We start from the raw sequence: 57,671 nt of genomic DNA, 5'->3' as shown, positions 1-57,671 counted from the left end.
TGACTCTCCAACCCGAGGGCCACGGAGTGAACGGATCACCCTTCTCCACGCGCGTGCGAACGTGCCCTCGAACTCATGCGCCTGGCCCAGGATGTCGTCGGACGGTCAGTCCCTCCGACCGCTCGCGCGCTGCTGTACACCCGTGAAGCGTGGGCGTACGCCAAACTCGGGCGGCCTGCTGCATTCCATCGCGCCGCCGATAAGGCGCATGGCGCCTTCGGCGACGCCCCGCCCAGCGGAGGACCCGTAGGCTGCATTGCCTCGATGCAGCGGGATTGTCGGGCACACTGGGGGCCGTTTGCTTGAACTCGCCCGCTACTCGCAAGCTGAGTTCGCGGACGAAGCCGCTGAGGCGACCACCTCGGCCATCTCGATGCGTCGCCCTGAACGCTGGCGTTCCAGTGCGCTGGATCGCCTCAGGAATCGCTGAGGCGCGGCTTATCCAAGGCGAGTACGCGGAAGCTCTCCGACTCGGCGAAGCCGCCCTCGAAGATGTCAGTAGGACAAGTTCCGATCGTGTCCGGGCGAAAGTTCTGGAGGTGTATCAGCGCACAGGCGAACACGGCACCAGCCGACCAGCGGCACAGCTGCGAGACATGCTGTACCCGCTGGTGCTGTCCCCGGCATGATGGCGACATGAGGATCAGCGTCACCGGACACATGAACATCACCCCAGCGACAGCCGAACTGGTGCGGGAAGCGGTCATCGATCTGCTCGACGGAACCCCCGATCTCGTGGGGATATCGTGCATCGCGCGCGGGGGCCGACAGCGTCTTCGCCGAAGCCGTCCTCGACATCGGCGGCCAGCTAGAGGTCGTGCTGCCCTCACGCGACTATCGGGAAGCGAAGGTGAAGCCCGACCATGCCGCCCAGTTCGATGCGCTGATCGCTCGTGCCGCCAAGGTGCGAACAATGGACTTCGACAGTGCTGGCCGCGAAGCCTACGAGGCCGCGAACGAGGCGCTCGTCCAGGGCGTAGATCGGATGATCGCGGTCTGGGACAGCCAGGACGGGCAGCGCGCGGGCACCGGCACCGTGGTCGAGCTGGCGCGCAGCACGATCCTCGGTCGACATCATATGGCCAGAAGGCGCAGCGAGGGCATAAACCGCTCCACGAAGTCGCCGGTGCCTACGAGTTGGTTGCCGAGCTGACATCTCCCTTCTGAAAGCTGAGTGAGGTTGGCGATGACAGCCTCCGGTTGAACTTGTCTCGCAGGAGCAGCCGCTCAACCTCTTCGCAGCTCCAGCTATTGCCGGTGCAAGGCCACTTGCTTGCTGGGCGGTTGAACAGGGTGGTGAACCGGTTCAGGCGCACGGCCGAGCGAGCTCCGGGGCGGGGATCGCAGAGTTTCCGCAGTCTCGGCTCCGCGTCCACCACGCGCGTCCCGCTCGCCGTCGCCCGCGAACCGGTCGGGTCGTTCCCGCCGGGGGTGGCGGCGCAACGGTGCACACGACCGAGCCCGAGACGAGCGCTGTCGGCCGCCCGAAAAGGAGTGGAGCTTGGCCACGACTGTGCGGTTGAATGACTAGCCGCGGCGGGTCGCTGCGAGGCCCGCGCACAAGGATGACTGGAGGATCGGCGATGCCGATCGCCACACTGCGAGGCGTGACTCTGGACTGCGCCGATCCCCGGGCTCTGGCCCGTTTTACCGAGAGCTGACAGGCATGCAGCTCGGTTATGACGCTGACGATTTCGTCGCCCTGACCGATGGTTCGGGTTGCGACCCGGGCTTCCAACAGGTCGACGGATACCGCGCCCCCGCGGTGGCCCGTCAGGACGTGCCCCAGCAGTTGCACATGGACCTCAAGGTCGAGGACCTCGACGCGGCGGAGAAGCTGGCGCTGCGATTCGGCGCGGTGAGACCGGACCACCAGCCGGGCGGAGACCGGTGGCGGGTGCTGCTGGATCCGGCCGGTCACCCGTTCTGCCTGGTCGTCGTCTGATAGCAGCAGGATAATGTTCTCCGCTCCAGCCATGTTGAGCCGGTCATGAGTTGCAGGTCGACGCGTCAGCCCGCCGATCCAGATGGGACGGGCGTGGAGAAATTTGCCATATGGGACACAAGGTGTCGGTGTCGCGGGGTCGCCCATGTTCGTTGACTGCGTCTCGCCTTGGGCGCGAATACTCGTCTGCTGATCCGTCGACTAGAGACCCAGGCCTGGCCGATGATCCGGCCCCTGGGCTCTAGCTCATAGTGTTCCGCCACGGCGAACTCATCGGCTGTGGCCTCGTGCTGCAGCCGTGCGCTTCCTCCAGTCGCCGTTGCAGGTCGGTCAGAGCGTGCCGCCTGTGGTGTTCTGCCTGATGGGCAGTGAGCTCGGATTCGATCCCTTGCTGTAATGCCTCGACGGTGGAATTGCGTGCGACGGTGTGCTCGACGGCGGCTCGAGCCTGTTCTTCGGTCCGCCGCGCCTCGTCGGCGGCAGCGGCGTGTTCAGCTCTGGCATTGAGTTCGTTGGCGTGCCGGTTCGCCGCGCGGGCGATGTCGCGAGCTTGCTGGTGAACGTCGCGCCGCTCGCGGTGTTCACGGGTCAAGGTGTTGATGCGGCTCTGAATCGTATTGCGCGCCGCACGTCGGATCAGCGGTAGCGCGTCGAGCGCTTCGCGTGCGGTGGCGAGCGCATCGCTGGTGGCGCGGAGCCGGCTAATGGCGCTGTCGAGTTCGTCAGCGTGCACTCGCGCGGTGTGGCGGGCGTTGTCGGCGTCATGCTGGAGCGCGACGACGGCAGGGTCGGGCTCAATGTCGAGGTTCTCGTGTCGGGTGGGTGCGAAGAACTCGGCCTCGGTGGCGATGTTGCTGAGCCGCTGGGCAAGTCCTTCGATCGCGTCGGCGAGCTCGCGATCGGAAAGGCGCTGCAAGGGATCGAGGACCGGGAGTCGTTGTTCGGTAAGCGGATTATCGGCCAGCCACTGTTGGATGACGGCGCGCCCGGCCGGGTCGAGTGCCCGCCAGTCGCGGCGCAGCATCGCCAACGCCGCTGGCGCAGGGTGTATCGGCGATGTGAGGCATCGCGTGGCGAGATGATCGGCAGGGTCGTGGTCAGGAATACCTGGCCGTTCGTTGTCGCGGCAGGAGTGGCACAGTCCGTCGTCGGAGTGTCGCGGGGGCACGGGGGAACTGGCGTTGCGGGGGCGTTCGATGCTGCAGTCGACACACGGTAGGCCGACGATGGCGGGCATGGCGGCAAGGTCGTAGTCGATCGGAAACCACCTGCGGCTGTTCGGGGACGGTCTGTCGGCGTCAGATCCCGGCTGTCGAAAGGTTCGGCATCATCGCTATAGGTGTCGAAGGCATCGTTGCCCGCTGCCTGGATCGGGTCGAATACCGCCGGTGTAACTGCCGGGTCGACGTGTTCACGATGGTCGTAGACGGGATGGGAGCGGCCACGATCCTGTTCGGTGTCGCGGCGGAAGGTGTGGATCGGTCGAGGGTGTGCACGCGTGGATCAACGCTCGGTGTAGCGGGAATCGTTGGGCAGCCCAGCGAAGTCGAGCTCGCGCGACGGGGAAGCTGTTCTGATAGAGGTTTCCGAGACAGCGGTGAGCACCGCGTGTTCGTCGTCGGAGAGCTCGCTTCTGAATGTTCGGAATGCGGAGACGGCGTCAGAGACTCGTCCTGTCGCGAACAGACGTGCGATGTATTCGACCCCGGTAGCGAGGTCGCCTCCACCGTGGCGACCGTCGATGTCTGCGATGAGGGCATCGTTCGTGGCTGGCGTGCTCGGTTCTGCCGCGACAACGGCGGTCGGCGGCTCGTCGTTGGCGGTTGGTGTTGGCGGTTCAGGTGCGGTCGGAGTTGGAGCCGAGGCGGCTGGTTGCGCTGTCGGGGGCCTGGTGGTGGAGGACGTCGATGCGCCAGGCCAGCGCTCGGTGAGCTGGTCAGGGCGCAGCGGGGCAGCGTCGTCGGGTTGGGCTCCTTGCAGGAGTTCGTGGGCGGTGCTGAGGAGGTCGTGGGGTGCCCAGCTGTTGGTGGCGCGTTCGACCGCGGCGACGACGCGTGGCCACGCCGCTTCGGTGGTGACTTGGTCAGCAAGAACTGTGCCGAGGATGGCTTCGAGGTCGGGCAGCCACTGTGGCCGGAGCGGATCGGCGCCGGTGGTGTCGAGCGCAGACGGTTCGAGTTGCAGGCGCGCCCACAGTGCCGCCGCGGGCATCTCATCGGGCAGCGGGTGGTGGGTGGAGGCGTCGGTGAGCAGGGTGGTGATGTCGAGTCCGGCGCGGTCGGCGAGGTCGATCTTGTCGGCCACGATCGGCCAGTAGGAGTCGGTGGTGATGCGGGGATCGATGTTGTCGACGACTTCGGCCCACCGGTTGCGCGGGAGTGACGGATCCCCGTGGGCGTCGATGATCTGTTGTTCGAGGTGCTGTTGGTGGATCCGTTCGACGTCGGTGTAGCGAGCGGGGCCGGTCGGACGAGCATCAGTGTCAGCGACATGTAAACCTGCCCTCCACACTGCGAGCTCGCCGAGCAAGGCGGGGTCGGTACCCAGCAGCGGTCGCGCCCATGGTGGTGCGGTGCTCGGTGTCCACTGGTGTGTGGTGTCGCGGATCTGTGTGGCGAGAGCGACCACGATCTGTTCGCGGGCCAGAACTGGCTCGGCGAGAGCCTGAGCGATGACACCGCTGGGGAGTCCAGGTGTCCAGGGAAGGGGCCCCGTGCCCGCGGAGTGAGCACCGGTGGGATCCAGGCGCCAGTCCAGCACCGCCGCTGGATCGTCGGCGGTGTCGAGTTCCCGTGTGCCAGCCGCAGCGCGAAGCGTGGCGATTGGATCGGCACCGGTGAGCGCAATCAAGGCGAGGTGTTGGCGCAGTACGGGGTACGCAGGACTGTCGGTCAGGTTCGGGTGAACGGAGTCGGCGGCATGGTCGAGGGCTTCGAGTCGGTCAGGACCGAGTGCGTGTTCGGCGGCCAGGCCGAGAGTGTCGAGGTAGATATCGACCGCGCGCCCGATCCGCAGTGTCGGCTCGAGGCATCGCGCAGTTCGGTGTGTGCGGACTTTTGTGCTCCGTCGCGGGCCATCACGCGGTGCAGGATCTCGATGGCGGTGCGTGGGTAGGTGGCGGGTTGGGTGTAGATCGCGCCTTCGGCACCGTCGAGCGCGGTGACGATGTAGGTGTGGTTGGCGTGGATTCCGCGGGTCATCGCGACGTAGAACTGTTGGCGTGATTCGCGTCCGGACAGCGCGACGTGGCATGTGTCGGCGGTGATTCCCTGCGCGGAATCAATCGTTGCGGCGTACCCGAGGCGCACATGTTGGCGCACATACTCGACCGGCAGCCGCACCGTTTCGTCGCTGTCGGCGCCACGGTGGCGGTGCGAAACGGTGAGTGAGCCGTCGTTGTGGACGTTGGTCACTGTCCAGGAGTAGCCGTTGCGAACCCAGTCGTGTTTACCGAAACGCAGCTTCGGGTTATTGCGTCGCGTGCGCACGGTGTCACCGATCGAGGCGAGGAGTCCGTCGGTGAGAACGACTTCTGGTCCGGGTTCGGCGCCGGTTCGAGCGAGTCGGTCAGCGCGTGCACGGGCGTTTAGTGCCGTCACTACCTCGTGCGTAGGCGCCAGCATGACCGCGTCGCGGCCCGCGAGATCATCGGCGGCCCAAGCTTGGTAGGTGTCGTCGTAGACCGACCCGGTGTGCCCGGCATGGATGCGGTTGTTGTCCAGGTACCAGGCCAGCGCAGCGGGGTCGCCCTCGCGCAACCCGATCGAGGCGGTCGCCTCGGCGGTCGAGGCGAACCGGACCACATGGGACAGGGTGAGGGTTTGTTCGGGGGAGGCGGCGTTCATGTCGGCGTCGGCGCCGTAGGCCTTCGATCGAGGGGAGTTGTTTGTCGTCGCCGATGCAGCGCACCGTAGCCCCGCGTCCAGCCAGAAATTGCAGCAGGCATAGCCGTTTGGTGTTGCCTAGTTTGACGTGTTCGTCGACGATCACCAGGGTTCGGGAGTCGATATCGAGGACCCATTGGGGCAACGCGGGTGGATGATCACCGGCGATGGAGGGGCTGTTCGGGGTGGGGGTGTGGCGGTTGATGACGTCGAGGAGTTTGTCGACGGTCTCTGCCCGGGTGCCGATCGACTCTCCGAGCACCGCGGCCGCGGCTGCGGTGGGGGCCATCCCGAGCACGGTTCCGCCACCGGAATGCCATGCGGTGGTGAGGACTTGCATCGCGGTGGTTTTGCCGGTTCCGGCCGGGGCGTTGGCGGTATGGACACACAGCCCTGAGGTGGCGAAGGAGGAGATGACACCGATCTGGTAGGCGTTGAGCGGGCGATCGGGGTTTGCGGTGTTGTAGTCGGAGACCGACTTGGCCACCAGTTCCGCGTCGAGAACGCGGGCGCCAGGTTCGACCGACAGCTCGATCAACGCTGCTTCGGCATCCAGGGTGGATTCGGTGGTGTAGATCTGGGAGTTCGCACGGACATGGATAGCGGTGGAGTCGTTGCGACCCAACCACGTCGGCGCTGCTCGCAGCACCGGTTGTCCGGTGAGGTCAGGGTCACCGCGTGCAACTGCTGACGGTGGTGACAGCGCTTCGGCGACAACCCTTTCCGGGATCCAGTGCCAGTCGGCTGGGGCGATTCGGCCGCGAAGTTGGCGTTCGACCTCGGCACGCAGGTTGAACACCCGCCATGTCGAACGCCGCGCCGAGACTCCGGCCAGGGCGCGCTCGGCGGCCGCGGTGATGAACGCGGCATCGGGACTCGGTCGCGGTGTCGGCGGCGCTGACATCGCGCGGGTCACGATGTTTTCGATGGTGTCGCGCCCGTCGAACAATTGCCTGGCCTGGGCGGCCCAGATGTCGCGCTGCTCAGCGAGTGAGGCCACGAGATGTTTGGTCGGGCGGGTTTCCAACGTCGCGCGATCGGACAGGTCATAGACCTCTTTCGGGGATGGTTCACGCCCGAACGTTGTCTGGAATGCTGCGGTGAGCTGGTCGAGGCGCGCGACGATCGCCGCACCCCGCTGCGACCACGAATCGATCAACTCCAGTGGGACACCGACAATTTCACGGATCTGGACCTGTTCAGGCGTGCGCCCGGGTCGGGCTTCGAACTGCAAATCGAGGTCAGCTTCGAGGTGGTGCTCGACTCGGGAGTCATAGATTTCCGAGGCGGTGACGACGGCTTCGTGCAGGGTTTTGGAGTCGATGGTGCGCCATTTGCCGTCGAGGGTGCGGACGCGGTTGGCGATCAGGACGTGGGTGTGCAGGTCGGGATCGCCTGCGCGGCTGTCGCGATGGGTGAATCCCGCGGCGACGATGCCGTCGACGTCGACCTGCCGGATCCCGTTGCGGCCCAGGCGAGTGAAGATCGCGTTGTTCTCCAACCAGTTCAACGCATCTTCGATCGCGCGCCGATGCGCGGCCTCGATCCGCTGCGAAACCTCGGGAGAGGCGAGCGCCCACAGGACGGAGACGCTCTTGACGGGGCTGAAGGTGATGTCGAAACCGGCGACGGCCGCGTGTTTCGGGCGCGAGTTCTTCGCGACCCATCCCGACAATTCCCGGGCATTCAATGGTGGGCGGTCGTACTCGTTGCGGAACATTTCTGTCGCGACTTGTGTGCGGATTCGTGCGCGTTCGTCGTCTCCGATTGCGGTGGTGGGTGGGAGGTTCTGCTCGGAATTGTGTGCGCGGAAGGCGTCGGAGCATTGTTTCCTGTACTGGGAGTGGGCTTCATAGACCGCGAACTCGTTGCCCAATTTTGATGCTTTCTCCGCGGCTCGGGTGGCTTCGCGGTCGTTGGCACCGAGGGTGATCTGGTGCGCGTAGACCCGGTCTTCGATCTGTTCGGCGTTCGGGTGGATGCCCAGTCCGAACAGTGACTTCATCTGCGACTCTGTTACTTCCTCGCCCGGTTGGATGTCGAGCGCGGCGAGGCCGGTGCCTTGCCAGCGTCCGGGTGCTTCGCCGTGGGCTGAGTAGTAGTCGGCCAGCGAGGAGCGCCCACGCGCTGTGGTGTCGTTGGCGGCGATGTTGCGTAAATAGTACTGGTATCCGTTTCCTGCAGAGACTCTGTGAATGGTTGCGACCATGCCTCCATGAAGCGGCGATAATTCGCGCTGCGCAAGGGGTGAATTTTCGAATTGGACTACGCTGCACAACTTTCGACAACTCTCGACGCGGAAGTTATCGAATTGCAATTCCTGAATGCCAGACGTCTGCTTGTTTTAAAGGGGGGAAGGGGCTGGAAGTGAGAGTGAGACGGGGTGAAGAAGGGGATGCGATGGCAGGCTGGTGGAGGCGGTGGATGGTGTGGTGAGGCGGTGCAGTGGGCGGGAGGACGGTGATGCAGGGGGGCGGCTGTCGCGGCTGGAGCGGTGGGAGCCTGGATGCTCGTGGCTGCCGCGATCACTCGATGCCGTGCGCGCGCCGGCCACGGCGGCTTCGGTGTCGTATTCCGGGGACGGTCGGCGAAGTTCAGGACCAGTATTGCGGGCACAGGTGAGCCCGACTGGGGCAAGCGATCTGAGCCAGCGGGTAGGCGCCCTCGTGCCGGGTGGAGCCGAGAGCTCCGGTGGGTTCAGTCGATCCCGTCCCCGGCAGGTCGGCGGCGGGTTCCTTCGGGGGTGAAGACGAAGGAGTCTGCGAACGGGCCGGAGCCGCAGCGGATCGCGAGCAGGATCGCGTCGATGTGCATCGGCGGCCAGGTCGGTTGCGTGTCCGCATCGACACCGTTCCACAGATGGAAGATGACCATCGGATCGGACTTGTCCGCGGTTGCGTAGGCCAGCGTCTTCTCATACAGGGGGTTGGTTCCGCCGAACAGCACACTGGGTTCACCGAAGGCGTCGACGACATCGCTCCAGGAGTGGTCCTGCTCGGCGAACGGTTCGATCGAGCCGCGCAACTGGGCGTACTCGTCTGGTGTCAACGTTCGATCCAGCCTGAGCCAGCCGTGATCACGGGCAGCTTCGGCATACATCGACGGCAACGCGGACTTCAGGTTGTCCGGTAGCAGTCGTGCGAGGGCACCCTGGACGCCGGTCGGGGCGAAAGCGTTCCGATCACGCCACGACTCGTAGACCTCTTCTACGCTGTGGCCTTGGTCCTCGAGATAGAAGAGGTGGTCGAACAGTGTCCACAGGGCCGCCTCACCGCCGAACATGCCCAGTCGCCGCAGCATGTCGTTGACTTGGTCGATCAGGTACATGCGCATTTCGTGCGCCGAGCGGACCATCAGAGCGTTTCGTCTTCCTCGCGACCGCCGGGGCAGGCCCGGCAACCAACCGATACGTTATGCGCGGATCATGGTGCCATGCGCGGATCGGTCAGGTGGGACCGAGACATGGTGCCGGGGCACGCGACGCCCCGCCGTGGCGAAGTGCTGGCCTACTCGCCGAATCAGATCGAAGGCGGATGTTGTTCACGGCGGACTCCGTTCGGTTTTCGTGGATCAACCCGGCTGCGGGAGGTGGAGCCAGCCGACCGCAGCGCACGCGTAGTGACGGATACCGCGGGCATGGTCGGTGCCGAGGGCAAAGACATCCCCGACCGACAACGACCGCAGGCGCCGTCGATACCAGCGGCGGGTGTGGTGGAGGTCGCCGGGACCGGGGTGATCGTTGAGGGCGGCGAAAACTCGCTCGAGGATGGCGGGATCGTCGTCGGCGGTTGCGCGCACGGCGTGATCGAGCAGGAATCGGTCTGCCAGCAGGAAGATCCCACCGGGGCGGTAGCCGTGGATCAACGAGTGCGGATCAGTGGACAGGTACACCGTGACCATAACCGGCGGCACAGGCCGACCTCGGAGCTGGGCGAGGCGTCGGCGGCGGGCACGCAGGTACCGGGCGCGGTGGTACACAGCGGAACTCTTCGAGGTGGAAGGGAGGTGATCGGCTGGGCACCGCGAAACGCGCGGTGCCCACATGACAGGTCGGGGCGGCCAGGAAGTGGTCGATGTCGATCGTGGGACCGTCGGTCCAGGACACGATCGCTTCGCGGGCGTCCGACCAGAATCGCTCGGGCCGCAGCGTGAATGCCGCAGTGGGCTAGCGTCGTTGCAGACGCCGTCGCAGCAGGACGCTGTAGCCGGCGGTCTCGGAGGGGTCGTGCGGTGCGATGACGAGTTCGACACGTGAGCCGTCGGCGCGGCCGAGTGTGGAGCCGACCATGTTGTCGAGGGCGTAGGAGTTGTCGCGGTCGAGGTGTTCGGCGCGGGTGGTGTCGAGCATGTCGAGTGCGTCGTCGGCGGTCAGGGCATCGGCGAGGAGACGATCGGCGGCGTAGAGGGCGTAGGTCGTGGGCGACACGATGCTCATCGGGAACCGCCTGCGTCGGAGGGAGCCGGGGTGGAAGCGGTGGGTAGATGGGTGCGCCGCGGCGGGGGCACGTGATGCCAGCCCACAGGCGCGCAGGCGTAATGACGGGTGCCCAGCGCCACCACGTCGCCGACCGACAACGACCGGTTCCCGCAGCCGTACCAGTGCTCGCTGAGATACTCGTCGCCCTCGTCGGGGTGGTCGTTGAGCGCGGCGAAGATCCGATCGAGAACGACTTGATCGGAGAACTCGCGTCGAAGATCCGGCTAAGGATCGTGTAGTCGGCGGTGCGCATGGAGATGTCGAGCGCGAACCGGTCGGCACGCACGAGCTGCGAGGCGGGGGTGTAGCCGTGGACGATGGTGTGAAGGTCGGCCAGATACACGGTGACCCACACGACGCGCGCACGGCGGGCGCGTTGGCGGACGTGGCGACGTCGGGCGCGGGTGTGTCGGGGACGGTGGAACACCGAGAACCTCCGTGGGAGAAGTGGGATCGGCTGGGCACCGATCGCTCGGTGCCCAGCCGGAAATCAGTTGAACGTGAACAGGGCTCAGACTGCGGCGGGAGTCGTGGCCGCGGGTGTGTGCAGGCCGAGCCAGACCCGGCACTTGGTGCAGAACCCGTCGTCGTGGATGGGTGTGCACTGGGTGCAGCCCTCGCACCGTCCGTGCCGCATCCCGGCAGGCAGCTCTCGTCGGCCGCGGCGCGGTGAGCGCGGCGCGGGCACCGGATCGGACGCGTCACGCTCGGGCACCATGGCGCGCCGGGCAGATCCGGATGTTCGAGCAGGAACCGGTCGAGGACCTGAGTCATCCACTCGGGTGCTCGACGCGCGACCTCGGCGATCAACGCCCGCGCTGCGCGCGGGTAGTGCTCGGCGAAGTAGGCGCAGTAGGCGGCGGCGAGGTCACCGAGACCGAATCCCTCTGGCAGCGGTGCCAGGCCGAGAGCGCCGTCGGCCCGGCAGTGATCGCACAAGCCGTCATCGGAGCGCACCAGCCCGTCGTGGTGGTGGAGAGGACGCTGGTCGACGGCGGGGCGTTCGACAAAGCACGACACGCACCGCCAGCCGTGGACCGGGATCATCGCCTCGGCCACGTCGTCGATGCTGCTGCCGTAGTACTCGCCGGTGTCGCGTCGATCGGTGCGTGAGGCCAGCCCGGTGCGGCGCTGCGCCCAGACCATGCTGTTCTCCAGCGATTTCACCGGCGCCCCGGCGAGGGCGCGATCGAGTGTGTGCTGGTGGGCGACGAACTGGCCGTACTGGTGATCCCAGATCGCCTCGGTCAGCTCGGCCGGCTTGGGTGCGGGCTCCCCGGGATAGCGCGGCACCCATCCACGCGGGGCGTGCTCTTCGCCGATCACGCTCACCCCGCGGGCGACCAGGGCTGCCAGCTTGCGGCGCAATCGGTCCTGTCGTTGGAAGTCGGTGTCGACGAACAACGACTCGGCGACGTAGTCGGTGACGTGGTCGGGTTCGACCTCGGCGCGGCGGCGCTTGCCGCGAGTGGCCAGGCGAGCACGGATCTGCTCGGGTGAGAGCCGAGACGCGTCGGTGTCTCGCGACGGTGTCAGGTGCAGCCGCGACGTGGCGCTGCGCCAGTACCGCATGGGCTGTCGTGGCATCTCGGCGACCTCGAGCTGGACGTGCAGCTTGGCGATCTCCTCGTCGACGCTCGTGCCATACGCGGCGGCGCGGGCTTGGGCGATCTTGTCCAGGACCTGATCGTCGTGGCAGTGCAGTCCCGGGTCGGTGTCGGGCACCAGCTCGACCAACCGTTCTCGTTCGAGTTCATCGCCCTCGATCCAGCGGGCACGCAGCCGACGCAGCGCGGCCTGGTAGGGATGCAGGGTGAACACGTCGACGAGGTAGTCGAGCAGGTCCCAGTCGGCGTCGGTCGCCAGATCCAGCACGTCACGGAATGCCCGCTTGGCTGCGCGCCGATCGAGGTCGAACATGATCGCGATGTGGCCGATCGCGGTGAGGAACGCTCGCGTGCTCGGCACGGGCACCTCGGGGTCCGGGACGGGTGCGGGCGAGCTGGAATCGGGGATGGCGTACCAGTCGGCTTCGGAGGCCACGGCGCTCGTGCCGTGGTCGGTGGCGGGTGCGGCGAGAATGGTCACGGGGATCTCCTGACAGAGTCGAGATGACGGCGGCACCCGAGCGCGCTGGAACGCCACGCTTTTCGCGAAACGAGGGGTGCCGGGCTGGGGTGGGCCCAGCCGAGGGCGATAGACCAGGACGGCGGGCGACACGGCGGAGGGAACGCGCCTGGGCGTGCGGAAACGAATTCCTGTACGCGACCGCCGGATCCGGCTGGAAACGGCACGGGAATTCGTTTGCGCCGGGCGCGGGCCCGAGCCGTGGCGCACGACGGCCTGGTAGCCCTCGAGCGGCTGGGTCCACCCCAGACCGTCACCCCGGACCCACCTCCACCGACCCGACTGCGGGGCCGGTGGAAACGAGCACGACGGCACGGACCTGGAAGCCGCCGGTCAGAAGGGCGGCTCGTCGGCGGACACGCCCGCCACGGCGCTGGCGAACACCGGGGTGGCCCACGGACCGTCTCCGGCACGGTCGCCCGCCGCGGAGTTGTCGGTCGACCACGCGTCGGCAACGGCGGCGTCGCGGCTACCGACGGAACTGGCCGGGCGAGTTCCGGATCGGCCGAATCCGTTGGTGGCCTGGTTGCCGTTGCCGTTGCCGTTGGTGCGGGTGACCTTTGCTGTGGCGTAGCGCAGGCTGGGCCCGATCTCGTCGACGTCGAGCTCGACCACCGTGCGCTTCTCGCCCTCGTTGGTCTGGAAACTGCGCTGCCTGAGCTTGCCGACCACCAGCACCCTCGCGCCCTTGCTCAGGCTTTCCGCCGCGTGCTCGGCGACCTCGCGCCACAGGTTGCACCGCATGAACAGCGGCTGTCCGTCACGCCACTGGTTGGTCGTGCGGTCGAAGACCCGCGGAGTCGAGGCGACGGTGCAGTTGGCCACCGCCGTTCCCGCGGGCGTGAACTTCAGCTCGATGTCGGAGCAGAGATTCCCGATCAGGGGAAGCATCGTTTCGCCTGCCATAACAGTCCTTTCCAATCATGAGGAGGGCAACACAGGTCCCGAAGTGCGGGAGGTTCCGATGTCGCGGAAGCGAATCGGGATCGAGCGGATCTGCGTCGACGGGTCGTAGGAGCCGTGCCGCGCAGGGGGGTGACCGGACGGCCCACCACCGGATCGCTACGAGCGCGCCGATGCCGACAGGCCCGCGGAGTTGGTTGTTGATCGCAGCGATGCCGCCCGGCGGCGGATCAGCAGATTCGGTCGTCCTCGGTCGGGCGGAGGTCGATGCCGAGATCGGCCGCGACCTGAAGCCCGAGCTGCGCGATCCTGCGGATGTTGTCGGGGTGCAGTCCTTCAGTGAGGGACACGTGGAGCAGGACTGCCATCGGATGCGACGGCTCCGCCTGCAAGGCTGCGTCGAGGCAGACCGCGGCGTGTGTGCCGTGTCTGCGGTAATAGGCGTCGTAGCCGCACAGCACCGCGGCCTCGGCTCGATCATGGCCGGTGCTGGCTCGTGCGATCAGGTGCCACAGCTGTTGGGCGGCAGGGGCCAGCGCGGTAGCGGCCAGCCCGAACATGACGTCGCGGATGGTGCGGTCACGCAGCGCGGCCACGACAGCGGCAAGATCTGCTGGAGCACAACCGGCGTCACCGAAATCAGCGATCAATGCCAACAGCCACTTCGCGGTGGCACGCTGGTGGGTGTTGCCCTGGTCGTCCACGACAGCAGCGGCCAGGCTGTCGCGGTAGCGCGTGATCGCCGGGCCGAGATGCGGTTGCACCTCGGCGGCCAGGACGGGATCCGGGTAGAGCAGTGCGGCGATTTCCTCGCGTGAACTCCGTATCTGAACGCCGTCGAGGACTTGGGCCAGCGCGATCGGCGAGGCACGGGGATCGGCCACCAATCCCGTGCCGCCCGCGTCGAGCCCTGTGCCGTGGACATCGAGCAGGCCGTGATACCGCGCGCCGCTGGTGATCGCGCGCACGAACCACGCGTTGGACAGTCCGACGGTCATTTCCCGCAGCAACCGCACGGCCACACACGCGGTCTCGGCAGCCCGGGGGCGGTCATCGACGATCACCGCCATGGCGCCGACGGCGCCTTCGTTCTCGCAGATGACATCGAGGCGGTTCACCATCTCGTCGGCGCTGGGCAGATCGGTGATGGCGTCGACGTCGAACCGAAGTGCCGAACGGACCATGCGTTCACCGGCAGGCACCCCGTCGGATCCATCGGAGCGGCGGATCAGGACCAGGATCACCGACCGGGTGGGAAAGAATCCGAGCATCGCGGGCAGGGAAGCGATCAACTCACCCGGGGCGTCGAGTTTCAACCTCCCGTCGGCCTCGGTGCCGAGGTCGGACTCTGTTGAACGTTCATCGTCGGCATTCATGAAGGTGCACTCCTTGGGAAGGCAGGGATGACGAAGGGCTGCGCAGTGAGGGCGCTGGCCTCGGCTGTGGTGGTCACCGGCGAATTGGTCGAGGGTCGTTCGTCCAGAACGGAGCCCACCGCGGACCGGAACGATCGCGGCGGCCCTGGAGACGCTCGGAGGACGTCGCGTCAGGTCTGCCCGAGCTGTGGTTCGTCGGACAGCCACCACTGCTGCTGGCAGGCGGCGGGGGTGACGAGTGATCGATTACTGTCGAACGCATGTGCGAATCGGTGGTGTGTGTATCGACGCGGCCGTATCTACGCGAGGGCACGCGGACCGAGCCCTGGCCGCGGTTCTGTCCGAACGGCCACCGCCTCGGGCCCGGCCGCGCGCTGGTGTCCGCAGTGCCGTGTCGCCGGATCGGCGGTCACCACCGCACGACCACCTGCCTCGCGTGTGGAGCGAAGATCTACAGCCCACCCGCCCACGACGACTGCGAGTGCTGAACCACCACAGACCCGACGGTCGTGCCGGGCGTCATCGATTCTGTCGTCGCCCCCCGACTGCGGATGGTTCAGTCAGCCGAACTGGTCGTAGTCACGGGGATGATCGGGGGTTTCGGCGCTGTAGGAGGCGCCCATCCCGGCAGGGAGGCGGAACCCTTCCCATATCGTCGTGATGCGCCAGCGGTGCATTCCGCGTTGTGGTCGATCGCTGATCAGGACTTGGACGATCCGTTTGCGGGCGCCGGAGATCTTGGACTCGCGCACATAGGCGACCAAGTCATGGAAGTCCTCGAAGTGCGGCCCGTAAGCGTTCCACGCGGTGTCGTAGTCGTTGCGCACCAGCAGCCGAAGCGGCATGTGGGCGGGACGGAAACGCTCCGGCATCTGCACTCCTTGCACAAGAGGTGCGGGTCATCGGGAACTGGTGGCCGGTCGCGCGTTGTCCCGGGTGATCGACATCGTGGCGAGGTCGTGGCATCGTTGCGGTCTTCATGTCGAAGATCCGCCCGCCCGGGGTCAGCGACCGGCGGTAACGTTGATCGGGCACAGGTGCCGCGCGCCGGCCGGGTGGGATTCGGCGTCGGTGTAGCTCCAGTGGCGGCCGTCCCAATCCGGGAACTGTCCGCGCCAGCGCCTCATGGTGTGCTCACCGAGCGCGGCCGCCGAACCGGCGCCACCGGCACGTTCGGCGCGGTCGAACTCGGCGGCAGTCACAGTGAGAGTCGTCGGCGGGTCGATCTCGGCCATGGAAATCGCATCTCCTTCAGAGGTGAGGTTCAGGGACAGACAGATGTGGCAGGTCTCGGTGTACGACGATGTCGCCCCTCCGCCATGCAGAGCGCATCGTCGGCGAACAGGCCGAATCGTGATCCGTTCTCACGCTGGCGAATCCGGGGCAGGCCCAACGCGGGGGCTGCGGGTCAGTGGAGTCCTCGCACGGTTCGCAACTGTGTCCAGGCAGCGTCGGCTTCGCCGCGGGCGTATTGCAGGCGCTGGTAGGTGTGCTGGCGGAGGGCGCCGACGGCCTCGAGCTCGCGGGCGAGCCTTTCTCGACGTTCGTGGGTGCGATGATGCCGATAGCGGGCGGCGCGCTCGTCGGTGAGGTATTCGCCGGTGATCGCGACGACGGTGTCGATGACGAGTTCACGCCGTGTCGGCTCGACGGTGTCGAGCGGGAATCCGAGTTCGACGTGGAAGCGTCCGGGCTCGCCCAGACACACCGCGGCGGGACCGTGCCCGTGATCGCCGGGCTGGAATCGGACGAGCACCCGCGGGTACCCCAGCAGATTGCCCTCGACCCGCGGACCGAAGAACTGCGCGATGACCATCGGCCGGACCTGCGGTATCGCGTCGACGAATGGGCGGTGTTGGCCCATATCGAGGAGGACCTCACCCGACAGCGGGGCTCTGTCGGCGGCGACGAGGGTATAGGCCGCCGCGAACTCGTTCGCGAACTGGTTGGCACGGGCGTGATTGCTGGGTTCGAAACCTGCTGCGGGCATGGGGGAATCCAGGTCTCTCCTGGTCGACGGGGAATGGTGGCGCGTTCAGCTTGGACGGGCGCGACGGCTGAGTGCTCGGGTGCGCCGATCCATGCGGTCGCTACGGCGGTGCTCGGTCGCGGTGCCGGTGAAGTCGGTGGTGACGATCTCGGTGCGGGGCGGGCGCTGATGCCAGTGCGCGTCGTAGTAGGCGGTGTCGACGCTGCATCCGGGGTCCAGCTCGATGCCCGTCGCCGCAGCGAACCGGCGGTATTCGGCGTCACCGCCGTGCTCGAGCATCTGGTGCTGTCCGCTGTAGCGGAACGGTGCGCAGTTCTGCGGGATCAGGAACACTCCGTACCGTGCGAGGCGGGCGGCGACCGCGATGGCCTGGTATTCGAACCGCGGTCCGCGATAGCCAGCACTGTTGGTGCGGGGTGTGGCGGGTCCGAATGGTGGATTCGCGATCGCGGTGTCGAACAACCCCCACTGATCCCGGGCCAGGTCGAAGATGTCCGCGCACACCCATGTCGCCTCGGGAACGATCTTTCGGCCGATGGCGACGAAGTGGGGGTTGGTCTCGACACAAACCAACTCGCGCACAGACTCTCGACTGGACCCGAGTCCGGGATCGCGGCAGGCGAAGGCGAGGGCTCCGATCCCCGCGCACAGGTCGATGACCCGATCGCCGATGACATCGAGCGACAGGCAGTGCGCCAAACCGACCGGAGTGAAGAACGCCCCGTCGGTCTGCCTGGTCGTCCCGGTAGATTCCTGAAAGTGGGTGAGGACGAACAACTTCTCGTCCTCGGTGAGATCGCGACGGACACCGGCCAGGCCCAGTGCTTCCCGATGCGCGGCGGCCTGAGCGCGGGTGAGTCTGCCCATGGCGGATCGACCTCCGAGAATGTGAGGAGGCCCGACCGCGGTGAGGTCCGGGTCGGGCCGAGGATGGATGGGGAGCGAGATCGGCTTGTCGAGGTGGCCGTTGGGTGCGCGACCGAGCCGCGCAGTGCGCTCTGATCCGATCAGGTGGAGGGATTCCAGGTACGGGCTTCGACGAGACGCCGCACCTGGTTGTGGACCTCTTCGGGCCAGCACAGTGGTGCGGTCACCGCGAACTCCGGCACCGCCAACTCGACAGATTCACCACGCACGCGTCCGGGTTCGCGACGCTCGGCGCGCACCCGGACGCTGGGCGGGTCGCTGACCGGCTGGGGCGGGCTGGTGTGCCAGCCGGGCGGATGTTCCCAGATCGCGGTGTAGTGGACATCGTCGATACGCCAGGACCACGCGTCACTTTCGAGTGCCAACGATGGTGCTCCACGGTCGTTTTGCCGCCACGGCGTTTCGGGCGCGGTGGCAGCGAGCACGCGTCGGGCTCAGCGAAGACGTCAGGGAAACGCTCGCGAGCCTGTTCCTCGCTCATCAGGGCGGTGATGTCGTGGTAGCGGACCGGATGATCGGCGCCGATCTCACGGGCAACAGTGAGCTTGCCCGCGATGGTGTGCAGATCACCCGCGGGCCGTGAAATATTGACCACCGACACCGATTTCGCGTTCACGCGGGTGATCTGACGCCAGGATTTCCCGCCGAGGCGCACGAAGTCCCCGACCGTGAAATCCTCACGACCCCACCCCGGTGTGAGCCCCTCATCGATCTGGGACTGGCGAACACGCTTCCAGTAGGCGATCTCGCCGTCTCGCTGAGCCACCCGCGCGAGTACCCGCGTGCGATGCTCGCCGGTGGCGGCCTTGGTGGTCTCGACGTGGTGGACCTGTCCGTCGCTGTCGAGGAAGCGGCGACTGTATCCGTCGAGAAGGCGTTGATCGCCGCGCTGATCTGCCTCGAGCACGTCGATGCGATTGGCCACGGCCCGCGGCGAGTACCGGCGCTCGGTCGTGGGTTTCGCCGCCTCGGCACGCTGGTGTGCATGCTCGGCGGCACGATCGGCCAACACCGAACGCCCCCATGCCTTATCGGCGCGATCGAACGCGCGTCGGTGCCGGTGTTCGGAGTAGTGACCGACCTTGATCGGCTCGCCGAAGGGCGGCAACGCTTCGTGGGCCCGCTGGTGTGCCGTCCCTGCCGCGGCGGCTTGGGAGTCGCGTCGTGATGCCTTGTCGACCAGCGCGGAGACCCTGTCGCTCTGACGTTGGGCGCGGGCGGCCTCGGCGTCTTCGACCGCCCGCGCGGTCCGGTCGATGTCGAGCTCGACGGTGTGGCCGGCCTCGCGCAACTGCTTGGCGGTGTAGTCGATGAGGTACTGCTTGGGCTGGCGATCCCGCGAGGACACCACGATCCAGCACCCCAAGCTGCGGGCCCACCGCCAATGCCCGACCACCTTGCGCACCGCCGCCATCACTTCGTAGGTGCCGTCGCCGCGAACGGTGCCCTCAAGCAGGGTGCCGTGCTCGGCGGTGTGGACGATCGTCACTTCGGCCATGACCGGCCTCCTTCCCGTATTCGAGTACGCATGTGTGCATTGATGTGGTGTGTTCTGCCGATGGCAAATCGTTGGTTGGACAGGATCCGTCGAGGTGTCGGGTATTTGACGGCAGCGTGGCCGCTCAGGTCGAGGCCGGGTGCCCATCGCCGCGCCGGGGTGGTCGAGGACGACCCATCGCCGGGCGCCCCGGCGCGCGACGGTTCACCCGAAGCTCCTGGCATGGGTGATACATCGACTGTCCGCCCCGGATTCGTGCCGGGCCCTGCGCACGGCGGGCCCGCAGGAGCACGGTGTTGACCTTGGTGCCCGACGTCGCGAATGCGTCGGCGGGCAGTTCCTCGTGGTCACCGTGCTCGGCGATGAATTCACGCATGGCCCGAAATTTGCGTTCGGTTCGAAAGACATAGTTGCCGGGGGCGATTGCCAACAGCTGCCCGCCCTCGAGCAGAAGGTCCCACGCGGCGTAGAGGTGATCCATCCACACCGTCGGTCGATCCGGTAGAGCGAAGGGCGGGTTCATCACCACCGCTGAGAACATCGGTACCGCGGTCATGGCGAACTGCTCGAAAGTCGCCACCACGACAGTTACCCGCGGATCGCCACCGATTCCGGCGGCCCGCTCGGGATCGGGCTCGACGGCGGTGACCCGCACGTGCGGATTCGCCTCTAGGACCGCACGCACGAGCGCGCCGTCCCCGGCCGAAGGCTCCAGAACATGCGCCCCGACCTCGAGACGAGCGATATCGGAGCCCTCGCCGGCGACCATCCGTCTGGCTACCGGGTCGGGGGTCGCGAAGTAGGCGTCCAGCACCTGCCGGTCGGTGACAGGAGTCCTGCCGTTCGCGAGGGCCGCCGCGATGACCTCGCCGGGATCGCCGGCGAATACATGGGCTTGATCCCGGCGGCTCCACCTTCCACCCATCGCCTCGACGACCTTGTTCACCTTCTTGTACTCCGCCGAGCTCAGCCGCTTCGGAAGAAGCAGTCTGTTGCCTTCGATACGTGATTGGTCCAGAATCTCCCGCACGAACTCCGAGACCGATCGAGATGTTCTGACGGCCATGTGAGGTCACCTTTCATGTGGCTGGCGCCGAGAAGACGCAGTGGGCTCGGCAGAGCACACACGGTGCGGGAAGCGAGCGACCGGCGCCGCCGGAGGTGAAAAGACTCGCAGCTCGGGTGATGCTGCCTTGCTCCTAGGCTGCCGGTTCGTCGTCGAATCCTCCGACCTCCAGGTACGCGCCGGTCGCGCTCGGTGAGAGCTCGACCAAACTCAGCCCGTCCTCGTCGATCCCGACAAACCCGGCCGGATCCAGGGTGGAAGCCCAGGCCATCAATTCCGATACCGCGAGCATTGAGACCTCCGAGGTGTGGTGCGACGAACTGTGAGTGACAAGCGCTGAACCGAGCGCCGTGGTCCACGTGGACTTGCGCCTGGCGCACCAGCGTTATCCGGTTGACGGTGAACTCGTCGGGCGGACATTCCAACCCGATCCAGGAGAGCGCTGCGGCCGGTGACTGGGCCCCGTCGGTGGGTCCACCGGCTATGCGAGTTGTAGCTGCTGCTGAAACTCGGTCGGTGACCACTGCTCACGGAACGCTTCCGGGCTGAGAAAGCCCAACGACCCGTGGGGTCGGTAACTGTTGTACTCGATCCGCCAGTCCTCGGCAAGAACACGGACCTCGGTCAACGAATGAAACACCTCGCACGACAAGAACTCGTCGCGGAAACGCCCGTTGAACGACTCGCAGATCCCGTTCTGCCACGGCGATCCCGGATCGATGAACGACGCGTCGACACCGGTGAACCGGCACCAATCCCGCATCGCGTGCGCGGTCATCTCCGTGCCGTTGTCCATCCGGATATGGACTGGCCGCCTACCTGTGTCCGCGATGATCTCATCGAGCACCCCGACCAACTGATCCGACGTGCACGACCGAAATGCTCTGGTAGCCAACGCTTCCCGCGTGAACTCATCGACGATGTTGAGGAACCGGACCTGGCGCCCGTCGACGGTGACATCAACCTGGAAATCCAACGCCCACATCTGATCAGGTGCGGTTGCCCGCAACCGTTGATTGCGGCCTGCCCCGATCCGCCGTTTCTTCCGGACCCGGAATGGTCGTTTCAGACCTTCCTCGCGCCAAAGCCGTTGGGTCCGTTTGTGGTTGGTGACCATGCCCTCGCCGCGGCAAAGTGCGTGGGCTTTGCGCCATCCCCACCGCGGGTGCTTGGCCGAGATCTCGCGTAACCGCGCCCGTAAAGCCCGGTCGAGCTCAGTGATCGTGGGTGGTCGGCGTTGCACTGATCGGGGTTGCCCCACGACCGCGCACGCGCGTCGCTGTGACACCCGAAACCGTTGTTGCAGAAACACGACGGCTCTGCGGCGTCGGTCCGGGCTCAGAAGTTTCCCCGGTTCACTTCCTTGAGCATGTCGATATCGAGGGCTTGCTCGGCGACCATCTTCTTCAGCCGCGCGTTCTCGCGTTCGAGCTCTTTGAGCCGTTTCGCGTCGTCGGACTTCATGCCGCCGTATTGGGCTTGCCAGCGGTGCCAGGAGGCGTCGGAGATCTCGAGGTGTTTACAGACCTCTTCGATCGAGAAGCCCTGCCCGATCAGCTTCTCGCCTTCGCGGAGCTTCCGGATGACCTGCTCGGGGGTGTGTCGTCGTGCCATGGTGTGTTCTCGTCCTCCTGCACCCATTCTGGTGCATCAGAACTCTCACAACCACTGGACCTGCTCAAAGGGATCCAGTCACAACCATCCAGCACCGCCTCGATCTTCTTGATTTCGCCGTCGACAAACGCTCGCGGGTCAGCTTGGGCCGCGGTGGCTTGTTCGTCTATCTCTTCAAGGTATGCCTCGGCGGTTTGGTCGTCGATCCCACCGCAGACCATGCGGCCGCTGGCACGCAGCAGATGTGGTGTGTGGGTGAGCTGCTCGCGGTCGTCCCACAGCGGACCGAGCCGAGCGAACACCGAGGCGTCATATTCGCATACCGCTTCGGCGAAGCGGGCGTCACCACCCTCCGGCACTGCGGAGTACAGGTTGTCGATAAACTTGGCGCGGATGCCCGCCGGCGAGGTATCGATCGTTGCCAAGGGGCCGGTCAGGGATTCGAACGCGTTGACCGTTTCTCGCGCTTGCTGTTCGACACTGGTTCGTTCCCCTGTTGTCGGATCGGTGAATGTCGCTGACATCATGGCGTCGGCGAGTTCGTCGGGTGTCGAGTTCGGGCCGTTTGCGTCGACGCAGCCGAGCTCGGTGACGATTCCTAGTCCGTCACGCACGAAGTCTGTTCCGGAGCATGACACGAGCGCGGCAATGATCAGGGGTACGACACAGCACATGGCTACAACTCGGATAGACATACCGAAAGTGTTCGCCTTCGCGGTGTGCCGTGTCTGTCCGATATTCAACTGACAGCCTGTGGCAGCAGAGGCCAACGCTTGTCGTCGAGGGCGTGCGGTCCAGCCTATCGCGGTGGATCGCTGCGGAGACACGGGAAGATCGGGGTAGCTGTGCAGCTACCGGTGCGTGACCAGGCCGATTGTCGGATCAAGTCAGGGCCGAAGTAGCCCGGCAAGAGCAGGGTTGTTTTCGGCGTCGAAGGCCGACAGGGTAAGTGCACGCCGCCAACGAGTCGGCGCCCCGTTCCTGATGACGCGGGTCCGGTCAGGCGTGGATGTCGCGGCGGCCGGTCAGAAGCGAGGGCCGGGGAACTTTCCGTTGACGTCGGGGACCGCTGTGTACTCCTGGCATGTGGCGTAGCCGTAGACGTTGGGAACGCCGGGATGGTTTCTTGTCTCGCGGACGAGAGTGTCCTTGACACAGTTGCTCGAGCCGAGTGCGCTGGGTGCGTGGGCGAGCACGGTTGTGGTCGCGACGCGTCCGACCGGGATGTCCTGCCATCCTCGGGCCACGACGGTGTTGTCGGAGATCCTGACAACCGGGTCGTCAGAGGAATTCTGGATGTAGAGGTGCCCGTCGTAGAGCGCGACCGAATCGATATCCATCCCTGAGGTTCGGTCGGTGTCGATGACAAAGACGTCTGCCCACGTTGTCCGATCGAGCACCTTGTACATCGGTTGTGACCCGATCATGTACTTCACCGCGATCAGGTTCGTCGTGGGGTCGGGCAGCAGCGCGCGAGCATGCCGAAGGGCGCCGGTGGCGGGATCGGCGGGTTGTGCTGTGGACTCGTCGAACCATGCCATACCGTCCGGGTATCCGAATCCGTATCCGTGGTCGGTCACGGTGTCAAGCGAGGGGCCGACCATATCGCCTGCCGGTGGTGCCTCGTACTTGACGGTTCCGGTGGCCGCGGACACCACGCTCAGGCGCCGTGGGCAGACACCGCATTCGCCTGGCGCCCGCACGGCGTAGCTGCTGCGGGTCGAGGCCAGCACCTCACTTCCGGATATGGTCCACAACTGCTTGAGGTCGACCCCGGAGTACCCTCTGACCTGCTGAGAATCATCGTTGTCTCGGATGTTGAACGAGACCGCGACGCCCGAGTCCGATCCGCGCAGGGTCACGTTCTGTGGCTGTTCGCGTCCTTTCCACACGGTGGCCTTCCTGACCGGGGTTGTCTGATTCAGCCGGTAGGAAACCAGTGAAACCTCGCGGGATTCGGGTTCCAGTCCCGATGATGGTGTGAACGAGACGACGGCGTAGGTGAGGCGGAAGTCGTCGCCGGAGCCAGAAGTCGCGCAGCCATCGGCCATGAGTGCGTCTTTCGTCCCGGCAACGGTCGGTACCGGGAATTCGTGGGCTGCGGTGATGTTGTCGGCGAGCCTGACGATGGCCGGGCTCTCTTTGGGGGTGTGGTTGCTGAAAGGGCGGTCGCAGTGTGTGGCCACGACTCCGCGGCGCATCATCACCTCCGCCCACTTCGGATTCGTGAAGACGGTCGGGCCTGCCGGTGCGGCGCTCGTGGTTGCCGATGGGGCCTGCGGCGTCGGGGTTGTCGCCGTTGTTGCCGGCTGGGGCGAGGTGCATCCGGCGGCGATACCGACGGCGCCAGCGAGCAGGAGAACACGAATCGTGTTGTGCGGCATAGTCCGTCCTGGTGATGTGTGCCGACTTCTGGGAAGTCGGGCGCTCAGGGCTGGCAGCGGTCGAGGTAGTGTCAGCGCGTCAGAGGATGCTGCGGTCAGCGTCGATGCTCGACGGCATGGGGTAGTCGGGTAGATGGGGCAGGGCCAGCGCAGAACCTGTGGGGCAGTAGTGTCCCGCTCTCACGGTTGGTCTGTCTGTATGGCGATCGGCAGACAGGCCGGTTCGGGCCGCTACAACTGGTCGGGGTCGACGAGTCCGTCCTGGATCGCTCGGGCGACGAGTGCGGCTTTGGTGGATGCGGGGCGTCCGACTTGGGCGTACTTTGCGCGGATCCGTTCGAGGTGGGTGTTCACGGTTCCGGTGGTGATGAACAGTCGTTTTCCGACCAGTGCTTTGGATTCGGTTTGGAACCAGGCGAGCAGGACTTCACGTTCACGCGGTGACAGGGTGGGTCTGCTCGGGCGGGTGTCTTGGCTCATCGCTTGGGCCATCGTCGGGCTGAGGTAGGGCCGGTTGGAGCCTGCGGCGTGGAGTGCGGCGACGAGGTGGGTTTCGCCTTCCAGCTTGGACAGGTAGGTGACCACGCCGAGGTCCAGGCAGTCGAGAACGAGGTCGCTGCGGGTGTGCTGGGAGAAGACCACGATCCGGAACCCTCTCTCGCACAGTGCTGCTGTGGAGCTCAGATCGGGGCTGGATTCGGCGAACTGCAGATCCAACACGACTGCGGTGATGGTGTCCGGGTTCGCGTCGGGGTCGGCCAGTATCTCGCCGGGGCTGGGGTAGCGGGCGATGACGTGGATCGGTGGGTCCGCGGCGGCGCACCAGCCGGCGATGCCAGCGTGAACGACGGAGTGGTCGTCGACCACCGCTACAGGCATGCCTGTGTCGCTGGGGTGGTGCACCTTCACCTCTGTTGTCCGGGACACTGTCTGCGCCCCGATTCCGGTCGGGTTCAGGGCAGCGGCACTGTAGCCCAGACCAGACCGTCGGAGCTGATCAGCGTGGCCTGTGGTGCGCTCGCGGCGACGGCCTGGGTGCAGGTGTCGTCGCAGTCGCAGGTGATGCTGAGATCGGCTCGTTGGTCGGGCGTGCCGGTGATGACGATCTTGGCGCGGGTTCGGGTGCCTGCGAGCAAGATTATCGCGACGGTCAGGGCTTCGGTGTGCTGTTGGGGATCGAGATCGACAGTCCTGCCGATCGAATGGGTGCTCACTGCGACTCCGCGTGCTTCGGCAGCCTCGATAGAGGGGTTCAGTTCGTCGAGCAAGGCTGCCGCCGCGGGTGGGTCCTCGGCGAACAGTCGTCGCAGCCGGGTTGTCTCGAGTGAGCATGCGGCTCGGACTGTCGGTCTCGACGCTGAGCTGGGGTCGTCGGCCAGCTGTTGCAGGACGGGAACGAGTTGGCTGGACATGCGTTGGTAACGCTCGCGGCGGTCCTGGTGCAGCGTGGCGGTGAGTGTGGACTGAATCTGCAGATCAGCCAGATCGGTGCCTGCTTGTCGTGTCCGCCGCACGGCCCAACGTAGGAAGTCGCTGAATCCGAGCGCGACGCCTTGCAAGACCGTCACGCTGATCACGGTGTACAGCAGTGTCGAGAGAACCGTGGTTGTCGCGACAGCAACCGCTGCGGCTGTTCCGACAGACCACAACACACCGAGCAGCGCCAGCCCGACTCGGCTCCCGCGCCGGACCGACAGGGCGGCGAGTTGCCAGCCGAGCGCGGCCACCGCCCAGTTGGCGCTGCTGGTGACCTGTTGCGGGGTCAGCAGCACCGTTTGCAGCGGCGCGAGTGCCACCACGATCGTGGCCGTAGTCCACCACACGGCAGCGGGAAGGCGATGGCGAACTTCTGCTACCGCGACGAACGCGGTCAGTACGGCAGCGACCAGAATGCCGGCTTGCGCGGTTGGGTGCGCCGCGTCCAGGGCGTTGAGGCCCTGTAGGGCGGTGACGACGACGGCGATCACCACCAGCCCGTACCCGTAGCCGCGCAGCAGCCGCAGTGCCTCGTCCGCGTCGCGGTGCAGGCTGCTGGGTTCCGGGTTGGCATCCCATCGGATCTCGACCGCGGTTCCTGTGCCCGGCGACGAGGCGATCTCGGCCGTGGCCCCGACGTCGGCGAGGCGACCCCGGATCGAGTTCCGGACGCCGAACCGGCCCGGGGAGAGCGCGGCATCGCTGGGATCGAAACCGACTCCGTCGTCGATGACGCGCACTCGCCGGTTCCCGTATTCGACCGTCAGCAGGCTCGCGTCGGCATGTCGGTCGGCATTCGACAGTGCCTCACCCACTGCGGCCACCACTGCCTGGCTGGTGAGCGGATCGTCCGGTCCCGCAGCGCGGCCGCGGAACTGGACCGGGGTGTTGGTCCAGTTCGCGTGCTCACCGATCCGGCGGGCGAAGTCGTCGGTGTTCAGCGCTCGCGCGCCGCGTCGTACTGCCGCCAGATCGCGACGAGCTTGGGCACGTAACCGGTCGTCGTCGACCACGATGCCTTGCCCGACCATCGCCAACGTCGACGCGGCGGTGTCGTGCAGTGTCGCCCACGTCTCGCGCTCGTCACGACGGCGCGCTGCGCTGACTTCAGCGTCGATTCTGGCGGTCGTGTACTGCTCGAATGCGTCGTCGGTGATCTGCGCCGAACGCAGGACGAGCCAACGCAACACCGCGGCCACGGCCCACTCGACCACCAGGAAATCGAGGCTGAAAATGGTCCATGGCTGATCGACCCCGGGTACCTGGACCGCACCTGATGCCCAAGTCGCAACCACGATCACCGTGGCGGGCAACGACATACGGATCGGGCGTGACATAGCCACCGTCACCACAGCCGTCCCGGCGACCGCGAGCATCGGGCTGGCCGCCGTTGTGAACGCCGGGCCGTCCACCACCAGCGGCGTGCACAACAAGTACGCACCCGCCACGATCAACTCCCACACCGGATTCCATCGCCGGGTCAACCGCCACAGAGCCCATACCAACAGCCCGGCATGGATGACTATCGACGCGACGCCGACTCCACCACCAACCAGATACACCACAGCGACAGCCGCTTCGACCACATTCAGCGTCGACGCCGCGATCCGATCGATCCGCGCATCCAGCACCGGCCGCGTCGACGCCGCCTCCGAATTCACCCGCCCCATTATTCGCCTCCAGGCAGGGAACGCGCGCGAAACGCAGACACCACCCAGCGACGTGTCGATGCTGCTACCACTGCAGCGGGGCATCGAACTGACATTGCCAGCAGGCGAACTCGGATCGGCCGGGCTCGATGTTCTGTTCGGCCCCGCACCGTGGGCAACGAACCTTTCCCCACCCACGTGGGGTTCGCACCCGGCCGGGCATGATCAGGGCCACGACGATCCCGATCACACCGGACACTACGCCGAGCGCAAGGAAGCCCACGCCGCTGTTACCCTTCGACGCCGCGATGACAGCAGCGAGCACTCCGCACACCACCGCATAAGCGACGAGACCGATCAGGAACACGCTCGAAGCAGTGGCCATGACAACCATTCCCATCAGACTTGCTTTGCCTGTGATTCTGTGGCACAAGGCGACAGCGATGGCACCCGCGTGGCAGGGCATCCGAACCGGATAGGCCTCGGGCAGCAGTCCAGGCCCGTGGTCGAGTTGCCACCAGGATTTGAACCGAATATGCGCTCCGTCAGGCGACAACTCAGGGGCAGCGAACGGTGTAGTCCCATTTGGTGCCGCTGGGGCCGGTGATCCGGACGGTGACCGAAGTCGCCGCACCGGCCGGGACCGCGATTACTGCCGAGCCGGTTCCCTGGTTGATCTGATCGCCCACGTAGCCGGTGTCGTGTATCTGAGCCCCTTGGTAGAAGACCTGTATACGATCCGGTACGTCGTAGGTCTCATAGGCCAGAACGAAGCTGGTCGGTCCTCCGGTACCGAGCTGATGAATCGTGGTGGTGATGCCCTCGCCGCCGGACTTGGTCGAGTTGTTGCATTGCTGCGTCGCCGCCGAACCGGTGCCGAGCAGCTCGCCCAGGACGCCGCTGCCGCCATCGAGAATGCCACTGCCGGTGTCAATCAACGAGCTGCCAGCATCACCGCTGCCGGTATCTGCTTGTGACACACCGGGAGATGCACCGATCGACATAGCCAGCGCCGCGAGGCCGGCCGTCGCCAACATGGACTTCGAATTCAAGGTCGTGCGCACAGTCTTTTCCTCCGCTGGTTTCCGCGTTCTCTTCATCAGGCAAGGTCATGCAAACTCACTCGAAAACCGTATGGCGCGAACGGAAAAGGAGGTATCGGTCGAACAGAGGACACCGATGTCGAGGGTCGATCGCAGTGCCGATCGAGATCGCTCGGACTACCCTCGCTGATCAAGCAGAGGCCGGTACCGGCCGTAGAACACGACGCCTGAGTCACGAGGTCACTTCGCGGCGGGTGGACGCAGGAGAAGGGCTGGTCCGGCGATCGCGAGTGTTGCCTCGTCGCCGATCTCCGGTTCTCGTGGCGGGCATGGCGACCGACCTGGAAGGCCGGCACTCCGTACACCAGACCGTGGACGAGCGAAACGACGACAGCTGTGTTGACGCTGATCTGTGAGACAGGCTGTTCTTGATCTGACGTTTCGTCGGCGACGTGGTTTGTCGGGCGACCGGCGCGCTTCGGCGACCCGCACTGGGATCGTCTGCAGGGCTGGCCCGGCCCCAAAGCTGCAACAGGAAACGCGGGCGCTCAGGGTGGCACGTCGGCCTAGACTGTTGAGATGTGGACGGTCGGGAACCTTGGCGAGCTGCGATCGATCCTGGAGCGCGCTGTCGGTAGCCCGGGCCGAGAGCACGATGGTTTCGCGACGGTGGAATACACACACGGTGGGGACTGCTGCACGGATAGGTGACATCTGAACTGTGGTGCCGACAGGCACTGCTGGAAGGATGTAACCGTGCCCAAGCCCTACCCCAAAGAGTTCCGCGACGACGTCGTGCGCGTAGCCCGCAACCGAGGACCCGGCCAACAGCTCAAGCAGATCGCCGCCGACTTCGGGATCAGCGAGTCGTGTCTGGCCGGTTGGCTTAAGGCCGCCGACGTCGAAGACGGGACCAGACCCGGAACGACCGCGACCGAGAACGCCGAACTCATCCAGGCCCGGAAACGGATCAAGCTCCTCGAGCAGGAAAACGAAGTCCTGCGCCGAGCCGCGGCCTATCTCTCGCAGGCGAACCTGCCGGGAAAATGATGTACCCGCTCGTTCGTGAGCTGGCCGCTGACGGGATCCCCGTCGCGGTGACGTGCCGGGTCCTGAAAATCGCGCGCCAACCGTATTACCGGTGGCTCGCTGACCCGATCACAGCCGCCGAACTCGACGAGGCCTACCGAGCCGACGCGTTGTTCGATGCTCACCGCGACGACCCCGAGTTCGGATACCGGTTCCTTGCCGACGAGGCCGCCGACGCCGGCCAGGCGATGGCCTCACGGACCGCGTGGCGGATCTGCTCGACCAACAAATGGTGGAGCAGTTTCGGTAAAAAACGCGGCTCCAAGAATGGCCGGTCAGGGCCACCAGTTCATGACGATCTCGTCGCACGAAACTTCACCGCTGATGCACCAAACATGTTGTGGCTCACCGATATTACCGAACACCACACCGGTGAAGGCAAGTTGTATCTGTGCGCGATCAAGGACGTGTTCTCGAACCGGATCGTGGGCTACTCGATCGACTCGCGAATGAAGGCCCGCCTCGCTGTCGATGCACTTGGCTCAGCGGTGGCCAGGCGTGGCGCGGCCAGTGACCACGTCGCTGGTTGTGTCGTTCACAGCGATCGTGGGTCGCAATTTCGATCGCGAAAGTTCGTGCGGGCCTTGAACAAACACGCGATCGTCGGATCGATGGGCCGGGTCGGCGCGTGCGGGGACAACGCCGCGATGGAGTCATTCTTCGCGTTGCTGCAAAAGAATGTTCTCGATCGTCGGCCATGGGCAACTCGTGAGGAGTTGCGGATCGCGATCGTGACCTGGATCGAGCGGACCTACCACCGTCGTCGACGTCAGACTCGGCTCGGCAAATTGACCCCCATCGAATACGAGACCATCATGACCCCAGCAGCCCTTCGGGCTGCCTGACCGCTGTCACCGGATCGTGCAGCAGTCCCGTGTCATCACCGCTCAGCGTGTGAGCATGTGGGTTGACGGCAGCACGACCGTCCTTGGCACATGGATTGGTGAACTGAAACCGCAGTACAGTCACTTCTACTCGGGCCCGGCGGCGGTCGAAGGCCTACTCGGTCTGACCAAGCGCGGTTGGCAGGTGCGCCCCAACCTACATCTCGCCTACTTTCGTTGTCCGCCGCATCGGCGGTGGTATCCTGCAATGCCACTCCCGGCCGGGGATTACGTCCGTCGCTGGACCCGTGACCTGAGTCTGGCAGGACGAAAGCCTCGAGAAGTGGTGGCTCACCCAGCCTTTGGCCGTTCTCTCGTAGATGACGGCTTCATCGACAGGGAGGCTCTGGGCGGTCTACAGGACTGGTTGCACGGGCACACGCGTCGAGAAGTCGATGTCCGTCCTAGCATCGCAGTTGAGTGGCGATTAGCCGAAGCCAGCCCCTCAGTTGTCGCCGTACGCTCAGCGGTGGCCGAGCTTCTCACAGCGGTCAAGGAGCCCGCACTGCCGTGAGTGGTTTGGTCAGCCAGCCAACAGCGCAAATCGCTATCCTGCACGGTCTGACCGGATATCGGTGCCTCAAGTCTGATTTCAACTTCGTGGGGTGGGCGTCAGTAAGGACATAGGTGCTGTCGAGTGGCCTGGCTACATACATGCCCCGTGTCGGTGCCACTAAAGATCGAGCTGATCTCGGCGGCCTTGATCGCACACCATCTGCAGGCCATGACCCACCGGATATGGGGGTTGTCCAATCCGGGATCCGACTGGTGGCGACCGGGCAGACTGCCTGGGCGTAGTGGCGGTATGCCTACGGCCACTACAACCAGCCGCTCAAGCTCGCGAGCACCTAGGCATGCCCACCGCGCAGCGACATCATCCAACGCCGGCTCTTCGAACACGTGGGGCTTCAAGCGCGCCAATACGGACATGGCCCTCACGGGGAGGCCACTGATTTCCTCCCGGCGCTGAAGCCAGAACCTCTCAGTGGCCAGTTGGTCCGTAGTTTCTTGTAGCGGTGCAGGTCCGCTGTGCGAGGAAGGCAGCCAGCCGCTCGGGACCCACGACCGCCTTGTCGTCGAGCGTGTCCCCGAGCAGGACGCCATCGACTCTGTCCCACACTGATACTCGGGCCAGCCGCATCGTTGCTGTCTGTGTGGCGGTGAGGTCTTTGACAGTGTCGTAAAGAGCGCGCTGCTTCCAGCGTGGTGCACCAGCACTGTTGAGATCGCCGACCGGCCCGGGCGGGCCGAACATCGCCTCGCACGGTCGCGTCGTCCAGCGCCTACCCCACCGGCCCGCGACCAGACACCGCGGCTCGAATCGGGTGCAGTAGTCGAGATAGTCCGCGTGCCACGGCAGTGCGGAAGCGCGGAACGCCAGCAGGGTCTCGGCACGATAGCGGTTGAAATGCAACTCTTCATCGAGTTCGACCACCAGCCCGCCGGTGAAGGCCAGGTCCCACGCTCCCGGACGCAGCCGCGGCATCGGCCGAGTACCGCCGAGCCGTGCGTAGACGGCCTCGAGCTCGCCGACGGCGGCTGTAGCCAGATCCGACAACCGCGGCGCCGCCGGCACGGAAGCCGGCGACAACCCGGCTCTCGTCAATAGCATTTGCAGCGCGGCGGCGCGTCTACCGGTGCGAACCATACCCCCAGTCTGCACCCGCATTTTGCCGACCGTGCTGGTCATCTTCGGCCGAGATTCGCCAGGTGCATGTCAGGTTCGAAGACCGGTGGTCGATCATGGTGGGGTCGGCGGATTGCCGCTGCTGGATAAGGAGATCGTTCGTTGTACGAAGAGCAGTTCGCCGGTGCCTACATCACCAGCCCCAACAAGCCGAGCAGAACGCCGCGGTGCAGATGCGGGCGATGGGATTCACCGACGCGGTCGTCACGGCCAACGGCGCCGACGGCGGCATCGACGTGCTCTCCAGTAGTGCTCTGGCGCGGGTGAAATGGCGCGGTGGCGCAGTATCGCGCCCGGACGTGCAGCAGCTCTTCGGCGCACGCGGCAGCGAATTCGGAAAAGCGCTCCTGTTCTTCGCGGCCTCGGACTATTCCCAGCCCGCGGTCGAGTACGCCGACCAGCACAGCATCGCGCTGTTAATCTACCATCCAACCGGTCAGGTCGAACCCAGAAACCCCTACGCAGCAGCCCTACTCGGCGGATGCCGACGCGGGGGCGATGATCCCGGCCCGATCGGGCTCCGTGGCGTTCGCAAAGGTCCGGTCAGATCAATCGAAGTCCGGCGGGAGGGACCGCTTGAGAAACTGGTCGTAGGCCGCCGCGGGAAGGGCAAAGTCGAGGGTGAGCGCCGCGGCCAGGGCATCGGTCGTGTTGAAACGGGGGCGTCGGCCCATTGCTCCCCGGTGCTCCGAAGCTAGGGCCGTCACAGCGACCCCTGCTGCCGGCGCCGCGCCGGCGGTCAGGTTTTCGATCCACGCCGGATGCTTGGGAAGGTGGGTGTCGGTGTTCGCAGGCGAGGCGCAGTTTGGTGCCCCATCCGCCGCGCGATCGGCCCAACGCGTGATCAGCCGGTTCGTCGCAGGGGGCTGGCGGGTGGTTCGGTCTGCAGGTGGCTGCCGCGGCGGGCTGGTGAGCGCACGGTGGTCGAGTCCACCCCGATTAGCCAATCGATCTTGTCTTCGGCGTCGGTGAGAGCTTGCCGGCCGTGCAGGATCTGCGCCCAGATCTCCGACGCGGGCCCAGCGCCGGAACAGTGCGTAGATCGCCTGCCAGGAGCCGTCGCAGGCGGGGACGCCACGCGAGGCGCGTCAACCCGGATACGCCACCGGCCGCCTTCGATGAGCTGGCGGCGGACGAATCGAGACGGCCGTTCGATCCGGTTCGGGCGGGGAAGCGGTGGTTCGAGCCGGGCCATTGGACATCGGTCAAAGTCGGCTCGTCGGGTCACCGCTAGGGTGGTGATGAGGTCTCCGGTGTTCAGTGAATCTTCGTCGACCAACCATGACCAGAGACCTCGCTATTCTCAAAACCCCCTGGTCACAGCCACTCTCACACCGTCAGCGTCACTTCGAGAAACGCTTTAGCTGAACCGTCGCGGCGACCTCTCACACAAGTCTCACCTTAGGCCGCCTCCCAGAATCCAGTTCGGGCGCATCAGCGGATCAGGCAGCGGAATATTGTATGCCGTAGCGAGGAGACGGAGAGTCTCGCCTATCTCCTCACGCATCACCGCCAAATGCCTTTCTGCATGCTCCTGCCCCAGCGCTGGCCTGAAGTAGGGATCGATTTTGACTTTCGTCATGAAGGTACGGGCCGAAGCGATGATATTCTTGATCAGTTTGGCTAGATTGTAATCATTTTCGACCTCTTTTAGTTCTTGTGTCAGCGTCGTGCGAAGGGTGCCCAGAGACGAGATCACTTCGGACCAACTCTCCAGTTCCGGCCGCTCGTAGACCGCACGTTTGTCGGCTATTACGTTGAAGATATGGCTCACGATCGCACCGTTTTTCTCGCGTCGCCTAAATTCTGACAACAGCGCTATCGGACTGGCGAGAAGTCGCCGGACGGTCGCCGTGTGCGCATCGCGCCACGCAGTCAGATCGCCGGCTGTATACCCGGGTCCGCCGTTGTTGTCGATGAGAGTGTGGCATGTAGCGCAAAGAAAGATGGCGTTCTCGGGATCAGCACGCTGGTCGTCGGTCATCGCAGGCTCCCACCGAGGGCTGTCGTCGGCACGGCCGCGGATGTGCGCGAACTCGCCGATACTGCTCTTGAGCAATGAGTCGTTGGTGTTGACCTCCGGTCCGACGAGCAAGCGATTGCAGTCCGGGTTGGAGCACATGTATCCCGCACGCGCTGCAACCAAAGCTTTCGTTTTCGGCGTAAAATAGCCGTCTGCCATAGGAATCCGTGCCCCTCCGGTGTAGTATCCGAGTTGTTTGACTGCCCAGTTCGGCCGCTCCGCCTCGCTGCGCGGATCTCAAGCATCATCCCAGCAGGCGACGTGTCGCCACCCGGTGTACTCGGCCGTTGTGGGATCGTGGCGTCGTGACCGAGAACGTGGTGGTGAGACCGGTGCGGGGTGCTCCGACCGCGCAGTTGTTGAACTTCCTGAGGCGCTCGACGTCCGCCACCAGCTGCGCGATGCCGTCATCTCCGCAGTGCCGCATCGCCTTGAACGCGCCGACGAACAGGCCAAGGTCCGGCTCGTGGCCGACGGTGACGGGAGTGCTGGTCGGCTTGCCCGATCACGTACCAGGCATATCACCCTTGTCGGCCGCTGCGTGAGGGCGGTCGCCTCCGATCTGATCTCGCAACCCCTGACGTGGTCCAAGCGTGCCTGCTGGCCGAACGCATCCGGACGGCATCACCGCACCTGCTCGAACTGCGTTCAACCAGTTGCGTTGCCTGCGTATTGGTTTCGCACGACCACTAGAGTCGGTGTAGGCCGGACTCGCCCTAAATGGGTACCGTAGATTCGCTGCCGACAGTTCGGTTCGCTAGATTTGCCCGCCGTGATCATCGTTCGACCCACTGAGACCGATACGGGCTCCCGATCCACCACACTGCATCCGAAGTCTGTGTGGCCAAAGAAGTATCAATCGGCGCTTGCACGCCGCGACATCGGAACGTGGATCGCCTACGCAGACAGTGACGACCTTCTGGCGGCCCATCTTTGGGTAGCCGAGGGGTACGAAGTCAAGGCCAAAATTGACGTGATCTAAAAAGAGATTGAACGCATCTCTGCCCTGCGTGAAGAGTATGTTGAGGTCAGACGAACAGTCAACGAGCCGGGAGGTGTTTGGATTTTCGCAAAGCATGAATTGAATTCGCAGATGCTATTGACCCGAAACTATTCGGTTTCCTCGATTCGTGTGTAGCGGACGTGTCGTGCGCCGAAGTAGCCGCGGACAATGCCGGGCTGACGTTGGCGGCGGCGGAGGAAGCGGCGGGTTTCGCGGGCGAGGTCGTCGGTAGTACGGGCGCGGGCGGCATGGACGTGGCGTTTGATGTCCGCGTTCAGGATCTCGTCCGGGTTCAGCTCGGGGCTGTAACCGGGCATGAAGTGCACCTCGATCCGGTCGGCGTGGTCGGCGAGCCAGGCCCGCACGGCCCGGCTGCGATGCACGGGATGCCGGTCGGCGATCACGTGCACCTTCCGGCCGGCCTGGCGAGCCAGCCGGTCGAGGAAGCCGATGAACACCTCGGCGGTGAACTTGCCGGTGAACACCGTGAACCACAGCGCGCCGCGAGATGCGATGGCGGACATGATGTTCACCCGCAGCCGCTTCCCGTTGACCCGCACGATCGGGGTCTGCCCGACCGGCGCCCAACTGCGGCCCGGCGGCGCGGTGTCCGACCGCAGCCCGCACTGGTCGGCCCACGCGATCACCGCGTTCTCGGCCCGGGCGCGAGCCACGAGCGCCGGATAATCGCGCTCGAGCCAGTCGCTCACCTGCGCCTGGTCCTGCCTATAGGACCGGCGATCCGGTCGCTGCGGGGACAACCCGTGCCGCCGTAGCCATTTCCCCACGCCTTGTTCGGTCATCGCTACTCCGGTGACCATCCTGATCAGGTCGACCACCGCAGCGCGGGTCCACATCGGCCCGCCGATCAGCAGCTGCTCGGGCGTGTAATCGGCCATCGCCTGGAACAACACGCCACGCTCCTCGGCGCTGATCATCTCGTCTCGCCCGGTTCGCGACTTCACCGGCGCGGCAAGCGATTCCCGCCCGATGTCGCGGTACTTGCGCCACCACGTGCCCACCGACCGCGACGACACCCCGAACATCGCCGCCGCCTCCGGATACGACCCCACCAGACCCGACTCCAGCGCAGCCACCACCCGCAACCGCACCACCTCCTGCGCCGCAGGTGACACCCGCCGCAGGTCCCGCTCACTCACCCACACTCAAATACCAAGGAAACCAGCAAGTTTCAAGTCAATAACTGCGATCGACGTTGCCGACCTTGCGCTGCGCGAACACCGACGAAATCGCGACAAGGTGATCAAGTGCTTTCGGGATCTGCACGACGCCGCGGGCGATGCGCGCCTGCATGTCCGCGATCTTTTTCGCATCACGACGCTCGTCATAGGTGAACGAGCACAGGTCGTCGAACGGGTCTGGCGGTGTTTGCCTGCCGCGAATGCTGATCCGACACCACCGCCGCGACCTCGATGTCGCCATCGGCAACAGGTCGACCCGCTCGATGTCACCGATCGGGACACTGACCGGTGACTGCCTCGACGTCGAGGAACTGACCGCGGCACTCCACGAAAGGCCCGCAGGGCAGGGCATCCTCGACACCGTCGAGCAGTGGTTGCGTCGCAAGCAGGGCGCACGCACCAGCTTCGACGACCTGTACGACCGCATGCTGCAAGCCAATCCGCAGCTCGAAGGCCTTTGTCGGGGCCGGCTCACCGAAGTGATCCGCGAAGGCGCGCAGCTACTCGCCGAAGAACAGGGCTGGAGTGCTGACGATCTCGCCCCGCGCATTTTGGCCGCGACAGTAGCCAGCGTAATCAGCGAACTCACCCACCGTTCCCAACCGGGTGACCTGGACCGGGCGATGGTGTTCATCCGGGCGGCGGCGGCAACTTTGCGCTGAAACCTGGGCGAAGGCTCGAGGGATTGGTTGGAGGGGAAGCCGAACCGCGGGCCGAGCCGCTGTCATGTCCTACGTAACCGTAAGTTCGACAGGATGTGTGTGCCGACTGTGCCGCATGCGTGTCGCGCCGGCGTGGTCGGTGGCCTCGAGGCGAGGTCCGCCGTTGCTCCAGCCGAGCAGCGGTGCGATCTCGGGCACGTGGAGCGGGGGCTGCGGCACCGGCGCCAGTGTCCGCGGGGAACGGCCGAAGCTGTCGTCGCGACCGTCTGTGCGGGCATTGTTGTTTCTCGCGTGATGACGACTCCGGTGCTGCCATACATGTCGGTGGAGAAGGTCAAGCGAGCGATCGAGGTCTTCGGCCCGGTGATGATGGCCGCGTACGGACAAACGGAGGCGTTCGCCGGAGTCGCGTTCGCGCGCCCCGACGAACGCGTCCGCAATGGGATCCCGTTGTCGGACAGGCGACTCGACTCCTGTGGACGCCCGTACCCGCTCATCACCGTCGAGATCCGCGACACGGACGACAAAGCCGTACCGCGCGGCGAGAGCGGTGAGATATGCGTCCGCGGCGATCTGGTGATGAAGGGCTACTACAAGCAGCCCGACACGACCGCCGAGACGATCATCGACGGTTGGCTCCACACCGGTGACGTCGGGCACCTCGACGACGAGGGCTACCTCTACATCACCGACCGGACCAAGGACATGATCATCTCCGGCGGCTTCAACGTGTATCCCAGTGAGATCGAGCAGGTCATCTGGGGACATCCCAGCGTCAGCGACTGCGCCGTGATCGGCGTAACCGACCCGGACTGGGGCGAAAAGGTGATCGCCGTCGTCGAGCTCTCGCCCGGTCGTGACGCCAGCGAGGCGGAACTCATCGCGCTGGTGAAGGACACGCTCGGCAGTGTGCGTACACCGAAGCGTATCGACTTCGTCGACAGTCTTCCGCGCAGCGGCGCCGGCAAGGTCTTGAAGCGGTCGCTGCGGGACAACTACTGGGTCGACGTCGACACGCGGATCTGACCGACCTCTACGAATGGGCGACCATCCTCGCATCGGTCGCGAACGCCACGCATCAACCAGACGGCATCCTCGTCGCGGACGGGATAGTCCTGGGCGTGTAGCTCCTCGATCGCGCGGTTCAGATACACCGAGTTCCACAACACGACGCAGTTCAAGATCAGGCCCAGTGCGGAGAGCAGGTCTTCCGTGCCGTCGAGGCGTCGGTGTGCCCGATCCAGGCGCTGATGACGGCTCGACGATCTGATCTAGATCCTGGTCGATTCGATCATCGGCTGACCGGTTCGGGGAAGAACCGGGCGATGGCCGGTCGCAGGCGCGTGGTCTCGAAGTCGTCGACGGGTAGCGCGAGTTGCTCGAGGATCAGGCCGTTGACAAGGGTGAGCAGGTCCGCGGCGTCGGCTTCGGGGTTCGGGGATCCGGCGCCGCGGAGCTCGATGGCGAAGGCCGCTCGTTGCGTGGCTCCCCATTCCTCGAGGCTGGCCCGCAGGTGGGGGCGACGCGCGACTTCGAGGAAGAACTCATAGCGGGCGATGCCGGCCTCCCGGTCGCTGGCCAGCGTGCCGGTGACGTACTGCGCGAGCCGGGTAATCCGTTGCGGGACATCGACATCCGGCAGGTTGTCGAACAGTGTGCGGACCTCCTCGACTTGCCGGGCTGCCAATTGCCGCAACGCTTCGTCGAGCAGTTGGTCGAGGGTGCCGAAGTAGTACCGGGCGATGCCATGTGTCGTTCCCGCCTCTGTCGCCACGGCCCGGTGGGTCACGGCGCGTGCGCCTTCGCGGGCCAGTAGCCGGATCGCGGCCTCCAGCAGGGCCTCGCGGCGCGCGGCTCCCCGAGCCATCCGCGGCTCGCGCACGGGTGTCGTCATGGTGCTCATCGTACCGGCGACAAGAAATCCAAGAGTTTTCTCCGTATGGAGAAAACTCGAGGTAGGGTAGCTGCACAGGAAAGAACGGCCCTAGTGGAGGACAACCATGACCAACACGATCATCACCGGCGGGCGGGTGCTGACGCTCGTCCCGGACGCACCGGAAGCGGAGGCGCTGGTGCTATCCGGCGGACGCGTGCTGGCAGCGGGCGACCGGGACGACATGCTGGCGGCGGCCGGGCCGGATGCCAGGCATGTCGACGCCGAGGGCGGTGTGGTGCTGCCCGGCCTGATCGACACCCATCCGCACGTCATGCACTTCGGGATGCTGGCGGGCGGGCTCGTCGATTTGACCGATGCCGTCGATCACGCGGACATCGTGGCGCGGATCCGGGCCAAGGCCGCGCATACGCCGCCAGGGCAGTGGATCATGTGTACGCCGGTCGGTGAACCCCACTACTTCATCCGCCGCTCGGAGCGGGATCTGCTCGAGCGACGGCTGCCGGATCGGTGGACCCTGGACACCGCGACCGAGGCTCATCCGCTGCTCATCCAGGCGTGGGCGCCGCGCATGCCGAATGTGGTGGCGTTCAACACCGCTGGTTTGCGTGCGGTCGGGCTGAGCGCGTTCATCCCGGACCGGGTCTGCGATGTCGAGATCGACAAGAACGAGGCCGGGGAGCTGACCGGCATTCTGCGTGGACCGGTGACGAATTACTACACCTACGACCCGTTCTGGGGGCAGATTCTGACCAAGCTGCCACGTCCGGACCTGGCGGACGCCGTCGCCGGTACGACGGCGGAGATGGCGCGGTATTCGGCGCAGGGTGTGACCAGCGTGTACGAAGGTCACGCCATGGAACTGGAACACCTTGCGCTGTATCGGCATCTGCGCGCGACCGATGCGCTGACCCTGCGCGTGATGGCGACATTGGATGCCGAGTCGGTCATCTTCTACCCGTTCGACCCGCTTCCGCAGGCCGAGTTCGCCGACCAGTTGCGTCGGCTTGCCGCGGAGGCATCGGATGACGGTGACGACATGCTGCGGGTCGGCGGGCTCACCTTGAGTCCGGGCGGGCCGTGTTTCTCGGGATACTTCGCCACCTACGATTCGTACCTCGATCCTTTCGGTCGTCCCACTCGTGGTGTGCGGTTCGTGTCGCTGGAAAAGGAAGAGGAATTCGTCAGGTTCTGCGCTGCCAATGGAATTCGCGCGAACCTGTGCCTCGGTGCGTTCCGGGAGCATGACGATTTCCTGGATATCGCGGAACGCGTTGTGCGCGAACACGACTTCCGCGACCAGCGCTGGATTCTGCAGCACGCTATGACGATCACCTCTCGACAAGCCCGCCGCTATGCGGATCTCGGTTTCCAGGTCACCACCAGCGCGGGATTCGCGTGGGGGAAGGGCGCGATGTACGGCGAGCGGATGGGCGAGCACGTCTGGCGGGACTTGGAACCCCTGCACCGGCTCACCGAGATCGGCCTGGATCTGGGCGGCGGCTCCGATTGGGGCCCGAAGAACCCGTGGGAGCAGATCGAACTCGCGCAGACCCACCGGTTCGCGGGCAGCGGCCACCGCAATGACGGACCCGACCAGAAACTCTCCCGTGTCGAAGCGTTGCGCATGTGGACCACAGGTGCGGCGAAGGTGCTCGGCTGGCCCGAGATCGGCTCGCTCGCACCGGGAAATCACGCCGATGTGGTGATCGTGGATCGCGATCCGCTGACCTGCCCGATCGCGGACCTTCCTGATACCAGGGTACTGCGCACATATCTGGGCGGCTCGATCGTCCACGACAGCGGCGAACTCGCCTCGCCGGCCGCCACGGAGATCGAGGGGGTTCGGTCGTGAACGCCGAAGCGACGAGCCGGGTGCTCGACCGGATCGACGACCTGCGAGACGAATTGGTGGCCGCGCTGGCCGACGCCGTCGCCATCCGCAGCGTGAACCCCACCTACCCGGACCAGGACTACGACGACCTGGTCGGTGGCGAAACGGAGGTCGCCGGACTGCTGGCCCGGCTGTACCGGGAGGCGGGCGCCGAGACCGAGCTGTTCGGCAAAGCGCCGGGCCGGGACAATGTCGTCGGGGTGCTGCGGGGCAGCGGTGGCGGACGGTCGCTGATCTTCAACGGTCACGTCGATGTCGTTCCCGCCGATGACACCGCGCAGTGGACCCACCCCCCGTTCACCGCCTACGTCGACGACACCCATGTGTGGGGCCGCGGCTCAGTGGATATGAAGGGCGGACTGATCGCACAAGCATTCGCCGCCAAGGCATTACGGCAGGCCGGGGTGCGGCTGTGCGGCGACCTCGTCCTACAGGCCGTCGCGGGGGAGGAGAACCTCGAACACCACCTGGGGACCTCCGCCGTCTTGGAGCGGGGGTTCACCGCCGACGGGGCGATCATCGCCGAGCCCACCGGCGCGCTCTCCCCGTTGAGTGTCATGCCCGCCACTCCCGGCGTGCTGATCATGCGCATCACGGTGACAGGGCGTTCGGCACATGCGGCCATGCGCGCGCAGATGCGTGCCGAGCCGACCGACGACCCCGTTGCCGCCAGCGCGATCGATGCGGCGCTGCGGATCCACGACGCGCTGCGCCGGTTGGAGGACGAATGGGTCGAGGGCCGGGTAGATCCGCTGTTCGAAAAAGGCCAATTCACCATCGGTCTCGACGTGATCGATGGTGGGGCGCGCGGCAGTCGCAATGTCGCCTTCATCCCCGACGAGACCACTCTCGACTACGCGATCTTCTACCCGCCGGCGGCGAAGCTGTCGGAGATCCAGTCCGAGATCGTGCAGACCGTAGCCGGTGTCGCGAAGTGGGACCCGTGGCTGCGAGCCAATCCGCCACGCATCGACTGGCCCATGCACTATCCAGGCGGGCGAACCGACCGCGATCATCTGTTCACCAGGACGGTGTGCGCCGCACGGAAGCGGGCCGCCCTCGGCACACCGATCGCCGGGGTACCCGATGTGCGGCCGTTCCCCTCGGCAACTGATCTCACCTGGTTCACCGCCGCCGGAATTCCCGCCGTCGGGCTGGGGCCGGGCGCCCTCACCATGGCTCATGCCGTCGACGAGCGGTGCGCGATCGATGAACTGGTATGCGCCGCGCGAACATACGCGGCCGCCGCGATTGCATGGTGTGGCGCGGACTGATCGGGTCGACCGCCGGGCCGCGCCGATCGCACCGCATTTGGCAGTCGGGTTGACCGTCGTTCACGGTATCGAGGCGCGCCCACATCGCGCGCAACCTCGAGGCGGCCGAGGAGGCCATCCACGCGGAGGTCTCGGAGTGCGGCGGCCGCGCCACTGGCGTGGTGGCTGCATTCGGTGCGTGCGCCGGCGGGGTCTGTGGTGGGCCCTGACGGCGGCAGCCTGGCACGAGCTGATCGCGAGATTGCGCTCGATGTCAGCGACCGCACGCCCGGCCTCGACCAGATCCAGAGTCATGCGCCGGAACTCCTGCGGGTATGCGCGCCGTCCCATGCCACTCCTTGACATTGGGGCACAGGAATCTAGCAACGCAAGTCCGAAGCAGCCCGGGGAAGACCAGTCTCGCCATGCCGGGCGGATTCGGAACAGGATTCCACCGCAGCATTGAGTCGGGTTGGACTACGGGCAGGTGGAACTCCTCTGTTTCCGTGGCCGCGTGTTGTCGATGAGGTGTTTTCGGGTGACCCTCGCATCGAACGCGTCGCTGATCCAGCTCCGGATGCTATCCGTGCTCGTTGGATACACCATGTATCGTGCATATCCGACATCCGTTCCGGTGGCGTCTCTTTTGACATTGTCACTCACACGACCGGGCAATTTGCCACCGTTGACGGCGGCGCTAGGTAACTGGATTGCAAGAACGCCGTTGACTTTGCTGTGCTTGCTCTCCCGAAGTGAAGAATATACTTCCCAATCAACATACCGCCGCGCCCACGTACACTTGCCGATAAGGACGATGGTGACTGTTGAATTGCCGAGGTAGTTCTGGCGAATCCGACTCATGATGTAATCAGTGTCCTGGCTGTCGATGAAGTCGTCTTCGTCGGTGACGCCGATAGTATTGGCGGTGAACTCTGAACCAAAGGTGTCCAGGAAAGTTGCGACCTCGTCAGAGTCTTCGGCGTGGTATGAGATGAAGCACTTGTGGCGCGTGGGGTCGTCCTTGCGCATCTCCGCGCGTGCGGCGATCTCTAGCAAACGGCGCTGGGTGTAGTGGCTCACTCAAGCTCCCTGGTCAAAGCCAAAAGCCGTGCTTGCGAGTTTAGCTGCCCCATCGGCAGGCGTGAGGGATGATGGTGTGATGGCTGCTCCCGCAACGGTTCCCGACTCATCCTTGCCCCAGTTGTTCGAGGCCGCAGACCGCGCCTCGCTTGACGGTCAGCGCTCGTACGTCGGTGGCATCCGGCGTCGCCTACTGTGTCTGATCGTCGCCGCCGTCAGCGGGGTCGTGGCTTGGCGCGTGGGCGCGGGACGCATCGACGTCCTGGGACTCGTTGGGATGCTGGCGTTCATAGGCGCAATCATCCAAGAGTCCGTGCTGTGGCGCCATCGGCCAGACAAGGCATGGTACGACGGGCGTGCTGTAGCCGAGTCAACAAAGACGCTGGCCTGGAAATTCTCCGTCGGTGGACTGCCGTTCCCAATTTCCATGACAACCGCCGATGCGACGAGGGGTCTGGTGGATAAGCTCGATGAGCTCAGTCATCAGTTTTCCGGTCTCGAACTTTCGGCGATTGCTAGACCTCAAGTGTCGGACTGGATGAATCAAATGCGAACCCGACCATTCGAAGATCGCCGGAAGAACTATATCGAAGCGCGACTGCGCGAGCAGCAGAATTGGTATGAAAAGAAGGCCCGCTACAACAAGAAGCGTTCTGGGCAATGGCGCGCGGCTCTATTTGCCTTGGAGTTTGCAGGTGCAGCGGCTTCGCTACTAACGGCCGTCATACAGACCAGTTTGATGCTTGGTCCCGCATTGGCCATGATTGCGGCTGCCGCGATAGCTTGGGTAGAGACCAAACAGCATGACTCTCTCGCTCGCGCGTACTCTGCAGCGTGCACTGACCTGTCGAACGCTGAAGCAAAGTTGATGATCGTGGACTCAGAGGATGCGTGGTCCCGTGAGGTTGACGATGCGGAAGATGCAATCAGCCGTGAGCATGTGGTGTGGCTAGCTACTCGTCACCGGCTGTAGGAATTCGCCATATCGTCGGTGAAGTGAGTTTTCCATCAGGCAAATTGATCCGCATTTCATTTCGTAATCGATTGTGCGGCATGATGTTCGTGTGGTGGACGAGTTGTCACGGCGTGGTTCCAGATGCGTTGTGGGAATTGGCCGAACCGCTTCTGCCGATTCGTCTGTGCCAGCGGGGTGGCGCCAGTCCCGGTCGACCATATTGCGGCCCATGTAGGCATCGGCGTCGAACATCGAGGCGGGCGTCCGCCTCCACGCCCACGACGTTCCGATTGGCGACCGGTCCAGACCGTTGCGGGATAACCGCGGTGATCCGCCTGCCACGCAACAGCTCTCGATTCGCCGTCGAGGAGTACGCCTTGTCGGCAGGACCCGATCGGGGTTGCGGCGCGGCGAGCCACCGGCCAGCCGCGGTACACCGATCGCATCAAGAACTGCTGGCATCATCGTACGAATCTCCTGCCTGCATTGCGGTGATCGACATCGCCAGACCACGACCCTTGCCGTTCGTGGCCCAGATGGGCTTGGTGGTCAATCCCGGGGAGACCGGCCTACCCGTGATCAACCGGCTCATATCTCGCCGTCCGGGCCGGCCAACGGGTATGAGCACCGGCTGATGTATGCGCACGATCGTCGAGTCGACCGAGATCACCCAGTCGAGGCTTCCCGGTCGCATCTGCCAATGCGTTCAACGCAACCAGTACCCGATCCCAGGTTCCGTCCTCGGTGTAACGGCGGTGACGCTTCCTAGCGTTTGCCACGGCCCGACGACCTCGGGCAGGTCTCGCCACGGCAACCCGGCCCGCAGCCGGTGCAACATCCCCTCTACGGCCAGGCGGTTATTGGAGAAGTTGCGACCAATCCGACCATCCGACTTCGGTAGCAGCTCGAGCTTCCACTGGCTATCCGTCAGAACCCGACACCGATCACCGACAGTCGCCGCCACATCGAAGATGTCGCCCGAACCGAGGGCCTACCGGGCGAGAACCGGAACGCGACTAGGTTCTGTCCTGTAATTCATCGGAGCCAGAGAACGATCGCGGCGATAACAAGCTCGGCCTGGAAGTAGGCGGCTCGTTTGGCGTAGCGGGTGGCCAGGTCACGGAACTGCTTGAGCCTGTTGAAGCATCGCTCGACCACGTTGCGCTGCTTGTAGGCCTCACGGTCGAACACCGGTGGTCGTCCACCTGCTGATCCCTTGGTACGTCGGCAGGCGATCTGGTCATCTCGTTCGGGACTGACGAACCCGATACGCCGGCGGCGCAGTGTGGCTCGGGTCGATGGATGTGCATATGCCTTGTCGGCGAGCACGGTCTCGGGCCGTGTCCGTGGCCTGCCGGGGCCGGTGCGGGCAACGCTGATCCCGTCGAGCAGCGGCAGGATTTGCGGGTTGTCACCAGCCTGGCCGGGGGTGAGCAGCACTCGCATCGGCAGGCCGCGGCCGTCGACAGCGAGGTGGATCTTGGTACTCAGCCCACCGCGGGACCGGCCGAGCGCTTCCCCGTCGACGGCGATGCATGCGCTGGTGGTGCCCCCTTTTTCCGGGCACCGGCAGCGTGCTGGTGGGCCCGGATAACAGTGGAATCGACACTGAGGATCCACTCGACCTGCCCGATCGAGTCGTCCTTGACGATCACTTCATCCAGAATCGCCTGCCAGGTGCCGTCGCGGGTCCACGTCCGCAGTCGCTCGTGGGCGGTTTTCCACGGCCCGTATCGTTCGGGCAGGTCACGCCAGGGTGCGCCGGTCCGTAGTTTCCACAGGATCGCGTTGATCACCTGCCGGTGATCACGCCAGCGACGGCCACGGCTCGATACCGGCAGCATGGGCTCGATCCGAGCCCATGCCCGATCCGTCAACTCGCCACGACCTACCACGTTCTCTAGCTAACACCAACCAGCACAACGACTTACAGGACAGGCCCTAGTTATGGCCCAGCGGATTTGCAGCCGGCCTTCAGGGGGTGTGCCCACCGCGCGCCGTCGGTTCATCACGTGGACCAGGGTCGGAGTGTGGCGAGCCCGCCAGTAGGCGGCCGCCACCAGCAACACTCCGTCCTCGAAACTTGTGCCCCACGGCCAGGTTTGCGACGGCCGGCCCGTGCCCTCACATTGGACCCGGATGATCTGCCGGGAGAATGTGCGTGGTCGCAGTCCGGAGGATTCACCGGATCGCCTGCCGATATCGCTACCTTCGATGCGATACCCGTTGCTGATCAACGACTTACGGGAAGGCCCTTAGGTGTCAGGTCGTCCTCGACGGCGACCAGCTCGGCGATCTTGGTGGCGATTTCTGCCAAAGAACCGTCCGCCGTGTCCAACCCATTTCGGGAGGCAAGCAAAGGACTGACCTTACGAAGTTCGCCGTAGGTCGTCTCGTGTACGACGGGAATCAGCAAGTCCCGTGCAAGGAGTTCGGAGAGCTCCTTGTCGGAGACGCCCCTGCTGTCGACGCGCTTAAGCAGCGCGGGGGTGACCAGGACGAGACCCGTGCGCGACTTCGCCAGGCCCCTGTCGATTTCCCGCATGAACGGCTGACCGAGCACGATGTCCTTCTCGCTGAACCAGACTGACACGCCTTTCGCGACCAGCAGGTCGTTCAGCTCCGTGGCGACACCGGACCGGTCGTCCCACGCGTGGCAGAGGAAGACGTCGCGAAGGTCGGGCTCCTGACGCGCTCGCAACTCGACGGTGCGGCGTACGGGAGTCAGCGCACGAACTTCGGCCGGCGTGTAGACCACAGTGGAGGTGGTCGGCGACCAATGTGGGCGAGTTCTACCGCTAGCGGACCCGCTCCCGCTGCCACTCCGCGGGGAAATGGCAGGCGGCGGATAGTAAGGCTGGGGTGACGAGTACCCGTAGCGCCGACCACGGCATGCGGGACACGCCTCGGCCGCGCTGGCTGTCCGATGGCCCCGAACCGGGGCAGTACATGAACTCATGATCAGATGCTAGTAGGCGTCGATCTGGGCAGGAACGATAGACCTCACGATCGGTGCGCCACCGACTGCCAGGACTGCTGCACGACCCGGTGATAACACCGCGCTGTCGGCTGGCCGCCGCGACTGGAGCCTAACTAGGGCAGGGATTTGTGAAACTTGACTGGTGGCAGGACAAGCGGAGCCTGGGCGAGAGGCAGGCCAGGTTGTCACCTACCCCTGCACCAGTCCCGTCTTCAGTGCGGGCAGGTGGGTATCGATGCGGTGGCGACGCCGGTGATAGCGGTGAATTCAGCCTCGGTGAGTGGTGTACCAGCGCTGGCACACGCCGTGTCGACCAGGTGGCCCGGATCGAGTTGACGCTCGACCACCAAGCCCGGTGCGTTTGTGGAGTTGCCGGTGGTCACGGTGATCATCTTGGTGTTGTCCTGGGAGAACGCGACACTGGTGCGTTGGTAGGCGAGCGAGTCGACCGAGGGAACGGCGAGGGCCGCCAGGGTGATGCCGGTGGTGAGATCGGCGATGTTGACACTGGTCGTGAGGCTCTCCGCCACCAAGGCCCCCCGGCTGTCACCGACCACCCGGAACATCGCGGGCAGGGTTTGCCGCAAGCTGTTCCCGCGCTCGTCCCACACTTCTACCGGCTGCTTTCCCCGCGCACGCAAAAGGAACGGCCCGGCGAATGTGATCGAGGACACTTCGCTTGGTGGCAGCGTCCCGACCACCGCGCCGTTGGTGGTGTCGATGATCGCGACCTGTCGCGCGGTGTCGGGGCCGGGCAGAACCATGGCGAGCAGGTTCGCTTCCTTGCTGAACGCGACTGATCTCGCCGCGAGTTGTGTGTTCTCAGCCGCGAATTCACGGCGCGCTGCGGCAACCACGCGAGCCGTGCCGCTCGTGAGGTCAACAGCGTGGATGGCACCCTTGGCATCGACCGCGATTGCGGTGCGTTGATCCGACCATGTGGCTGCCGCGATGATGGGGTTGCTGGCCTCGGTGGTGATCACCGGAACGGCAGTGGTCTTGTTCGGGCGTTGGCGACTCGGCGCCGCGACCGCGACCAACCTGCCGTCCTTCGTCCACAGTGGAATTCCCGGGATGTCCTCGTAGATCTGCGCCTGGCCTGGCACGCCAGGCATCGGCTGGACAATCACGGTCCCAGACGAGGTACCGGTGGGCGCGATTAGGAGGTGCTTGGTATCCGGTGCCAAGGAGATGGCCGCGCCGTCGCACGCGCGACATGTGCTCTCGAGGGGCGTTGTTGTCGTCGTCGCCAGGCGATCCATTTGGCCGACGGCCCATAGCGCGATGTGGCGGTCGCTCACCGACATCAGATGCTCGTTGTCGCCGATGAATGCAAGATTCTGGACCGAGGAGGCGCCAGCCACTTCGATCGCCGGGTTGCGGGCGGCATCTGCTGGCGCGACAGGTGTCACGTAGATGGCTGTGCCTGTCGCGATCGCCAGGCGCGACCCATCTGGGCTGAGTGCGAGCGGGCCGGGGGGATCGTTGTTCGGTGCCTGGGCGCTGAAGCGTGCTCCGTAGAGAGCATCTGACTGATCCGACAGCGCAACGTCGGTCGCCCACACCGGAATCGTCGGAGCACCGTTCGTTGCGGTGATGAACCTGCCGTCAGCGGAGGGCCGACCTGGTCGTTGGCGGGTGCCGATGTGCACTGACGAGTTAGTTGACGAAGTCCAGCTGGCGATCACGCGCCGGTCCCAGCCGCCGTAGGCGTCATCGAATAGGAGCAGCTCGTCGTCGGAGATTGCATTGATGGTGGTCGTTTTGGTCAGGTCATTCGTGGCGAGTGGATCGTGGTGCACGGTTGACGTACGCGATCTGACCCCGTGCACGGTCACTGAATTGGCCGACGCCCGCATCGCGCCCCGACCCTGTACGACCGCGGTCTCGCCGGTGGGCGACACACCAACGGCTTGGGGGTGTTGCCCCGCGGGGACTGTGAGTTCGAACGACGGCCCGTTCGTTTGCCAGAGCATCGCCGTCGACCTGTCTGTCGCGGCGATGACCGAGCCGTCGACATTGACCGCTAGGGAGATCACTGAGGCATCGAGGCGGCCGACCAGCATCGCGGGCCGGGTGTCGCCGGTATGCCACCGCACCACGCTGCCGTCGGCGAGGCCCGCGACGACCGCCGTGCCGTCAGTGCTGCCGACCACCTCGGTGACGGTCGTGTCGGCGGAGAGGTACCGAATGAGCTTCGGGGAGGCGAGGTTGGCACGAATGAGTGCGGATAAGGTCTGCGCGTTCTGGTCCGTGCGATACGCGCTGACGGCGAGTTGAAGAGCGGCTCGCAGGTTCGTCTCCCGCAGACTGTCGGCGGTTGACGCGAGCTGCCGAGAGAGGGAGACCCTGGCCTGGTCGCGCGCCTCGTTGCGCTGGACGAAGGCAGTGGCCGCTGCTGCGACCGCGACGACGAGAAGGACGACAAGCGCGCTGACAGCGGCGGCCCTGATGCGCTGCGCGATCCGGTGCGTCCGCAGGTCCTCGCTGACCAACTCGTCCTTGCTGATTCCATGAATCGGCGCGGCGAGTGTGGCAATGCGGTCCTTGAATTGGGTGTCGGCCAATGTTGCTGGCGTGCTTGACCGCAGGTCAACCCACTTTGGTTCGATGCCACCGAAGTATCCGCTCAGCGATACCGGCAGTGCGTTGCTGCGTGCCCACGCGAAGTCCTGTTCGCCCCAATGGATGTCACCATCAACGAGGCCGATGAGGAGCTTGTCGCGGTCCTTGTACTGCTGCCAATACTCGACCTCCTTGCGCACCCAAGGCGACGCCGCTGCCGCTGGCGAGGCAAGCAACAGGAAGTACCGGGAACTGGCCAGGGCTTTCTCGATCTCGCCCCAGAGGTCGGGTGACGCCGTGAGATTCGAGTTGTCGAGGAACACCCGCAGCGCTCGTGGTTGGCTCCAGCGCTTGTTCAGGCGGCTCAAGCCGCGCTGGATCGATTCCGGCATACCGGAGTTGGACTTGTCGCTGTAGGAGATGAACACATCCGCGCCGTGCGCGGCCCGACGGACCTGGCGTCGCAGCCGCCAGCGCGTGAACCACCCGCCAGCGGGAGGCTTCGGCTCTTGCGTGCCGGGCGCAGGCTGGACCTGATGCGAGCCTGAGGTATTCAACCGGGCCCCTTCCCGCCCGCCGACTCAGGCGATGCGCCGCGACAAAGAATGCTGGCGGATCGTATCGCAGCCGGGCGGGGATTGTGGGCTGATCGTTCGGTATATACTGACCGAAAGTAACAGTGGCGCAAGTACTTTAAGGAAGGCAGCGGTTCTGTCTGCCGTTGTCGCCTCCGGTCTCTGCGAGTAGTCTGCGGCGATCGACCAGATCGTTCGGAGGCAGGATGATCACGACACTTCGACGATGGCTAGCGAGGTATCGACGAAACCAAGCCGCTGCGGGCGCCGATGTCTTCATCTCGTACAGCCATACCGATGACCGGGCGCTTGCGCCGCACGTGCAGCACGGCCTCGCACGACTGGGCAAGCGGTGGAACCGTCCCCACGCACTGCGGGTGTTTCGAGATCAAACCGACCTGCACGCGAGTCCAGACCTCTGGTCGGAGATCGAGCAAGCACTCGCTGGTGCGACGTACCTGCTCCTGCTCGCCTCGCCGGGTGCGGCGGAATCGGAGTGGGTGGGGCGGGAGATCGACTATTGGCGCACACACAAGCCTCGGCGAAATCTGCTGGTCGCCGTCACCGGGGGCGATGTGCGCTGGGCACCAACGTCGCGTGACTTCGATTGGGGCGTGACATCGGCACTACCGAGGGCACTCAGCGGATACTTCACTGAGGGAGAGCCGCTGTGGGTCGACCTTCGCCAGAACACCTACGTCGAACCCAACCTGCGTGATCCACAATTCGCCGACGCGATCGCAACCGTCGCGGCACCTGTGCACGGAATGACCAAGGCGGAGTTGATCGGAGAAGACATCCGCCGTCACCGTCGGTTCACACGAATTCGCAACGGGGCGATCGCGGCGCTGGTGCTGCTCGTTGTACTGGCGCTGATCGCAGCTACCATCGCCACTCGACAGACGTGGCTGGCCACGGAGCGTGAACGCATCGCGACCTCGCGTGCGCTCGCCGCGCGCGCCGACAGCCTCGTGGCTACCAGCCCGCGCCTCGCGACCCACCTGGCGCTCTACGCATTCGATCTTTTGCCGACGCCGGAGGCAAAATCTGCACTCGCGAGCGCCGCGGAGGCGAACACACATACCGTTGGCTACCTGGGTCCCCGATCCGAGGTGCCAGCGGCCTTTCGCGCGACATCACGCTATGCGACCAATGAGGTCGCCGTGAGTGGCGACGGCAATACCTTCGCGCTCTTCTCGCAGTTCGATCAAGCCGGGCAGGCGGAGGGAGAGGAGACCAAAACAGTTCGGGTGTTCGCCACCGCTGATCGTCGCCTCCTCGCGACGATCCAGGCCGAGCCCAACAATGACCTCGCGATCGACCATCTCGGGCGTCGGCTGGTCGCTGGCGGGCGAGTATGGGACATCGGGACGCAAAAGCCCATTGCCCGCGTTGCGGACCGGGGAGGACGTTGGCCTGACGCGGCGATCTCCCCCGACGGTCGTTGGGTGGCGACGAAATGGCGAACCGATGAAGGTCCAGCGCTTGTTCGCATTGTGGCCGCCGATACCGGCCGGGAGGCCGGATCCTGGACAACCGCAGGGCCGAATCCTGGCATCCGGTTCAGCGCAGACAGCACACGCGTGCACGTCGTCGACGCCGAGGATGGCGCGAGCAGCCATCGCGTTTTCGACCTGCGGACCGAGGCAACGGCAGCGGACGTCCCGTTGCCGAACATGCCGACTGGCTTCGCCTTCCCCAGCGCAACGGGAGCACACGCCTTGGTGCTGTCCGGTCGCGAGATCCAGATGTGGGACCTAGGTGCACGAGACGTGAGCGCACGCCGAGCGATCGGGGAGAACACAGCGGCAAACTCGGTGTCGATGTCGGCTGATGGTGCGCGAGTTTTCATCGGCACCGCCGCTGCGGAACTCACGGTCTACGACGGAGCCCTCGATCCTGTCGTCAATTGGCGCAACCCCTATTTTCCACGCAACATCACTCTTGCGGTGATGACGCCGGATGGCTCGCGCGTGATCAGCGCGGCTGAGGACGGCAGCGTGGTAGTCAATTCGGTCGCCCCGGTCGGTGCGGTTACCGAGGTGGACCGCGGGGTTCGAACGCAGGTCACCGGCGACGGTCGGGCATCCATCACCAGCGATGGGCACACGGTGAGGATCCGCGATGTCCCATCTGGACAGATCAAGGCGACCTTGCCGGCCAGCGTGCTTCCTGAGCGCGCCGAGTTCGCCGTCGATGTAACCAACGATTTCAGTCGGGTGGCGATCTTGTACGACGGAATGCTCTGGATTCGGGACGTGGTCTCGTCGGCCGTTGTCAGCAGCCTTCCCGTCGCGCGGAGCTCACCCGGTGGCGGTCGAGTGCCAGGCCCCGAAGTACATTTTCTCGATGGTGCGGATCGTGTGCTTGTCACCTCGGAGGACAACCCAGCGTTGGTTGTCGATACGCGGACCGGACGCGAAGCGCAGTCGATCGGCGTTGACGGCGACGCAAGTCAGAAGGTGCTACTTGCTGAGGATCGGGCAACGATCGCACAGTTCGTGTCGGTCGCATCGCGTGCCGGTGTCACCGACATCGAAGTTCGGCTGTGGCGGTGGGACCGGGTATCCTTGCGGTTCGCCACGTATCGCACGGCGCGGTTCACCGCAGACTTCTTCCTCGGGGGCGGAATGCGATTCGAATGGCTTGGCTTCGCGGTGGCCGCCAATCTCGACTCGGTCGCCGTTGTCGATGGTGATGGGCGTATCCATATCGCCGATATGGTCGAGCCCACCGCGACCGTGCTCGACGGGGGTTTGTCCTCGACGTCGACGAACATCGCTTTCGGAGCCAACGACACGATTCTCGTCCAGGACGGGAACCTCGGTGCGGATTCGGTCCTCTATCTCTGGGATGTGAAAGACCGCGTGCCGCTTGGGCAATGGCGGTTTGGTCACGCGGGCCAGTTCACTACTGAACTGAGGTCGCTGGCCAGGCTCGCAGATGGTGACCTGCTCGGCACGCAGCGGGGGGCGGGCTTCCAGCGCGTTCTCAGTTGGAGGCTGGGATTTCCGCGCTGGCGGCAACTGCTGTGCGCGACCATCGCAAATGACGAGCTGTCCGCATCGGAGCGACGACGCTACTTGCCGACCGTGAAGTTGCCTAACCCGTGTTACGGGCAACGGCCACAGTGACCGTGGGGCGACAAGGCCGTGGTTTCCCAGCGCAGCAATAATGCCTGGCTAACGTCGGCGGACTTGCTCATATCTATTGTGCTGCAATATAACTGATGACTAGTGCCGTGCCACACACGGTCTGCAGCGGTCGCTCGCTCTCCCGGATGGATCGGCGCGTCTATGGATACCATGCCGAACTGCAGCTGGAGAATGATGATGAGCCGGCCGTCGCCTGGGAGCGGCCGCCAGGACAACTCATCTGGTGCAGCACTAATGCGGCACGCGCCCAACCAGCATACAAGCGAATCAGACTCGGGCAGAGTGTGGTTGGTGCGCTAGCGCCGGTGGCGGCGGTGGACGCGCCGCCGGTTTGCCGCCTTGATCGCCGCAGCCGTGGTCGCTGCGGGGGCGCGCTGCAGCTTCAATGGCAAGCGGACTGGATTCGCTACCGCGCGACAGCGGAGGCGCTCAAACGCGAGTAGTACCACTACCTTGCAAGGCTGGACCATTGAGCCATTTTCATCATGCCGTAGCAGCGTGAGCCTTCCTGTCCACTACGTGGGCCGCAAGGACCGGGCCGAGCACATGGGGTCAGTCAACCGGCCAACCGCGAGCTTGCCTAATCCGTGCTACGGGCAACGACAACACTGATGCTGGGTCGACACTGCCGTGGTTTCCCAGCGCGGCCATAATGCCTGGACTAGCGTCAGCGGACTGAAACATATCTGCTGTGCCGCAACATAACTGATGACCGAGAACCGCGGTGGTCCGCGGCGGTCGCTCTCATGGATGATCGGAGCGCCTATGACTACCCATACCGAACCACAGCCGGAGAACGATGATGAGCAGGCCGTCGCCTGGGAGCGACTGGCCGGACAGCTCACGTGGTATAGCACTAACGCAGCACGCGCCCAATCGGCCTACAAGCGAATCAAACTCGGGCAGATCGTGGTTGGCGCGCTAGTGCCAGTGGCGGCACTGACTGCGCCCCCGGTGATCACCGCCTTGATCGCCGCAGCGGTGGTCGCTGCGGAGGGCGCGCTGCAACTGTTCCAGTGGCAGGCGAACTGGATTCGCTACCGCGCGACAGCGGAGGCGCTCAAACGTGAGAAGTACCGCTTCCTGGCCAAGGCTGGACCGTATGGCGGCGCGGACCGAGCCAAGGCGCTCGCGGATCGGGTTGAGGTGATCATCTCGGCGGAGAACTCGTCCTGGATTGCTGCGCAGGAGGATTCGGCGAAGTCAGAGGGATGACAGGCGCTGGTTCGGTGCGCCGTCGATACCCGCGTGGATGGCGGCAGCGAGCTGTGTTGGTTCCGCCATCGAGATGACCGTGGTGTGCGGTGACCGGCGAATCTGGTTGGCAGTGGAGTTGTTTGGGTTGTCTCCCGCGTCGGCGATCTCGTCGGCGGTTCGGCCCGTGCCCGCCAGCACCACGACCGGGCGGCTGACCGCCAAGCTGTGCAATACGTCCGTGTAGGCGATCGCGCCGCCGTTGATGAGCACGGTCACCGAGCCCTGGCCTTGAGCGAGCGCGGTCGCGATGGCAGCGATCCACGCTGATTCGTCACCCCATTCGTCGCCGGGAACCAGAATGATCGTACTGTGTCCTGGCTCGAGCGGCGCGGCATCGGATTTCGGTGCTGGTTTCCCCGGGACCAGCACCGTGCCACGCGCCGCGACGCCGATGAGCGGAAACGTGGCGCCGACGGTGGCCCGTGCGTCCCCCATCATCCGCATGACGCCCGCATCGGTTCCACCGTCGACGACTGTGGCACCGAGCTGCTGGGCCAGCGGGACGATGTGCTGGCGCAGCAGGCGCGCAAGCGTGCCGTCGGGATCTGTCGCGAGCCCACTGGCCCCTCCAACGATGACCACGACGGGGCGGCCGACGGGCAAGCCCGCCTGTGCCAGGGTTTCATCGACGGTGTCGAGCGAGGTCACCTCGACGACGGGCGGTCGGGGCATTGGCCAGTCCTCAGCATGCGGGTGGGGCAGGGGGAGCTAGCTCGGTGAGCAACGCGGTCCAATACTCGTCGTCCTCACCACAATGACGATGCAGGCGCACGATAGTGTCGTGGGTGGTCCTGCGTTGCATCTGGTCGTTGGAGACGGCGAGAGCCTTGTGCATCCACTCGACTGCATCTGGCATATCGCCAGCGTAGATGGATAGCTCGAGCATTGTCGCGTAGTCCCAGTAGCCGGGGCTGCCGCGACGGACTCGGGACCGCGCCGCGTACCGTACGACCGGGAGGATCTCATCGAGTCGGGGGTCGGTGCGGTCGGCCAGCCACAGAAGGTGCACCGCGTTCACGCCAGGGTAGGGGTCAAGCGGGTCGAGTTCGAACCCCGTGATGTAGGCGTCGATGGCCTGGGTGAGCAGTACTCGCTGCCTGGGATGGCCTTGGTCTCTCGCGCGGGTCCATCGGTCCTTGTATACCCGACCGAGGATGCCCATCGTCTCACTGCTGCGGCCGAGTTCCTCGCAGATGGCTTTCAAAACGCGTTCGGCTTGGTTGCTGCCGACGCCATCGGGCAGCCGGTTGTAGGCGAGGGCCAGTTGCTCGCGGACCCCCGCGCTGCGGGCCAGTTCCGACGGGAAATCCCTGACCAGCTCGATCAGCTCCGGCCACATCTCCAAACCGCGGTACACCAGCATCAGATCGATCAGGACGTCCTCGTGATAGGCGTGCAGGTCAAGGTGTGCGCGCAGGTGGAGCACCGCGGCCCTGGCGTTGGCCTGTGCGTTAGGCTTCGCGAGATCAGTGCCGATATCGCGGATTTGCTCCAGCCGTTCCCTGATGTCCTCCGCGTCCTCCAAGCCCTGGCGAAACCTCCTGAGGTCTCCGGGATCGACGCGCGCTGGCCCCAGACCGGGGAACAGTTCGAAGAGCGGGCTGTCAGTGAGCTGCGCGGCTTTGGCTGCCATAAGGCGCGCGGTCAGCTCCTCTCGGTCGGCCATCGCACGGTTGGGGCACCCAGCTCGATCGATGCGGTACTTGTACATTCGATCCGGTGCCAGGTCGAACGGCACGCGTGGCGAGCCATTTGCGGCGATCAGCACCGTGCTCCAACGCCGGATCGCGTAGCGGATGCCAAGTTCGTAGAAGACGTTCGCATTGGCGTAGGTGAGGTCTGCCACCGCGTAATCGCACGCTATGAGCCGGCCGTACATTGCGTGCTGGACGATGCCGCCCAGACGTTCCTCGTCTGCGCGTAAACAGGACATGCCAGCTGCCTCAACCGCGGGTTTGATGACCTGCTTGTACACCTCATCGAATTCGATCGCCGACGTCGCGTCGGATTTCGTGCCGAACGGCATCAGGACGAAGCACAGCGGTCTCGCCGGCGAGCTGTCGCTGTCCTGCATGCGCTCTCCTGGTTGTCGGGGCGTGCCGCGTCGGTCGCCTCCTGGCTGCTCGTCGTCGGGGCGATGGTGCCGCAGTATATCTAAATCTATCTGTTGTCCGGGTGTTCTGCTGCGGCCCTGGCGAATTCGATGCTTCCTGCGGTTGTCCATCGTTCGTGGGACGCGAGCTTGCCCAGCGCATAGCATCACCTCTGGTAGTGGGGCCCGAGCGACGTCCTGAGGTGATTGACTCTTGTCGTTGATTTCGATCTTCGTCTCCTCGACGTTCCGGGACTTTCATCGTGAGCGCGACGAACTGATCGCGACGGTGCTGCCGATGCTCAACGACCGAGCCGCCGAGTTCGGCTGCCGCGTCGAGTTCGCCGACCTGCGGTGGGGGGTGACAGTCGAGGACGCCGACGACGACGCCCGCCAGAACCGAGTGCTCCAGGTGTGCCTGAGCGAGATCGAACGGACGCGGCCGCTATTCGTCGGGCTGCTCGGTGATCGGTTCGGTTGGGTGCCGGAACCGCATCGACTGCGGCTCGCGGCGCAGGAGGCCCGGATCATCGACTACGACCCGGACTGGTCAGTGACCGCCCTCGAATTCGAGTACGGTGCGATGCGCCGGCCCGATTCCATCGCGGTCTTTTTCGAGCGTGACATCGTCGGTCCGGCGCCGGCGCAGTGGAGCGATTCCGATCCGAGTCTCGCGCGGGCGCTGCGGCGACGCGTTCGGGAACGCTGCGAGGTGCACACCTACCGAGTCGAGACGCAGGGCGCGAGCCCGTTCGATCTGACCGACTTCGTCGACGTGACCGCGCGGGTCCTTGGCGACAAGGTCGCTGAGTGGGCTCGCGAACTCGGTCGCGCGCACCCGGACCCGGTCTCGGCGGCCGAGGCGCTGTTCTTTGAGGACCGAGAGCGCGCGTTCGATGGGCGTGATGAGCTGGTCGGGGAGGTCGCGGAGGTCCTCATGCGCGGGTCGAGCGTGTGCCTTCACGGCGCGTCAGGCATCGGGAAGTCCGCGATCTGGTGTGGGGTAGTCAGTCGGCTGCGGCAAGCCGGGCACCAGGTTGTCGCAGTGCCGGTGGGGGCGTC

The 57,671-nt window shown here is 65.3% G+C and carries 48 protein-coding genes and 1 pseudogene (1 of these 49 only partly in view); 12 read left to right on the top strand and 37 right to left on the bottom strand.

Annotated elements, in window-relative coordinates:
* Positions 1 to 416: 416 nt before the first annotated feature.
* On the bottom strand, positions 417 to 707 hold the full coding sequence (locus NV348_RS35890; RefSeq protein ID WP_447150887.1) for a hypothetical protein: 291 nt from the start codon (positions 705 to 707) through the stop codon (positions 417 to 419).
* 143 nt (positions 708 to 850) lie between these two features.
* Between NV348_RS35890 and NV348_RS35885 the strand changes: the two genes are divergently transcribed.
* Entirely contained in the window at positions 851 to 1,153 is a 303-nt protein-coding gene (locus NV348_RS35885) for a hypothetical protein (protein WP_447150886.1), read from the top strand.
* A 513-nt stretch (positions 1,154 to 1,666) separates the two neighbouring features.
* Positions 1,667 to 1,945 (top strand): VOC family protein, encoded by a 279-nt coding sequence (locus tag NV348_RS35880; protein ID WP_447150885.1) that lies wholly within the window; start codon positions 1,667 to 1,669, stop codon positions 1,943 to 1,945.
* Positions 1,946 to 2,186: 241 nt separating this feature from the next.
* Here NV348_RS35880 and NV348_RS35875 read toward each other — a convergent pair whose 3' ends face one another.
* The 23 genes and pseudogenes from NV348_RS35875 to NV348_RS35765 all read right to left on the bottom strand — a co-directional run bounded on the left by NV348_RS35875 (position 2,187) and on the right by NV348_RS35765 (position 28,380).
* Complete coding sequence (locus NV348_RS35875; RefSeq protein ID WP_447150884.1) at positions 2,187 to 2,969, bottom strand: hypothetical protein; 783 nt, start codon at positions 2,967 to 2,969, stop codon at positions 2,187 to 2,189.
* Between the two features lie 479 nt (positions 2,970 to 3,448).
* Positions 3,449 to 4,795, bottom strand: a complete 1,347-nt coding sequence (locus tag NV348_RS35870) for a hypothetical protein (protein WP_447150883.1) — start codon at positions 4,793 to 4,795, stop codon at positions 3,449 to 3,451.
* A 41-nt stretch (positions 4,796 to 4,836) separates the two neighbouring features.
* On the bottom strand, positions 4,837 to 5,748 hold the full coding sequence (locus NV348_RS35865) for a hypothetical protein (RefSeq protein WP_447150882.1): 912 nt from the start codon (positions 5,746 to 5,748) through the stop codon (positions 4,837 to 4,839).
* 124 nt (positions 5,749 to 5,872) lie between these two features.
* Positions 5,873 to 8,038: pseudogene (gene mobF, locus NV348_RS35860) on the bottom strand (MobF family relaxase); the annotation flags it as partial.
* A 488-nt stretch (positions 8,039 to 8,526) separates the two neighbouring features.
* Entirely contained in the window at positions 8,527 to 9,183 is a 657-nt protein-coding gene (locus tag NV348_RS35855; protein WP_447150881.1) for a hypothetical protein, read from the bottom strand.
* A gap of 216 nt (positions 9,184 to 9,399) precedes the next feature.
* On the bottom strand, positions 9,400 to 9,741 hold the full coding sequence (locus tag NV348_RS35850; RefSeq protein ID WP_447150880.1) for a hypothetical protein: 342 nt from the start codon (positions 9,739 to 9,741) through the stop codon (positions 9,400 to 9,402).
* A gap of 253 nt (positions 9,742 to 9,994) precedes the next feature.
* The gene (locus NV348_RS35845; RefSeq protein WP_447150879.1) at positions 9,995 to 12,394 is read right to left on the bottom strand and encodes a hypothetical protein; all 2,400 of its coding nucleotides are present in this window, start codon (positions 12,392 to 12,394) and stop codon (positions 9,995 to 9,997) included.
* A 372-nt stretch (positions 12,395 to 12,766) separates the two neighbouring features.
* The gene (locus NV348_RS35840) at positions 12,767 to 13,339 is read right to left on the bottom strand and encodes a single-stranded DNA-binding protein (RefSeq protein WP_447150878.1); all 573 of its coding nucleotides are present in this window, start codon (positions 13,337 to 13,339) and stop codon (positions 12,767 to 12,769) included.
* 227 nt (positions 13,340 to 13,566) lie between these two features.
* Complete coding sequence (locus tag NV348_RS35835; RefSeq protein ID WP_447150877.1) at positions 13,567 to 14,712, bottom strand: DUF4192 domain-containing protein; 1,146 nt, start codon at positions 14,710 to 14,712, stop codon at positions 13,567 to 13,569.
* 560 nt (positions 14,713 to 15,272) lie between these two features.
* Positions 15,273 to 15,584 carry a hypothetical protein gene (locus NV348_RS35830; protein ID WP_447150876.1) on the bottom strand — a complete coding sequence of 104 codons (312 nt, stop codon included), beginning with the start codon at positions 15,582 to 15,584 and terminating at the stop codon, positions 15,273 to 15,275.
* A gap of 132 nt (positions 15,585 to 15,716) precedes the next feature.
* Entirely contained in the window at positions 15,717 to 15,947 is a 231-nt protein-coding gene (locus NV348_RS35825) for a hypothetical protein (protein WP_447150875.1), read from the bottom strand.
* A gap of 173 nt (positions 15,948 to 16,120) precedes the next feature.
* Positions 16,121 to 16,702 carry a hypothetical protein gene (locus NV348_RS35820; RefSeq protein ID WP_447150874.1) on the bottom strand — a complete coding sequence of 194 codons (582 nt, stop codon included), beginning with the start codon at positions 16,700 to 16,702 and terminating at the stop codon, positions 16,121 to 16,123.
* A gap of 45 nt (positions 16,703 to 16,747) precedes the next feature.
* Complete coding sequence (locus tag NV348_RS35815) at positions 16,748 to 17,569, bottom strand: class I SAM-dependent methyltransferase (RefSeq protein ID WP_447150873.1); 822 nt, start codon at positions 17,567 to 17,569, stop codon at positions 16,748 to 16,750.
* Between the two features lie 223 nt (positions 17,570 to 17,792).
* Positions 17,793 to 19,127, bottom strand: coding sequence for a DUF3560 domain-containing protein (locus NV348_RS35810; RefSeq protein ID WP_447150872.1), 1,335 nt, complete (start codon positions 19,125 to 19,127; stop codon positions 17,793 to 17,795).
* A 124-nt stretch (positions 19,128 to 19,251) separates the two neighbouring features.
* Positions 19,252 to 20,193, bottom strand: coding sequence for a hypothetical protein (locus NV348_RS35805; RefSeq protein ID WP_447150871.1), 942 nt, complete (start codon positions 20,191 to 20,193; stop codon positions 19,252 to 19,254).
* Between the two features lie 133 nt (positions 20,194 to 20,326).
* Complete coding sequence (locus tag NV348_RS35800) at positions 20,327 to 20,485, bottom strand: hypothetical protein (protein WP_447150870.1); 159 nt, start codon at positions 20,483 to 20,485, stop codon at positions 20,327 to 20,329.
* Positions 20,486 to 20,674: 189 nt separating this feature from the next.
* A protein-coding gene (locus NV348_RS35795; protein ID WP_447145096.1) for an IS3 family transposase occupies positions 20,675 to 21,807 on the bottom strand; the annotation gives its coding sequence in 2 pieces (ribosomal slippage) (positions 20,675 to 21,546 and positions 21,546 to 21,807; 1,134 coding nt in all).
* A complete protein-coding gene (locus NV348_RS35790) occupies positions 21,747 to 22,502 on the bottom strand; it encodes a hypothetical protein (protein WP_447150869.1) in 756 nt (251 codons plus the stop codon). Before NV348_RS35790 ends, NV348_RS35795 begins: the two co-directional genes overlap by 61 nt.
* A 330-nt stretch (positions 22,503 to 22,832) precedes the next feature.
* Positions 22,833 to 23,993, bottom strand: a complete 1,161-nt coding sequence (locus NV348_RS35785; RefSeq protein WP_447150868.1) for a hypothetical protein — start codon at positions 23,991 to 23,993, stop codon at positions 22,833 to 22,835.
* A gap of 429 nt (positions 23,994 to 24,422) precedes the next feature.
* Entirely contained in the window at positions 24,423 to 25,070 is a 648-nt protein-coding gene (locus NV348_RS35780) for a LuxR C-terminal-related transcriptional regulator (RefSeq protein ID WP_447150867.1), read from the bottom strand.
* A 74-nt stretch (positions 25,071 to 25,144) separates the two neighbouring features.
* The gene (locus NV348_RS35775) at positions 25,145 to 27,421 is read right to left on the bottom strand and encodes an ATP-binding protein (RefSeq protein ID WP_447150866.1); all 2,277 of its coding nucleotides are present in this window, start codon (positions 27,419 to 27,421) and stop codon (positions 25,145 to 25,147) included.
* On the bottom strand, positions 27,402 to 27,701 hold the full coding sequence (locus NV348_RS35770; RefSeq protein WP_447150865.1) for a hypothetical protein: 300 nt from the start codon (positions 27,699 to 27,701) through the stop codon (positions 27,402 to 27,404). The genes NV348_RS35775 and NV348_RS35770 overlap by 20 nt, the downstream gene beginning before the upstream one ends.
* 172 nt (positions 27,702 to 27,873) lie before the next feature.
* The gene (locus NV348_RS35765; protein ID WP_447150864.1) at positions 27,874 to 28,380 is read right to left on the bottom strand and encodes a hypothetical protein; all 507 of its coding nucleotides are present in this window, start codon (positions 28,378 to 28,380) and stop codon (positions 27,874 to 27,876) included.
* Between the two features lie 735 nt (positions 28,381 to 29,115).
* Here NV348_RS35765 and NV348_RS35760 point away from each other — a divergent pair.
* Positions 29,116 to 30,293 (top strand): IS3 family transposase gene (locus NV348_RS35760; RefSeq protein ID WP_447150838.1). Its coding sequence is split into 2 segments (ribosomal slippage): positions 29,116 to 29,400 and positions 29,403 to 30,293, totalling 1,176 coding nucleotides; the frame shifts between segments, so codons are not numbered across the junction.
* A 1,021-nt stretch (positions 30,294 to 31,314) separates the two neighbouring features.
* On the opposite strand, the gene NV348_RS35755 is transcribed toward NV348_RS35760, so the two are convergent.
* Entirely contained in the window at positions 31,315 to 32,022 is a 708-nt protein-coding gene (locus NV348_RS35755; RefSeq protein ID WP_447150863.1) for a DUF7255 family protein, read from the bottom strand.
* Positions 32,023 to 32,075: 53 nt separating this feature from the next.
* Between NV348_RS35755 and NV348_RS35750 the strand changes: the two genes are divergently transcribed.
* The gene (locus tag NV348_RS35750) at positions 32,076 to 32,717 is read left to right on the top strand and encodes a restriction endonuclease (RefSeq protein ID WP_447151222.1); all 642 of its coding nucleotides are present in this window, start codon (positions 32,076 to 32,078) and stop codon (positions 32,715 to 32,717) included.
* Positions 32,718 to 33,415: 698 nt separating this feature from the next.
* On the opposite strand, the gene NV348_RS35745 is transcribed toward NV348_RS35750, so the two are convergent.
* The 3 genes from NV348_RS35745 to NV348_RS35735 form a co-directional block, all read right to left on the bottom strand.
* Positions 33,416 to 34,201: a DUF6650 family protein gene (locus NV348_RS35745; protein WP_447150862.1), complete on the bottom strand. Its 786-nt coding sequence runs from the start codon at positions 34,199 to 34,201 to the stop codon at positions 33,416 to 33,418.
* Between the two features lie 951 nt (positions 34,202 to 35,152).
* Positions 35,153 to 36,205, bottom strand: coding sequence for an IS630 family transposase (locus NV348_RS35740; RefSeq protein ID WP_447150861.1), 1,053 nt, complete (start codon positions 36,203 to 36,205; stop codon positions 35,153 to 35,155).
* A gap of 37 nt (positions 36,206 to 36,242) precedes the next feature.
* A complete protein-coding gene (locus NV348_RS35735) occupies positions 36,243 to 36,488 on the bottom strand; it encodes a hypothetical protein (protein WP_447150860.1) in 246 nt (81 codons plus the stop codon).
* Between the two features lie 22 nt (positions 36,489 to 36,510).
* Between NV348_RS35735 and NV348_RS35730 the strand changes: the two genes are divergently transcribed.
* Both NV348_RS35730 and NV348_RS35725 read left to right on the top strand, forming a co-directional pair.
* A complete protein-coding gene (locus tag NV348_RS35730; RefSeq protein ID WP_447150859.1) occupies positions 36,511 to 36,909 on the top strand; it encodes a hypothetical protein in 399 nt (132 codons plus the stop codon).
* A gap of 294 nt (positions 36,910 to 37,203) precedes the next feature.
* On the top strand, positions 37,204 to 37,935 hold the full coding sequence (locus NV348_RS35725; RefSeq protein ID WP_447151221.1) for a class I adenylate-forming enzyme family protein: 732 nt from the start codon (positions 37,204 to 37,206) through the stop codon (positions 37,933 to 37,935).
* On the opposite strand, the gene NV348_RS35720 is transcribed toward NV348_RS35725, so the two are convergent.
* Together NV348_RS35720 and NV348_RS35715 are read right to left on the bottom strand one after the other, a co-directional pair.
* A complete protein-coding gene (locus NV348_RS35720) occupies positions 37,905 to 38,153 on the bottom strand; it encodes a Tn3 family transposase (protein ID WP_447151220.1) in 249 nt (82 codons plus the stop codon). The genes NV348_RS35725 and NV348_RS35720 overlap by 31 nt on opposite strands.
* A gap of 47 nt (positions 38,154 to 38,200) precedes the next feature.
* Positions 38,201 to 38,803 carry a TetR/AcrR family transcriptional regulator gene (locus NV348_RS35715; protein ID WP_447150858.1) on the bottom strand — a complete coding sequence of 201 codons (603 nt, stop codon included), beginning with the start codon at positions 38,801 to 38,803 and terminating at the stop codon, positions 38,201 to 38,203.
* Between the two features lie 106 nt (positions 38,804 to 38,909).
* Between NV348_RS35715 and NV348_RS35710 the strand changes: the two genes are divergently transcribed.
* Together NV348_RS35710 and NV348_RS35705 are read left to right on the top strand one after the other, a co-directional pair.
* Complete coding sequence (locus NV348_RS35710) at positions 38,910 to 40,658, top strand: amidohydrolase (protein WP_447150857.1); 1,749 nt, start codon at positions 38,910 to 38,912, stop codon at positions 40,656 to 40,658.
* Positions 40,655 to 41,971, top strand: a complete 1,317-nt coding sequence (locus tag NV348_RS35705) for an ArgE/DapE family deacylase (protein ID WP_447150856.1) — start codon at positions 40,655 to 40,657, stop codon at positions 41,969 to 41,971. The genes NV348_RS35710 and NV348_RS35705 overlap by 4 nt, the downstream gene beginning before the upstream one ends.
* 456 nt (positions 41,972 to 42,427) lie before the next feature.
* Here NV348_RS35705 and NV348_RS35700 read toward each other — a convergent pair whose 3' ends face one another.
* Positions 42,428 to 43,030 carry a TIR domain-containing protein gene (locus NV348_RS35700; protein ID WP_447150855.1) on the bottom strand — a complete coding sequence of 201 codons (603 nt, stop codon included), beginning with the start codon at positions 43,028 to 43,030 and terminating at the stop codon, positions 42,428 to 42,430.
* A 79-nt stretch (positions 43,031 to 43,109) separates the two neighbouring features.
* Here NV348_RS35700 and NV348_RS35695 point away from each other — a divergent pair, with 79 nt between their 5' ends.
* The gene (locus NV348_RS35695; protein ID WP_447150854.1) at positions 43,110 to 44,003 is read left to right on the top strand and encodes a DUF4231 domain-containing protein; all 894 of its coding nucleotides are present in this window, start codon (positions 43,110 to 43,112) and stop codon (positions 44,001 to 44,003) included.
* Positions 44,004 to 44,691: 688 nt separating this feature from the next.
* Here the strand turns inward: NV348_RS35695 and NV348_RS35690 are convergent.
* The 4 genes from NV348_RS35690 to NV348_RS35675 all read right to left on the bottom strand — a co-directional run bounded on the left by NV348_RS35690 (position 44,692) and on the right by NV348_RS35675 (position 49,958).
* The gene (locus tag NV348_RS35690; RefSeq protein WP_447150853.1) at positions 44,692 to 44,949 is read right to left on the bottom strand and encodes a transposase; all 258 of its coding nucleotides are present in this window, start codon (positions 44,947 to 44,949) and stop codon (positions 44,692 to 44,694) included.
* Positions 44,950 to 45,020: 71 nt separating this feature from the next.
* A protein-coding gene (locus NV348_RS35685; RefSeq protein WP_447150852.1) for an IS5 family transposase occupies positions 45,021 to 45,829 on the bottom strand; the annotation gives its coding sequence in 2 pieces (ribosomal slippage) (positions 45,021 to 45,517 and positions 45,517 to 45,829; 810 coding nt in all).
* Positions 45,830 to 46,218: 389 nt separating this feature from the next.
* Positions 46,219 to 46,743, bottom strand: a complete 525-nt coding sequence (locus NV348_RS35680; protein ID WP_447150851.1) for a toll/interleukin-1 receptor domain-containing protein — start codon at positions 46,741 to 46,743, stop codon at positions 46,219 to 46,221.
* A 434-nt stretch (positions 46,744 to 47,177) separates the two neighbouring features.
* Positions 47,178 to 49,958: a WD40 repeat domain-containing protein gene (locus NV348_RS35675; RefSeq protein ID WP_447150850.1), complete on the bottom strand. Its 2,781-nt coding sequence runs from the start codon at positions 49,956 to 49,958 to the stop codon at positions 47,178 to 47,180.
* Positions 49,959 to 50,311: 353 nt separating this feature from the next.
* Between NV348_RS35675 and NV348_RS35670 the strand changes: the two genes are divergently transcribed.
* Positions 50,312 to 53,239, top strand: a complete 2,928-nt coding sequence (locus NV348_RS35670) for a toll/interleukin-1 receptor domain-containing protein (protein WP_447150849.1) — start codon at positions 50,312 to 50,314, stop codon at positions 53,237 to 53,239.
* Positions 53,240 to 54,025: 786 nt separating this feature from the next.
* Complete coding sequence (locus NV348_RS35665) at positions 54,026 to 54,475, top strand: DUF4231 domain-containing protein (protein ID WP_447150848.1); 450 nt, start codon at positions 54,026 to 54,028, stop codon at positions 54,473 to 54,475.
* Here the strand turns inward: NV348_RS35665 and NV348_RS35660 are convergent.
* A complete protein-coding gene (locus NV348_RS35660) occupies positions 54,464 to 55,189 on the bottom strand; it encodes a hypothetical protein (RefSeq protein WP_447150847.1) in 726 nt (241 codons plus the stop codon). The genes NV348_RS35665 and NV348_RS35660 overlap by 12 nt on opposite strands.
* A 10-nt stretch (positions 55,190 to 55,199) precedes the next feature.
* Positions 55,200 to 56,591, bottom strand: a complete 1,392-nt coding sequence (locus NV348_RS35655; RefSeq protein ID WP_447150846.1) for a TRAFs-binding domain-containing protein — start codon at positions 56,589 to 56,591, stop codon at positions 55,200 to 55,202.
* A gap of 232 nt (positions 56,592 to 56,823) precedes the next feature.
* Here NV348_RS35655 and NV348_RS35650 point away from each other — a divergent pair, with 232 nt between their 5' ends.
* Positions 56,824 to 57,671, top strand: partial view of a DUF4062 domain-containing protein gene (locus NV348_RS35650; RefSeq protein ID WP_447150845.1) — the 5' portion only. Its footprint extends 2,524 nt past the window's final position; the window shows 848 of its 3,372 coding nt (coding positions 1-848); it begins with the start codon at positions 56,824 to 56,826; its stop codon lies beyond the right edge, outside the window.

The organism is Nocardia fodinahabitans (assembly GCF_052983615.1).
The sequence above is the reverse complement of the archived record's forward strand: the minus strand, read 5'-3'. Positions and strand labels throughout refer to the sequence as shown.

Excerpts from the sequence above, each read along its gene's own strand:
- NV348_RS35890 (WP_447150887.1), bottom strand. The coding sequence starts at position 707 with ATGACCGCTTCCCGCACCAGTTCGGCTGTCGCTGGGGTGATGTTCATG.
- NV348_RS35880 (WP_447150885.1), top strand. The coding sequence starts at position 1,667 with ATGCAGCTCGGTTATGACGCTGACGATTTCGTCGCCCTGACCGATGGT.
- NV348_RS35875 (WP_447150884.1), bottom strand. The coding sequence starts at position 2,969 with ATGCTGCGCCGCGACTGGCGGGCACTCGACCCGGCCGGGCGCGCCGTC.
- NV348_RS35855 (WP_447150881.1), bottom strand. The coding sequence starts at position 9,183 with ATGGTCCGCTCGGCGCACGAAATGCGCATGTACCTGATCGACCAAGTC.
- NV348_RS35840 (WP_447150878.1), bottom strand. The coding sequence starts at position 13,339 with ATGGCAGGCGAAACGATGCTTCCCCTGATCGGGAATCTCTGCTCCGAC.
- NV348_RS35835 (WP_447150877.1), bottom strand. The coding sequence starts at position 14,712 with ATGAATGCCGACGATGAACGTTCAACAGAGTCCGACCTCGGCACCGAG.
- NV348_RS35830 (WP_447150876.1), bottom strand. The coding sequence starts at position 15,584 with ATGCCGGAGCGTTTCCGTCCCGCCCACATGCCGCTTCGGCTGCTGGTG.
- NV348_RS35825 (WP_447150875.1), bottom strand. The coding sequence starts at position 15,947 with ATGGCCGAGATCGACCCGCCGACGACTCTCACTGTGACTGCCGCCGAG.
- NV348_RS35820 (WP_447150874.1), bottom strand. The coding sequence starts at position 16,702 with ATGCCCGCAGCAGGTTTCGAACCCAGCAATCACGCCCGTGCCAACCAG.
- NV348_RS35815 (WP_447150873.1), bottom strand. The coding sequence starts at position 17,569 with ATGGGCAGACTCACCCGCGCTCAGGCCGCCGCGCATCGGGAAGCACTG.
- NV348_RS35810 (WP_447150872.1), bottom strand. The coding sequence starts at position 19,127 with ATGGCCGAAGTGACGATCGTCCACACCGCCGAGCACGGCACCCTGCTT.
- NV348_RS35805 (WP_447150871.1), bottom strand. The coding sequence starts at position 20,193 with ATGGCCGTCAGAACATCTCGATCGGTCTCGGAGTTCGTGCGGGAGATT.
- NV348_RS35800 (WP_447150870.1), bottom strand. The coding sequence starts at position 20,485 with ATGCTCGCGGTATCGGAATTGATGGCCTGGGCTTCCACCCTGGATCCG.
- NV348_RS35790 (WP_447150869.1), bottom strand. The coding sequence starts at position 22,502 with ATGTCTATCCGAGTTGTAGCCATGTGCTGTGTCGTACCCCTGATCATT.
- NV348_RS35780 (WP_447150867.1), bottom strand. The coding sequence starts at position 25,070 with ATGCCTGTAGCGGTGGTCGACGACCACTCCGTCGTTCACGCTGGCATC.
- NV348_RS35775 (WP_447150866.1), bottom strand. The coding sequence starts at position 27,421 with ATGCCCCGCTGCAGTGGTAGCAGCATCGACACGTCGCTGGGTGGTGTC.
- NV348_RS35770 (WP_447150865.1), bottom strand. The coding sequence starts at position 27,701 with ATGGCCACTGCTTCGAGCGTGTTCCTGATCGGTCTCGTCGCTTATGCG.
- NV348_RS35755 (WP_447150863.1), bottom strand. The coding sequence starts at position 32,022 with ATGACCAGCACGGTCGGCAAAATGCGGGTGCAGACTGGGGGTATGGTT.
- NV348_RS35750 (WP_447151222.1), top strand. The coding sequence starts at position 32,076 with ATGGTGGGGTCGGCGGATTGCCGCTGCTGGATAAGGAGATCGTTCGTT.
- NV348_RS35745 (WP_447150862.1), bottom strand. The coding sequence starts at position 34,201 with ATGGCAGACGGCTATTTTACGCCGAAAACGAAAGCTTTGGTTGCAGCG.
- NV348_RS35735 (WP_447150860.1), bottom strand. The coding sequence starts at position 36,488 with ATGGCGACATCGAGGTCGCGGCGGTGGTGTCGGATCAGCATTCGCGGC.
- NV348_RS35730 (WP_447150859.1), top strand. The coding sequence starts at position 36,511 with ATGTCACCGATCGGGACACTGACCGGTGACTGCCTCGACGTCGAGGAA.
- NV348_RS35725 (WP_447151221.1), top strand. The coding sequence starts at position 37,204 with ATGACGACTCCGGTGCTGCCATACATGTCGGTGGAGAAGGTCAAGCGA.
- NV348_RS35715 (WP_447150858.1), bottom strand. The coding sequence starts at position 38,803 with ATGACGACACCCGTGCGCGAGCCGCGGATGGCTCGGGGAGCCGCGCGC.
- NV348_RS35710 (WP_447150857.1), top strand. The coding sequence starts at position 38,910 with ATGACCAACACGATCATCACCGGCGGGCGGGTGCTGACGCTCGTCCCG.
- NV348_RS35695 (WP_447150854.1), top strand. The coding sequence starts at position 43,110 with ATGGCTGCTCCCGCAACGGTTCCCGACTCATCCTTGCCCCAGTTGTTC.
- NV348_RS35670 (WP_447150849.1), top strand. The coding sequence starts at position 50,312 with ATGATCACGACACTTCGACGATGGCTAGCGAGGTATCGACGAAACCAA.
- NV348_RS35665 (WP_447150848.1), top strand. The coding sequence starts at position 54,026 with ATGACTACCCATACCGAACCACAGCCGGAGAACGATGATGAGCAGGCC.
- NV348_RS35660 (WP_447150847.1), bottom strand. The coding sequence starts at position 55,189 with ATGCCCCGACCGCCCGTCGTCGAGGTGACCTCGCTCGACACCGTCGAT.
- NV348_RS35655 (WP_447150846.1), bottom strand. The coding sequence starts at position 56,591 with ATGCAGGACAGCGACAGCTCGCCGGCGAGACCGCTGTGCTTCGTCCTG.